This is a genomic window from Actinoplanes sp. NBC_00393 (assembly GCF_036053395.1).
GTDB lineage: Bacteria > Actinomycetota > Actinomycetes > Mycobacteriales > Micromonosporaceae > Actinoplanes.
The window spans coordinates 1,544,321-1,600,283 of the sequence record NZ_CP107942.1 but is presented as its reverse complement, the minus strand read 5'-3'; the positions used below and the strand labels follow the sequence as shown (position 1 = coordinate 1,600,283).

Sequence of the window (55,963 nt, the reverse complement as noted above, 5' to 3'; positions counted from 1 at the left end):
GCTGCCAGGGGTCAGCGAGAAGATGCTGGTCCAGCACCTGCGCGAGATGGAGGAGGACGGGCTCGTCCACCGCGAGATCTACCGGGAGGTGCCGCCCCGGGTGGAGTATTCGTTGACGCCGGACGGCGTCTCGCTCAACGAGGCCCTCGGCGCGCTCGGCGCCTGGGGCGAGCAGCGGGTCAAGCGCCTGGCTGCCGAGGGCACTCTCGTCGAGGTGGCGCCGCCTACGGCTTGAGGACCACCTTGATGCAGCCGTCCTCCTTGTGCTTGAAGATCTCGTAGGCGTGCGGCGCCTCCTCCAGCGGCAGCTGGTGGGTGACCAGGTCGTCCACGCCGAGCGGGTCGTCGTCGCCGGTGAGCAGCGGCATGATGTCGTCGACCCAGCGCTTCACGTGCGCCTGGCCCATCCGCAGGGTCACACCCTTGTCGAACAGGTCCATCATCGGGATCGGGTCGGCGTTCCCGCCGTACACCCCGATGATCGACACCGTGCCGGCCCGGCGGACCGCGGCGAAGGCCGTGTTGAGCGCGGCCAGCCGGTCGATCCCGGCGGTCTCGACCGCCTTGCGGGCAAGCTTGTCCGGCAGCATGCCGGCCGCCTTGACCGCGGCCGCCTGGATCGGCGAACCGTGCGCCTCCATGCCGACCGACTCGATGACGCTGTCCGCGCCCCGGCCGGAGGTCAGGTCCAGGACCGCGGCGGGCACGTCCACCTCGGAGTCGTTCAGCACCTCGATGCCGTTGCGGCGGGCCATCTCCAGGCGTTCCGGCACGCTGTCCGAGGCGATCACCCGGCCGGCGCCGAGGTGGCGCGCGATGCGGGCGCTCATCTGGCCGATCGGGCCGAGGCCGGTGACGAAGACGGTGCTGCCGGGCTCGATGTCGGCCCACTTGGCGGCCTGCCACGACGTGGTGAGCACGTCGGAGAGGAACAGGAAGCGCTCGTCGGGGTGGTGGTCGGGCACCTTGATCGGGCCGAACTGGGCCTGCGGCACCCGCAGGTACTGCGCCTGGCCGCCGGGCACCTGACCGTAGAGCTTGGTGTAGCCGAACAGGGAAGCACCCTTGCCCTGGTCGACGTTCTGGGTGGTTTCGCACTGGGCGAAGTAACCGCGGGTGCACATCCAGCAGTGCCCGCAGGAGATGTTGAACGGGATCACCACCCGATCGCCGGGCTTGATGTGGGTGACCTCGGCGCCGACCTCCTCGACGATGCCCATCGGCTCGTGACCGAGGATGTCGCCCTGGTCGATGTACATCCCGAGCACGTCGTAGAGGTGCAGGTCGGAGCCGCAGATCGCGGTCGAGGTGATCCGCACGATGGCGTCGGTCGGTTCCTGTATCCGGGGATCGGGCACGGTCTCGACGGAGACCTTCGCCGTGCCCTGCCATGTCAAAGCTCGCATGTGTGGTGCTTGCCCGCTTGCGGGCGAATCAACCTTGCCGAGCGATCAGACTGTCGATGCGATGCGCCGCGAAGATGCTGTCGACCAGCAACAGCGCCATGCCGACCAGGCCGGAACGCGGGCCGAGGGTGGTGGCCACGATGGTCAGGCGCCGGGTGGCCAGCGGCAGGGAACGGCGGTAGACCATCTCGCGGATGCCGGCGAACAGCTGCTCCTCGATCTGGGCGAGCTGCCCCCCGATCACCACGACGCTGGGGTTGAGCAGGCTGACCGCGTCGGCGATGGCGTGGCCGAGGATGCGCCCGGCACGCCGGGCCAGCCGGACCGCGTCGAGGTCACCGGTCCGGATCAGCGCCAGAGCCTCCTGGACTCCGGAGACCTCAAGGTCACGGACCAGGGCCCACCCACCCGCGTACGCCTCCACGCACCCGGTGTTGCCGCAGCGGCAGACCGGCTCGCTGTCGGTGTCGCCGACGGCGAGCTGAATGTGCCCGATGTCGCCGGCCGCGCCGTCGGCGCCCCGGAACACCTCGCCGTCGATGATCATCCCAGCACCCACACCGGTGCCCACCTTGACCACGAGTAACTGCCGCACCTCCGGGTAGACACTGCGATGCTCCCCGACGGCCATCGCGTTGACGTCCTTGTCGACCAGCACCGGGCAGTCGTAGCGGCCGGCGAACCAGGCGCGGATGTCGTACCTGTCCCAGCCGCTCATTATCGGCGGGCTCACCACCTGCCCGCTGTCGAAGTCGACCGGCCCGGGCACGTCGATGCCGATGCCGTGCACGTCGCCCGCGGACCGCCCGGCCTCGGCCAGCAGCGCCCGGAACGCCTCGTCGACCGCGGTGAGCACCGGCTCCGGCCCGCTGGCCACGTCGATGGGCTGCTCCCGCTCGTGCCGGACCTCGCCGCGCAGGTTGCACAGGGCGGTCCGCATCCCGGTCGCGCCCACGTCGGCGACCAGCAGCACACCACGGTCGCTGTTGAAGGCGAACCGGCTGGCCGGGCGTCCTCCGGTAGGGGCGCCCTCGCCGCTGGGCACGACGAGCGCCGCGGCGAGCAGCGCGTCGAGCCGCTGGTTGACGGTCGAGCGGGACAGGCCGGTCAGGGCTATGACGTCGGCGCGGGTCAGGGTCGGCTCGGTGCGGAAGAGCTGGAGCACGTCGCCGAGACCGGCGACGGCGAGTGGCGACGCGGTCGTGGACACGCCGCGATCCTATTACGTTCACTCACTAAACGAAAGGTGCGCACCTTTTGCTTGACAGCCGTCATAAGTCGAGCGTTCAATCGACGAAACCCCCTCCGGAAGGACCCCTCCCATGCCACGCACCGCGTTGCGCCGGGGCGTCGCCGCCGGCGCCACCGTCGCCGCCCTCGCCCTGATCACCGCCTGCAACTCCGCCGATGACGGCAGCTCCGGCGCCGCCGGCAACCCCAAGGTCGCGGCAGTCATCAAGGGCCTCGACAACCCGTTCTTCCAGACCATGGAGAGCGGCATCAACGACCAGGCCAAGGCCTCCGGGACCGAAGTCACCGTGCAGGCCGCCACCTCGATCACCGACACCACCGGGCAGGCCGACAAGCTGACCGGGCTGGCCGGGCAGGACTACGGGTGCTACATCGTCAACCCGATCTCCGGCACCAACCTGATCCAGGGCATGGCCCAGCTCGCCGCCCAGAAGAAGACGATCGTCAACATCGACAGCCCGGTCGACGCGGAAGCTGCCAAGGCCGCCAACGCGACGCCCGCGACGTACATCGGCACCAACAACGTCTCCGCCGGGGAGAAAGCCGGCGAGCAGATGCTGAAGCTGGTGCCCGAGGGCAACGTGGCCGCGATCGGCGGCATCGCCGGTGACGTCACCTCCGGCGCCCGCATCGAGGGCTTCACCAAGGCCACCACCGGCAAGCTGACCCTGGTCCAGACCGTCGCGGCGAACTGGGAGCGGCAGGAAGCCCTCACCCAGGCCACCAACATCCTGCGCGCCCAGCCGGATCTGAAGGGCTTCTTCGTCGCCAACGACGACATGGGTCTCGGCGTGTCCCGGGCGGTCGCGACTGCCGGGAAGACCGGGCAGGTCAAGGTGATCAGCGTCGACGGCATCAAGGACGCGCTGGAAGCGGTCAAGGCCGGGCAGCTGGACGCGACCGTGGCGCAGTACCCGTACGCGATCGGGCAGATGGGCATGGAGGCCTGCCAGGCCGCCGCCAAGGGCGCCACCCTGCCGCCCAACGTGGAGGCGCCGGTCGAGGTGGTCACCGCGGAGAACGCGGAGAAGGCGCTGGCCGCCACCCCGAAGCCGTTCGGTGAGTACGCCGACCCGTTCAAGTCGCTGGTGGGCTGAGCGATGACCGCCACCGCCGTCAAGCCTGCCGGACAATCCTGGACACATCGCCTCACCGACCTCGGCTTCTGGGCCGAGTGGGCCGCCGCCGTCGGCCTGGTGCTGCTGGTCGTCGTCTTCCAGATCCTCAATCCGACCTTCCTGAGCACCGGCAACATCGCCTCGATGCTGGTCGCCGCCGCGATCCTGGTGGTCCTGGCGCTCGGTCAGACCTTCGTCGTCGCCACCGGCGGCATCGACCTGTCGGTCGCCTCGGTGATGACCCTCGGCGCGGTCGTGTTCGGGCAGACGTACACCGCCGGCTGGGGCGTGCTCGGCTCTGGCCTGGCCGCCGTCGTCGCGGCCGGCGCCGCCGGCCTGATAAACGGCTCGATCATCGCCAAGGGCAAGATCACCGACTTCATCGTCACCCTCGGCATGCTGTCAGCCGCGTCCGGCGCCGCCCTGATCCTGGCCGACGGCAAGCCGGTCACCATCGTCAACACCTTCCTGCTCAAGCTGGCCACCGGCGGGATCGGCATCTTCGGCTGGCCGGTCATCATCGCCGCGGTGCTCGCGGTCGCCGCGCACGGGCTGCTGTTCTGGACCCGGTTCGGCACCCATGTGCTGGCCACCGGTGGTTCCGCCGAAGCGGCCACCGCGACCGGCATCAGCACCGCCCGCATCAAGATCGCCGTCTACACGATCGCCGGCCTGCTCGCCGGGGTCGGCGCCATCCTGCTGATCGCCCGGGTCGGCGCGGCCGAACCCGCCTCCAACACGTCGTTCCTGCTCAACTCGGTCGCCGCGGTCGTCCTCGGCGGCGTCAGCCTGCTCGGCGGGCGGGCCACCATCCTCGGCCCGGTGATCGGCGCGCTGCTGCTCACCGCCCTCACCAACGGGCTCACCCTGCTCGGCGTCTCGCAGTTCTACCAGCCCCTCGCCGTGGGCTTCGTCGTCGTCCTGGCCGCACTCTTGACGAGGTTCCAGAAATGATCAACGTTGACAACGTCTCGCTGTCGTTCGGCAGCGTCCGCGCCCTGGTCGACGTCTCGCTGGAGATCAAGGCCGGCGAGATCACTGCGCTGGTCGGCGACAACGGCGCCGGCAAGTCCACCCTGGTCCGCTGCATCAGCGGCATCCATCGCCCGCACGCCGGCACCATCTCGATGGACGGCGAGCCGCTGCACTTCAAGTCACCCGAGGACGCCCGCGAGGCCGGGATCGAGACCGTCCACCAGAACCTGGCGCTGGTCGAGGACCTGACCGTGTGGCAGAACCTGTTCCTCAACCGGGAGCTCGTGCACCGCATCGGGCCGTTCGCCGTCCTCGACAAGCGCGGCATGCAGAAACAGGCCCGCGAGATGGTCTCCACGCTCGCCGTCAACGTGCCGGCCGTGCGCAACCGGATCCGGCGGCTCTCCGGCGGGCAGCGGCAGGCCGTCGCCATCTGCCGGGCGGCCGGGTTCAGCTCCCGCCTGGTGATCATGGACGAGCCGACCGCGGCGCTCGGTGTGCAGGAGACCGCCCGGGTCGAGGAACTCATCCTGCGGCTGCGCGACGAAGGGCACGCCGTCCTGCTGATCAGTCACAACTTCGCGCAGGTCATGCGCCTATCCAACCAGGTGTGGGTGATGCGCGCCGGCCGCTGCGTCGGCGGCCGCCGCACCGATCAGACCACCGGCGAGGAGATCGTCGCCCTCATCACAGGAGCCCTGAATGCCTGACAACCCCATCGGTGTGCACGCCCTCGTCTGGACCGGCGACACCTCCCCCGCCTCGGTCCGGCACGCCGTCACCCAGACCGCAGCCGCCGGCTTCGACCTGCTCGAGCTCTCCCTGCACGACTCGCTCAACCTGGACGTCGCCGACGCCCGGGCCGCCCTGCAGGAGGCCGGCCTCCAGATCGCCTGCTCTCGCGGGCTGGCCTTCGACGCCGACGTCTCCAGCGACGACCCCGCGGTGGTCAAGAAGGGTGAGCAACTGCTCCACGACTCCTTGCAGATCACCCACGGCCTCGGCGGCACCCACTTCACCGGCGCGCTCTACAGCGCCCTGGGCAAGTACTCCGCGCCGCTCACCGAGGCCGGACGGCGCAACGTGGTCACCGTGCTGTCCCAGCTCGCCAAGGAGGCGCGCGGGCTCGGCATGACGCTCGGCCTGGAGATCTGCAACCGCTACGAGACCAACGTCATCAACACCGCCCACGACGCGTTGCGGCTGGCCGACGACATCGGCGAGGACAACGTGCTGATCCACCTCGACACCTACCACATGAACATCGAGGAGGACGACTTCGTGCGGCCCGTGCACGAGGTCGGCGACCGGCTCGGCTACGTGCACATCGGCGAGAACCACCGCGGCTACCTCGGCTCCGGGCACCTCGACTTCACGTCGTTCTTCCACGCCCTGCGCGACATCCGCTACACCGGGCCGATCACCTTCGAATCGTTCTCGTCGGCCGTCGTCATGGAAGGACTCTCCAACGACCTGGCGATCTGGCGGAACCTGTGGACCGACGGGGCGGATCTGGCCCGGCACGCTCACGCGTACATCTCCGGACAGCTCACCGCGTACCCCTCATGAACGACGCCCTGCTGGAGCGCGCTCGCAAGCTCGCCGCCGGCGGGCGCGCGGTGCTCGGTATCACCGGCCCGCCCGGCGCCGGGAAGACCACCCTGGCCGAGGCCCTGATCAAGGGCCTCGGCACGGACGTCGCGCACGTGCCGATGGACGGCTTCCATCTGGCGGACGCCGAGCTGGACCGGCTCGGCCTGCGTGACCGCAAGGGCGCCCCGGAAACCTTCGACCCTTGGGGGTACGCCGCGCTGCTGCGCCGGATCCGCGAAGGCGAGGACGAGATCGTGTACGCCCCCGGCTTCGAACGCACCCTCGAGCAGCCGATCGCCGGGGCGATCCCGGTGCCGAGATCCACCCGGCTGGTGATCAGCGAGGGCAACTACCTGCTGCTGGACGACCCACGGTGGAACGCCGTGCGGGAGGCGTTCGACGAGGTCTGGTACGTCGACCTGGACCCCGCCGAACGGATGCGCCGCCTGGTCCGGCGGCACATCGAGTTCGGCAAGGACGAGGCCGCCGCGATCGCCTGGGCCGGGGGTACCGACGAGCGCAACGCGGTCCGGGTGGCCGCCACCCGCGACCGGGCCGATCTGGTGCTCACCTCGTTCGCCTCGTCGGTTGCCTCGTCGGTTGCCTCGTCGTTTGCCGAGGATCCTCCGGGGTAGACGGCGGGCATGCTCGAGTCCTATTGGATGGATACCACCGCAGCCACCTCCTATCCGGCGCTGACCGGCGACATCGAGACCGATGTCGTCGTGGTCGGCGGCGGCATCGCCGGACTGTGCACGGCGTGGGAGCTCACCGAGGCCGGACAGCGGGTCGTGCTGGTAGAGGCCGACCGGATCGCGGCCGGCGTCACCGGCTACACCACGGCGAAACTGTCGGTGCTGCACACGCTGATCTACGCGCGGGTGCGGGACTCCTTCGGGCCGGAGGCGGCGCGGCTCTACGGCGAGTCGCAGCAGCAGGCGGTCGAGCGGGTGGCCGCGGTGGCGTCCCGGTTGGACATCGACTGCGAGCTGGAGCGGGTGCCGGCGTACACGTACTCCGAGTCACCGGACGGGCTGGACGCGATCCGCGACGAGGTGGCAGCGGCGACCGAGGCCGGCCTGGCCGCGTCGCTGGTCACCGAGACCGGGCTGCCGTTCCCGGTGGCCGGCGCGATCCGGGTGGAGAACCAGGCGCAGTTCCACCCCCGCAAGTACCTCCTTGCGCTCGCCGAGGACCTGGCGGCGCGCGGCGGGCAGATCTTCGAGCGGACCCGGGCGACCGGTCTCGACGAGGGCGACCCGTGCACGGTCACCACCGAGGCCGGGCACACGATCACGGCGCGGCAGGTGGTGATCGCGACCCACTATCCGGTGTTCGACCGGGGACTGCTGTTCGCCCGGATGGAACCGCGCCGCGAACTCGTGGTGGCCGGGCCGATCCCCGCGGAACTCGACCCGCAGGGCGTCTTCATCACCACCGAGCACAACACCAGATCAGTACGCACCGCGCCGTACCGGGACGGGCAGCGCCTGCTCATCGTCACCGGCGAACACTTCACGCCCGGCACCGACGGGGTGGTCGAGCACTGGGAGAAGTTGACGGCTTGGGCCCAGGACCGCTTTCCGGGTACGCCGATCGAGTACCGCTGGGCCACCCAGGACAACACCTCCGCCGACAAGGTGCCCTTCATCGGGCGCTTCCACCCCGGCACCTCCCGGGTGTACGTCGCCACCGGCTTCGGCGGCTGGGGCATGAGCACCGGCGTCCTCGCCGGGCAACTGCTCGCCGCGCTGATCACCGGCACCGAACCGCCCTGGACCCGCCTGTACGACCCGCGCCGGCTCAACCTGGCCCGCGAAGCCGGCTCCATGCTGAAACTGCAGGCGAAGGTGGCCGGGCACTTCGTCGGTGACCGGCTCCGCCCGTCGCACGTGGACTCGGTCGACGACATCGGGCCGGACGCCGGCGCGGTGGTCCGGATCGGCGGGCGGCACTGCGCGGTCTACCGCGACGACGCCGGCGGCCTGCACGCCGTCTCGGCGCGGTGCACGCACCTGGGCTGCATCGTGCACTTCAACGATGCCGAGACGGCGTGGGAGTGCCCGTGCCACGGTTCCCGGTTCGGGATCGACGGCTCGGTCATCCAGGGACCGGCGAACACTCCGCTGTCGCAGGTGGACGTCGCCAGGTCATGACTTCTTGCGATTCGCCTTCTTGTTGGCCTTCTGGATGGCGTCCACCAGCTCCGGCTTAGTCATCTTGGAGCGGCCGCTGATGTCCAGCTTCTTCGCCACGTCCTTCAGGTGCTGCTTGCTGGCGTTCGCGTCGACGCCCTCGGCGGTCTTGGCCTTGGTGTCACGGCCGCCGGCGGCCTTCTTGTCGCTCGGCCCCTTCTTCTTCTTCGGCTCCCAGTGGTCGCCGACCTTCTCGAACGAGTGCTTCACCGCGGCGAACGCGGTGCGGTGCGCCCGCTCCCCCTCGCCGTACTCCTCGACCGCGGCGTCGTGCGCCTTCACGTAGGTGTTCTGCGCCTTCTTCGGCGACCGCTTCAGAGTGCTCGGCATGTCCTTACGCGCGGGCATCGCAAACCTCCTGGTCATCGCTGTCGGTGATGGCGTGCCCGCGTGATCGCCGGATCAAACCGCCCGCACCCGGGTGATCAGCGCCGTGACGTCCCCGCTGACCTCGGCCCGCCCGGCGGCGACCAGCTCAGCCAGTCTCCCCGGGTCGTCCAGCAGCGTGTTCAAGGTCTCGGGGTCGGTGCGAATCGAGCCGTCGGCGCGCGCGGGCTCACCCGGCTCGACCGCCACGCGGCCGGCCGCACGCCCGACTTCACCCGGCCCGGGTTTGCCCGGCTTGCCCACCATGCCCGGCTCGACCCCCTCCTCGCCGGCCGGCTCCTCCTCGGCCGGCTCTTCCTCGGCCGGCCCTTCTTCGGCCGGCCCTTCTTCGGCCGGCGACCGGACCGTCCAGATCCGGTCGTCCAGCTCAACCCGGTAGGTGTGCTCGCCCGGGTCGATCGAGCCGCGCAGGTAGAGCAGGACCGAGGTGGCGCTGAGCGTTGAGCCGGCCGGGCGCGGCACCCGGAGCCCCCAACCGCCCAGGGCGAGCAGGATCGGCTCCAGCTCGCGGCCCCAGGCGGTCAGCTCGTACACATCGGAGGCGGCCGGCGGAGGCAGCCGGCGACGGCTGATCACGCCCCGGCCCTGCAGCTCGCGCAGCCGGTCGGTGACCAGGTTCGAGCTGGCGCCGGGCAGCGCACGCCGCAGATCCGAGAAGCGCTGCGGGCCGAGCAGCAGTTCCCGGACAAGCAGCAGGGCCCAGCGCTCCCCCACCACGTCAAGGGCGCGAGCAATCCCGCAGGCGTCGGCGTAACTCCGGCTGGTCGGCACAGTGCTAAATTACAAGTGTCCAGTTGTTAATTACAACTAAGGGAGTACCCATGGGACAGCCGGTCGTGCACTTCGAAATCATCGGCACCGATCCGGGCAAGCTCCGGGACTACTACGGCGACCTGTTCGGCTGGGAGTTCGCCACTGGCGGACCGGTCGCCCCGCAGGTCTCCGAGGCGGGCAATTACGGCTTCACCGAGGGCGAGACAATCCCCGGCGGCGTCGGTGGCGGGCCTGGCTTCCGCCCGCACACACTCTTCTACGTCAACGTGCCAGACGTCGAAGCGGCCCTCGACCAGGCCGAGACCCTCGGCGGCAAGCGTGTGCTGGGCCCGGTCCGCTCCCCCGGAACCGACCTGGTCGTCGGCCAGTTCACCGACCCCGAGGGCAACCTGATCGGCCTGGCAAGCATCAGCCCGGCCTGAGCCAAGCAGGCAGAGCTCCGGCCACAGGGTCGCCGTTCGCCCTGGCGAGCGTCCGCCTCCACCCGCGCCAAGCAGGAGGGGCTGAGGTCACCGGGCCGCCGTTCGGCCTGGCGCAGCATCAGCCTCCGGGCTTGAGCCGCACCGATGCCCCGCGGCTCGGCCTGCACGGCCGAGTGCTTGATCGGCCTGGCGAGCGCCAGGCCGATCAAGCCACTGGGGTCACTTACCGAGCCAGTCCAGCCCGGTCGGAGTGATCGCGACCTGCTCGGCCACCTTCTTCACCTCGTCCCGAGTGATGCCGGAGCCGACCAGTGTCATCAGCCGGCCCTTGTCGAGCTCAACCACGAGATACACCAGGTCCTTGCCGGCCTCGTCGGAACGCACCGGATTGCGGGCCGGGCGGCCGGCCACCGTCAACGTGTCACCGCCGTCGGGCGCGTCGGTGGTGGTGCCGACCTCGACGGTGAGGCTGCCGCTCTGCGAGGTCACGCTTTCCCTATCGTGCTTGTTGCTGGCGTTGATGCTCGGCATCGGGCCACGCTCGACGGCGTAGACGTAGCCGCGCCACACGCCCACCGACTGCCCGCTGACGTCGATGCCGGAGCTCGTCCAGCCCGGCGGCAGCCAGCTCAACCGCACCGGGACCGAAGAGACACCCGCATCCGGCCGCACCGAGCGGGCCATCCGCAGCAGGTCGCTCTTGCTGATATCGATCTTGCTAGCAGCGAGAATCAGCGCTGTACGGTCGTCGAGCGCCCAGTTCACCGACGACTTCCGATCGCCCTGGGCCCCGGTGTAATACCCCTGCACCCCGTTGACGTCGACCTTCTGGCCGCTGTTGTCGATCCCGGCCGCGGCGTCGCGCGCCTCGGTGCGGACGTAAAGGGTGAGTTCGCTGCCGCCCCACGGGTCGCCGGCGGCCACGTCCCGCTTCCACACCCGCATGAGGGTCGGGCCCATGGCGTCGCCCGGCTCGCCACCGTCGAAGTGCCGCAGGTGCTCGGCGAATCCCGACGGCACCCAGGTGGGCCGGTAACCGAGCGCGATCTCGGGTGGCACATCGGTGGCCGGGTTGGCACCCGGGTCGGCGGCGCCCTCGACCGGTTTGCGGGCCGGGTCGGCGGCACCGTCCGGCGCCGTCGAACCGCCGGTCACGTCCGGCGTGTGCGCACCGGCAGTCCCGTCTGGCGTCTTCGCACCGGCGGTGGCGGCCGGATCAATGGCGGTCCCGGCGGGGCCGTTGTCGCGCAACGCCAGCGCCGGCACCGTGACCGCGGCGGCGACGGCTGCCGCGGCCAGGCCGGCGCCGAGCATCCCGAACCGGCGGTTGCGGCGCACCCGGCCGGCCTGCTGCGGCAGCGCGGCGAGGATCCGCTCGGCGGGCACGGCGCGGTCCGCCTGACGCTCCTGCGTCGCCCGGATGAGATCTTCCAATTCCCTGGTCACGACGGCTCCCCGGTGGTCACCAGCGTGGCCGGCAGCGCGTTCTGCAGGGCTGCCAGGGCACGCATCAAATGGGTACGGACGGTGACCGTTCGACAGCCGAGAATGTCCGCGATCTCCTCTACCGGCAGATCCTCGTAGAAGCGCAGCGCGATCACCGCCCGTTGCCGGGGCGGCAGGGTGGCGATCAGGCGCAACATCGCGTCCCGGTCGTCACGCTGGGCCGTCGGATCCGGCGCGGCCGGCAGGAACCCCGCGAGGAACTCACCGGACAGCGGAACCGACTGGGCCGCCCGGCGCCGCCGCCACGACAGGAACTCGTTGACGAGCATGCGCTTCACATACAGCTCCGGCGCGTCCATCCGGCTTATCCGTGGCCATCGCGCCTGCGCCCGCACCAGCACGTTCTGAGTGATGTCCTCGGCCAGATGCGGATCCCACGTGACCACCGTCGCGTAGCGCACCAGGTTGGTGAGGCGGGCGGATACGAACTCTTCGAACGTCACGGTAGCCAAACGCCTCCGCCCGCACCGATTGATGACACCCGGACCCGGTGACTTTCAGATTCTCAGCCGCCCAGCACCTCACGAAGTTTCACCGCGAACTCGTCGGGCTTGCCCGCATAACCGAACTCGCCGCCGAGGAAACCACCATGGTGGCTGGGGAAGACGGTCGCCTCCTGGCCCAGCAGCGCTGCGGTCGCATGCGCGGTGCGCGCGGTGTAGGTGTTGCCGGTCTCCTCGCCGACCGCGATGACGACCCGGGTCGGCGCGGCGGCGAGCACCGCCGGGTCGGGCCGGTAGTCGCTGACGGCCCACGAATTCTTCGACAGCAACGGGTCGGCGCGGCTGCCGTCATCCTCGGCGGGCATGCCGAACGCCGCCGGATCGGGCACGGGCTGGGCGAAGTAGGCGTCGGTGAACTCGCCCTCCCACATGGTCATCGCCATGAACGCGGCCATGCCCGCACCCCAGCCGCGCTCCTGATAAGCCTGGTGGAACCCGGCCCGGGCCCGGTCGGCCCCCTCGGCGTCGGGCAGCACACCGTTCATCGGTGGCTCGTGCGCCACCAGCGTGACGACGTCGCGCGGGTGGGTCGCCACCAGCTCCAGGGCGGTCACCGCGCCACCGCTGCTGGCGAACACGTCGACCGGGCCGGCGCCCAGCGCCTCGATCAACTGGTGCAGATCGGCGGCCTGATGCTGCGGCGTGTGGTCGTCACGGCCGTCCTTGCGCACACTGCGGCCCAGCCCGCGTGGGTCATAGGTGATCACCGTGCGGTCGGTGAAGTGCGCGGCCAGGGCGTTGAAGCCCTCCGCCGACATCGGCTGGCCGATCAAGAGCAGCGGCGGGCGCCCGCCGGACGGCGGCAGCGGGCCGCGGACGTCATAGACCAGATCGACGCCGGGCAGGGCGAGGGTGTGCGTCTCAGTCATGCCCGTGACACTACGGCCAGGGTCTGACAATCCCGTTAGCATCGGCCGATGGCAGTGATCGCGCAGATCTCGCTCGGTGTGCAGGATCCCGACCGGGCCGGAGCTTTCTGGACCCACGCCCTCGGCTACGTCCGGCGTCCGCCCCGCTGGAACGGCGACGACTGGATCGTGATCGAGCCACCGCCGGGTGTGGCCGGCGCCGCCATCGCGATGGACACCAGCTCGAGCCCGGCCGAGGAGCTGCCCCGGGTGCACTTGGACCTGCAGATCGAGCACGGCGACCTGGACGCCGAGGTGGACCGGTTGGTGCGGCTGGGCGCCCAGCGCGTCGACTGGCCGTACTACCCGAAACCGGGCGAACGTCATCCGGACGAGGTGCCCTATGTGGTGCTCGCCGACCCTGAGGGCAACCGCTTCTGTGTCGGCGGACAGCCCGCCGCCGGTTGACCCGGGTGGTGATACTGGCCCGGGGCCAGGGCGGACCGGGCCGGAAGGAGCAGGACGATGACGCAGGCGCCACGGCCCGACGACCAGGCCACGCCCGCGTCACCAGGCCACACCAGCCCCAACACCGACCCACCGGCCGGCCCCGTGGTCGGCTCCGCGAAGGTGCCGCCCTCTCCCCCAGCCACCGGACCGGCCGGAAGCAAAGCCACCGGATCGGCCGAAAGCAAAGCCACCGGACCGGCCGAAAGCAAAGCCGCCGGACCAGCCAACAGCAAGGCCGCCGGCACGGTCTACGGGCGGACACCGACCGCCGGTCCGTCGCCTGAGCAGCCGATCAGCCCGCCGGCCACCGCGGGCCGGGCCGCTGTGCCCGCGACGACGCCTCCACCGAATGCAGTGCCGTCGCTCGGCGTACCCAAGAAGGAACGGCGCCTGCTCACCGCCACCCTCGTCGCGCTCGTCGCGCTGCTCGGCCTGACCGGCGCCGGGGCCGCGGCGCAGCTCAGCCGGGACGTGCCTGCCGCGACGCTGGCCATGGATCTCGCCTCGACCATGCAGATCCCCGGCGACACCCCGGAGCTGCCCTGGCCGGACGACGGCGCGGCGGAGCTGATGATCGAAGGGCTCGGCCGGCTGGGCGGCTCGGGCGCGGACTCCGCCGAGCCGATCGGCAGTGTCGCGAAGGTGATGACCGCCTACGTGATCCTGCAGGAGCATCCGCTCAGCGGCAATCAAGAAGGCCCATCACTCACCGTGACCGCCGCGGATGCCGCCGACTACCGGTCACGGATCGCCACCAACCAGTCCCTGGTCCCGGTCAAGGAAGGCACGAAACTCACCGAACGCGACGCCCTCGAGGCCCTGATGCTGCCGTCGGCGAACAACATCGCGCACCAGCTCGCCATCTGGGACGCCGGTAGCGAGAGCGAATTCGTCGAGAAGATGAACGCGGCCGCTGACGAGCTGGGCATGGCGAACACCGAGTACACCGATCCCAGCGGCTTCCTTCCGACCACCATCAGTACCGCTGCCGACCAGGTGATTCTCGGCCGCGCCGCGGTGCGGAACCCGGTCTTCGCGGAGATCGTCGAGCTCGAGGCGGCGACCATCCCGGTGGCCGGCCGGATCAACAATTACAACGATCTGCTCGGTGAGGGCGGTGTCTTCGGCATCAAGACCGGTTCGACCGACGAGGCCGGCGGGAACCTGCTGTTCGCGTCCCGGCTCAAGGTCGGCAGCCGCACGCTGGTCCTGGTCGGCGCGGTCTTCAACCAGCCCGGCGCGAACACGCCGGAACAGCTCGCCGCGGTCAACGTGGTGGTCCGCAAGCTGCTCACCGCGGTCCGCAAGGTCGTCAAGGAGCACGAGCTGATCGCGGCGGCGCCGGCCGGCCGGGTGGAGACCGCCTGGGGCGAGACGGCCACGGTCAGCCCGGCAGCCCCGCTCAAGGTGATCGGCTGGCCCGGCCTGAAGGTTCCGGTCAAGATCAAACACACCGATCCCGGCGATGCGATCACCGCGGGCGAGCCGGTGGGCACGGCCGAAGCTTCCGGCGTACGGGTACAGCTGCGCGCCGACGCCGCACTCCCCGAGCCGTCCCTGTGGTGGCGCCTGACCCGCCGACCATGAAAGCCGGCTGCCCCTTGTCACAGCCGGCACTGCACCGCGCCCGATGAAGCCTCCCCAGCGGGGCGGCGGCAGTGATGATCTTCTGACATCATCTGCCGCGTGGTTCGCCTCTACTCACTCTTCGTGCTCATCGACCTGGCGCTCATCGTGATCGCCCTGATCGATTGCCTGTCCGCTGAAGAGCACGCCATCCGGGCCCTGCCCCGCCCGTTCTGGGTCCTGCTGATCCTGCTCGTCTCGCCGATCGGCGCGATCGCGTGGTTCGTGGCCGGCCGCCCGGCCCGGCCGGTGAAGCTGAGCAACGGCACGGTCTGGCGTCCCGGCAGCGGCTTCCCGGAGAACGAGCGGCCATCGGCGCCCGACGACGACCCGCAGTTCCTAAGCAAGCTCGCCGAGTCGAACCGGCGCGAGGACGAGAAGCTCATGAAGGACTGGGAAGCCGACCTGCGCCGCCGCGAGGAGGAACTGCGCCGCCGGGAGTCCGCCGCCGACGACAAGACGACGTAGCGGCTGGATTCCTCAGCGGGCCGGATTGATGACGGTTCCGGTTGATTCGCCCTGCGGGGAGGCGACGATGCAGTGCAGCATGGTTCCGCCACCGAACTTGACCGGCCAGGCCTCGCGCTTCCAGGTGCTGGTCTTTCGCGGGGTGCGGCTGCGGTCGGCGAGGGCTTCGGCGGAGCAGGTCTTCGCGAAGTCGGCCTGGGCGATCAGCAGCTCGCCGGTCAGGATGATCTCGCCGGCCGGCAGCGGGACGGCCAGGAACGTCTCCCAGTAGTGGGGGTCCGTGCAGGGCAGCGGCCGCGGCGAGCCGGGTCTGCCGGCGTCGACGATGAGTCCGTGCCAGCACATCGGTTCGGCCGGGCAGTACGCAGCGCCGCAGGCAAGGAATCCGGCGGGATCGGCGGCGGTTTGCCCGGCTGCGCTGGTCTCGCCCGTGTCGCGACCATTGCCGGTTTGGCCGGCTCCGCTGGCTTGGACCGCTTTGCGACCGTCGCTCTGACCGACCCAGGTGATCACGCCGACGGTGACGAGCACGGCGGCCACGGCAGCCAGCGCGGCGAGCACAACGGGTCGGCGAAGAGGGGACGGCTTGGCGGCCGCAGAAGCGGAGCCGGCAGGGCCGGGGCCCGAAGGAAGGCCGGCAGGGCCGGAGGCAGAAGCCAGGCCGGCAGAACCAGACGCAAAACCCGCGGCGGCAGGGCCGGAGGCCGAAGCAGGGGCAGGAGCTGCAGAGCCCGTGGCGGCAGGGCGGGGGCCGAAGTCGGCTGCGCCGGGCGGTGCGATGATTGCGGCGCGAGCGGCCGCGGCCAGCGCCGAAGCGGAGGGCCACCGCCCGTCGGGCGTGATGGCCAGGGCCCGTTCCACGACCGCGAGCACGGGGCCCGGCAAAGCAACGCCGATGGTACGCGGAGCCGACTGCAGCCGTTGCAGGGCGACCGCGTACGGGTTCTCGCCCACGAACGGCCGCGCCCCCGCCAGACACTCGTACGCGACCAGCCCCAACGAGTAGATGTCGCTGCGCGGCCCGGCCGGTTCACCCCGCACCTGCTCCGGCGAGAGGTAGGTGGGCGTACCCAGAATGGCCCCGGACGCCGTCAGGCGGCTGGCGTCCTCATGCCGGGCGATGCCGAAATCGGTGATCACCACGCTGCCGTCCCGGCGGACCAGCAGGTTGGCCGGTTTGATGTCGCGATGCACCAGCCCCTGATCGTGGACCGCCTGGAGACCCTCGGCGGCCTGCGCGATCAGCCGCATCGTCCGGTCCGGCGACATCCGGCCGTCGCGGGCCAGCAGCTGCGCCAGGGACGCACCGTCGACGTACTCCATCACCAGATAGGCGACGCCCAGGCTGTGCCCGTAGTCGTGGATGGACGCCACAGCCGGATGGTTGATCCGGGCCATCGCGGTGGCCTCCGCCGCGAACCGCCTGCCGAAATCCGGGTCGTCGGCCACCCCCGGCAGCATCGCCTTGACCGCGACCGACCGCTTCAGCACCTCGTCGACGGCCAGCCACACCTCACCCATACCGCCGGCGCCGAGCCGCTGTCGCAGCCGGTAGCGGTCGCCGAGCCGGACTCCGGGCCGCAGAACATCAGCAGACGACACGGCCGTTGAGCTTAGGCCCTGGCGGGCTGATCCCTAACGGAGGCACGGGCCTTGGCCCGCAGACGACCGATGGCGTACGCGGTGATGAGCGCCCCGTCGAGCGCAACAAGCACGGCCGCCGTGGTCGACCCACGCACCAACTCGAGAACGGCCACAGCGCCGAACAGGGCGGCGATGATGAGCACCGGCCGGGCGAGGCGAAGCACGTCAGTGGTTCCCATATCGGGACGTTGCATGATCGATGACTCTTTCACCGCGCGAATACATGACGAAAGTGTGACGAGACTCTACGCCGGTAGCTCGACGCGGAAACGCGCGCCACCCCCGGGCCGCTCGCCGACCGTGGCGGTGCCACCGTGTGCCGCGGCGTGCTCGGCCACGATCGCCAGGCCGAGCCCGGTGCCGTCGCCGTCGCCCCGGTCGTGGGCGGCCGGCCCGCGGACGAACCGGTGGAAGATGGTGGCCCGATCCTTCTCGGACACCCCGGAGCCGGCGTCGTCGACTTCCAGGAACCCGGCGCCGACCCGGACCGCGACCGGTCCGCCGCCGTAGCGGATCGCGTTGTCCAGCAGGTTGCCGAGCGCCTGTTCCACCCTGCGGCGATCGACCGGCCAGGTCTCCGGGGTCTCGGGCAGCACTTCGACGAGGTCGGCGGGCAGCTCACGGGACCGGCACACCCGGCGGGCCAACTCGGCGAGGTCCACCGGCTCACGCAGCAGCGGCTGATCGCTCCGGGACAGTTCGAGAAGGTCGTTCACCAGGTGCTGGAACCGGGTGACCTCGGCGGTGAGCAGCGCGATCGCGGCGGCGCCGCGATCGTCGAGTTCGTCGCGGCGTTTGTGGATGACGCTGGCGGCCGCTTCCAGGGTCTGCAACGGTGACCGCAGTTCGTGGCTGACGTCGGCGGCGAACCGCCGGTCGCGTTCGATCCGGCGGGCGAGCTGGTCGGCCATGTCGTTGAAGGCGACCGAGAGGGCCGCCAGGTCGGGTTCGGTGTGCGGGTCGAGGCGGGTGGTGAGGTCGCCACCGGCGATGCCGCGGGCCGCGCCGGCGACCGCGGTCAGCGGGCGCAACGCGTGCCGGGTGACGTACCAGCCGAGGGCGGCGCCGCCGGCCGCAACCATGATCGCGACGGCGGTCAGGACCAGCGCGAGGGTCTGCAGTGTGCGCTGCAGCTCGCCGAGGGAGATGATCTCGTAGAAGACCGCCGAGCGGGTCAGCGGGATGCCCACGATCAGGGCCGGCCGGCCGTCGCGGCGGATGACCTGGGCGCCGGCCTCGCCGCCGGCCGTCATCGCCTGCAGCCGCTGCGGGACCGCGGTGTCGGCGGCCAGGTCGGCGCTGCGGGAGTGCCACCGGCCGTCGAGGTGGAGCAGCACGTACCGGTCGGAGCCGGTGTCCAGCGACCGGAGCACCCCGAGCACGTCCGGATCGACACCGGCGATCCCCGCGTTGACCACGGCGGCGTCATAGTAGGTGGCCCGGACCGCGGTCCGCTCCCGCTCGGCGAACAGCGTGTTGCGGGTCGACTCGTACGACACCAGGCTGATGCACGCCGACAGCAGCAACGCGCCGACGGCGAAGGCCGCGCTGACCCGGGCCCGCAGGCCGATCACCTTCACGGCTGCAGTTTGTAGCCCAGGCCGCGCACAGTCACCAGGTGCCGCGGGTTGCCGGATTCCGGTTCGATCTTGTGGCGTAGCCGTCCGACGTGCACGTCCACCACGCGCTCGTCGCCGAACTCGTGTCCCCAGACGCGTTGCAGCAGCTGCTGGCGGGACAGCACGAGGCCGGGATGGTCAGCGAGTTCGCAAAGGAGCCGGAACTCCGTACGCGTGACCGCCACCGCTTCCCCTCGCAGCCGCACCTCCCCGGCTTCCGGCCGGACCTCGAGGTCACCGAAGGTGAGCACCGAGGTGGTCGGCACCGCTTGCTGGGTGACCGTCCGGGCCCGCCGCCGCAACGCGCGCAGCCGGGCCGCCAGCTCCTTGACCGCGACCGGCTTCACCACGTAGTCGTCCGCGCCGGCCTCCAGCGCGGCCACGATGTCGTGGGTGTCGTCGCGCGCGCTGACCACGACGATCGGCACGTCATCCGTACGCCGCAGCTGGCGGATGCACTCGTAGCCGTCCATGCCGGGCAGCATCAGATCGATCAGCACCGTCTCGGCGGGCCGGCGCCGCTGCTCGGCCAGGCCCTCCTCCGCGGTCGCCGCCGTGTACGCCGTGTACCCCTCGTCCTCCAGGGCCATCGCCAGGGAGAGGCGGATCCGGTCGTCGTCCTCGATCAGCAGCACCGCGGTCATATCCGCATGATGCCCCGCGCCGGCGGCGACGGCCGAATCGGACCGGTACCGGCTGGTTTTGTCACGCAACTGTCATGGGTGCGGGCCGATTCCGCAGATCACGGCGGGCAGGCTGACCGGTACCGACCCGAGGAGGGAAGCACCGCCATGACGGCGCTCAGTCTGATCATCGCGGTGACGGTCGGCGTGGTCGCCGGCGTCACCGGCCGGATGCTGCTCCGCCGTGGCCGGACCGTGCCGTTGTGGCTCCCGATCGCCGCCGGCGTCGCCGCGGCCGTGCTGGCGACCGTGCTGTCCCGGATGGCCAATACCGACCGACCCGGCCCGACTCTGACCGAGATCCTGCTGCAGGTGCTCTTCGCCGTGGCCGGCGTGGCCGTCGTGGCGGTCACCGCCGACCAGGCCCCGACGGGGACGCGATGACTGCCGTCTGCGGTGACGGCAGCGGCGTCGTCACCGTCATCTGCGACGCCTGCGGCACGGTCGAGGAGGCCGCCGACGTGCTGCGCGACGAGGACATGGTCTGGCCGTCGATCAACGAGCTGGGCTGGACCGGTTCCCCGTTCGCCACCGGCACGCACCGGTGCCCGCGGTGCGTGGACGCCGCCCGGGTGGATCAGGGACCGAGCGCGCCGCCGGGTCCGGCGCGCGGCGACGGTTTCACCGTCCGGGAGGCCGGGCGGTCCCGGGTCGTGGCGCTGCGCGCCGGCCTGGTCCAGCAGTTGGTCGACGGGGTACGCCCGGCGCTGGTCGACGCGGCCACCGCAGGCCGGAACGTCGTGATCGACATGCGGCGCGCCGATGTGGTCGACTCGGCCGGCCTGGGCCTACTGGTCCGCGTGCATCGCGCGGCGAAACACCGCGGGGCCACGTTGTGCCTGGTAGCGCCCTCGCGATACGTCGTCACGGTGCTGCACACCATGCACCTGGACGGCCTGTTCCCGATCTATCCGAACGTCCGGTCGGCGCTGCGTCACCTGTCCGGGGCAATCCCGTCGCACCCGCCCGGCCAGATGTTGCGTTAGAGCAAGCGTTCGATAGTCTGGCGCCGTGTCCACGACCCGAACAGAGCCGCTGCGCATCCTCGTCGTGGACGATGACGACGCCGACGCCTTCATGATCGAAGAGGTCCTGGCCGGCGCCGCGCTGCCGGTGACCGTGGACCGTACGCGGGACGGCCGCGAAGCCCTCGACTTCCTGCGGCGCAGCGGCGGCCACTCCGGCGCGCCCCGGCCCGACCTGATCCTGCTCGACCTGAACATGCCGCGGATGGACGGCCGGCAGACCCTGGCCGAGGTGAAGAGCGATCCCGAGCTGCGGGCCATCCCGGTCATCGTGCTGACCACCTCGGGCGCCCCGCCGGACGTGCTGGCCAGCTACCGGCACCACGCGAATGCGTATGTGACGAAGCCGATCGACCTCGTCGAGTTCGAGGCCGTGGTGTCGCGGATCAGCCGCTTCTTCGGCGAGACCGTCCGCCTTCCTCCGCCGCCTGCCTGATTGATGCTTGCGCCCCTTGCGGAGCGCGCCTACTCTTCGTGGTGTACGGTACCGTTTCGTACACCGACCTGGGGAGGACGGCAGATGAGCATCGCGGTGGTCACCGGAGGAAACAGCGGGATCGGGTTCCATACCGCGCGGGAGCTGGCCGGGCGCGGCATCTACGTGGTGATCACCGCGCGTGATCCCGAGCGTGGCGCGGCAGCCGCGGCCGAGATCGTCGGCGCCACCTGGGCCCAGCTGGACCTGGCCGATCTCGACTCGGTGCACCGGTTCGCCGAGCGGTTCCGCGCCGAGCACGGCCGGCTCGACCTGCTGATCAACAACGCCGGCGTGATGGCGCTGCCCCGGCAGCTGACCGAGGATGGCTTCGAGCGGCAGTTCGGCACCAACCACCTGGGCCACTTCGCGCTGACCGGCCTGCTGCTGCCGCTCCTGCTCACGACCGACCACGCCCGGGTGGTCACGGTGACCAGTGGCCTGCACAAACGCGGGCGGATCGACTTCGACGACCTGATGGGCGAGCGGCGCTACGGGCGGTTCCGCGCCTACACCCAGTCGAAACTGGCCAACGTGCTGTTCGCGCTGGAGCTGCACCGGCGCTCCACCGCGGCCGGCGTGCCGCTGCTCAGCGTGCTCGCCCACCCCGGCGTGGCGCACACCAACCTCGCGCGTTCCCGCAACCCGCTGGCCAACCTGGTCGTGGCGGCCGCTCGCCTGTCGGCGCAGTCGGCGGCCGACGGCGCCCTTCCGCTGCTGCATGCCGCAACCGCCGAGGACGTGCGCGGCGGCGACGCCTTCGGCCCCGACGGTTTCGCCGAGCGGCGTGGCGCCCCGACCCGGGTCGCGGTGTCCGCCCGTGGCCGCGACGAGCCGGCCGCCCGGCGCCTCTGGACGATCTCGGAAGAACTGACCGGGGTACGCTTCCCAGCGTTCGAACAGGTCCGGAGCCGGGACGGAGGGTGGGATGACGCAGCCACGGCCGGCGGCAGCCCCCGCCCAGCATCGCCTCGACCCGGCGCGTGAGCGGGCCATCCTCGACGCCATCCGCGAGTTGCTCGCCGAGGTCGGCTACGACCGGCTCTCCATCGACGAGGTGGCCCGCCGGGCCAAGGCCAGCAAGGCGACGATCTACCGCCGGTGGAGCGGCAAACCCGAGATGGTGGCCGCCGCCCTGCACGGCATGGTGATCGAGCACCCGCCGCTGCCGGACACCGGCAACCTGCGCGACGACATGGTCGCGGCGCTCAACGTGTTCTGCCGGGTCTATGAGCGCAAGCACCCGATCGTGACGAGCCTCGTGGCGGCGGTGCGCACCGATCCGGCGCTGGGCCGGCTGCTGCACGAGCACGTGCTGGAGTCCGGGACGGCCGAGACCGCCGTCGTGTTCGAGCGGGCCATCGCCCGCGGGGAGTTGCCGGCTGACGTGGACGGCGCACCGGTCATCGAGGTGTCGAAAGCGTTGCTCTGGCACCGGTTGCTGCTCTCCGGTCAGCCCCTCGACGAGCGCTGGGTGACGCACGTCGTCGACGACGTTCTGCACCCCCTGCTGGGACGCTGAGGCGCTCGCTGCTCGCGCGCTGTGGCGCTCACTGCTTGGGCGCTGAGGCACTCACTGCTCGGGCGCTGAGGCACTCGCTGCTTGGGCGCTGAAGCGCTCGCTGATCCGGCACTGATTCGCGCGCCGCTCGGGCGCTGACCCGCTTTCGTCATGGAAGCGTCACACAGTCGCGGGAAGACCCTCACGAATCACGGTCACCCTGGAACGCCACCGGCCAGCGCGACCGACCACGGAGGGACACCATGGCGCCTCCCCCACCCTTCGACGACGGCTTCCGGTTCGGCCGCCGCGTCCGGCCCACCAGCAGCCCGGACCTGCAACTCACCGCACGGGTGATCACACGGCTCCTGGGCGATCCCCGGCTCGAGCACGAGCGGATCACCATCGAGGTGCAGAACCGGGTGGTCACCCTGCTCGGCACGGTCAGCTCGCTCTACGCCCGGGTCACCGCGGCCGACCTGGCCCGCTCCACGCCCGGCGTCACCGACATCTGCAACCGTCTGCAGCTCGCCCGCGCCGCCGATGTCACGGCTCTGACCGCGGACGCGTTCGACGACCTGGTCGCCCACTGGCGCGACGAGCGGCCGGCCCGTCCGGCCCGGGCGAGGCTCGTCGCGGCGGCGCTCACCCTGCTGGCCGGCCGCCGGCGCCGGCCGGCTCCGTCGCCCGGAAGAACTCGAAGCCCAGAGTCCCCAACGACTTGACCACGGCGACCAGGCAGGCGAAATCGACGGGCTTGGTCGCGTACCCCTGAACCGGCAAGCCCTCGGCCCGCAGGATGCGCTCGGCCTCGGGCGAATCGGTCAGCAGCAGCACCGGGACGGCCGCGGTCTCCGGCCGGGCGCGCAGGTGGCTGAGCACGAGCCGCCCGTCGCGGCCCGGCAGGTTCAGATCGAGCAGCACGACGTCAGGCACGGCCCGTTCGAGGTACGCCAAAGCACGCGGCACGTCGTGCACCACCCGGACCCGGTTGATCAGCCGATTCTCGTCGAACTCCTCCTGCATGAGCAGTGCCTCGGCCGGATCGTCGTGGACGACCAGCAACTCGATCTGTCTGGTCCCGGGACTCATCGACACCCCTTGCCCACCGGAAGAACGCTGTGTTGCGTGAAGACCCGATGGTAGAACCGATTGGCCCGGCCGCCGATCGTTCGCCACTCCCCGGAATCGGCGCTGACCTGCGGAAATGCTCACCAACCACGCGAAAAAGGCGCTGATTTGTCACGAGACTGTCATGCCGTCGCGGGTCTCGGCGGTGCGTGTCATGCAAAAGACATGATTTCGCACCGCGACCGTCAAACGCCGAGGCCAGGATCGTGTCGCGAGTTGAACCCTCCTTGCGTCCGTGCGGGGTTCGCCGGCTGCCAGGCGGCTCCGCACGGACGCGCCCACTCGCAGGCCGGCGCGGCTCACCGGGCCCGGCGAAGCCCACAAGCCCGACGCGGCTCACCGCGGCCCGGCGGGGTGCCGGACCGGCGAGTCACGCGATCAGGCGGCGGTATCCGGACGGGCTGACGCCCTGCACCCGCTTGAAGGCCGCGCTGAAACTGAACGCGTCCGCGTAGCCCACCCGGCGGGCCACCGCCGCGACCGTCGCGCCCGGCTCGGCCAGCAGGTCGGCTGCGAGGTTCATCCGCCAGGCCGTCAGGTATGCCAGCGGCGGCTCCCCGACCAGCTCGGCGAACCGCTTGGCGAGCGTCGTGCGGGACACCGAGGCCCGGTCGGCCAGCGTCGCGAGGGTCCACGGCTCGGCCGGGGCGTCGTGCATGGCTCGCAGCGCCGGGCCGGCGACGTCGTCGGAGAGCGCCCGGTACCAGCCCGGCGTCTGCGCCTGCGGCTGGTCGAACCAGTCCCGCAGCGTGCACACCAGGATCCACTCCATGAGCTTGTCCAGGACCACCTGCCGTCCCGAACGCGCGCCCGGCACCAACTGGCCGAGGTAGTCGCGCAGCGGCCCGCACTCGTCGTCGGGCAGCACCAGCACCGGCGGCAGGATCCGCAGCAACTGCCGCGCCACCTGGCCGGTCAGCCGGTAGACGCCGGCCAGCAGCACGGTGCTGTCCGGCCCGTCGCCGGCTGTGGGCGGGCCCGGGAAGCTGATCTCGCGCGGTGTGTGGCCGGCGCCGGGTGGGCTGTCGGTGACGGTGAACGGGCCGCGTACGACCGCGGACTCGCCGAACCGGACCGGACGCGCCTCCTCATCGGCCCGGAGGATCCAGCCCTCGCCGCTGAGCGGGACGCACAACGTGAGCGCGCCCTCGTCGGTGAACCGCACCGCCCACGGCGGTTCCAGGACCGAGCGGCCGAAGACCACCCCGTCGGCGCGTACGCCACGCAACACCTCATCGAGCGGGTCCATGCCGCAACGATAGGCACGCGGACGATCGAACATGGCCCCCGGACGGTCGGCCATGGCCGGTGACGCCGCCCGCCGGTTGACTCGACGCATGACGATTCTGGTTCTGGGCGCCACCGGCAAGACCGGGCGCCGGCTGGTTCCACGCCTGCGGGCTGCGGGGGCGGAGGTGCGGGCCGCGGCGCGTACCGGTGAGGTCCGTTTTGATTGGAGCGCGCCGGACACCTGGCCTGCCGCGCTGGGCGGCGCCCGCGCGTTGTACCTGGTCGCGCCGGACGATCCGGCCCCGACCGCCGCCTTCGTCGCGCAGGCGGCCGAGGCCGGGGTGCGGCGGGTGGTGGCGCTCTCCGGCCGCAACCTCGACAAGCTCGACGAAAACGTGTTCCCCGGGATGCTCACCGCCGAGCGGGTGGTCCGCGAGTCCGGTCTGGCCTGGACGATCATCCGGGCGAACAACTTCGATCAGAACTTCGACGAGGATCTGTGGCGGGCGCCACTGCTGGACGGCCGGCTCGCGCTGCCGATCGGTGACGTCCCGGAGCCGTTCATCGACGCGGACGACGTGGCCGACGTCGCGGCGGCGCTGCTCACCGGCGACGGCCATGAGGAACGGGTCTACGAGCTGTCCGGGCCACGGGGGCTGACCTTCGCCGAGGCCACCGAGATCATCGCCCGCGCGGCCGGGCGGCAGATCCGGTACGTCGAGCTGTCGCCTGCCGAGTACCGGGAGGAGCTGCTGGCGGGCGGTTACCCCGCGTCTGCGGTCGACGCGCTGGACGGGATGTTCGCCGCGCACCGCGACGGTATAACCGCGGAGACCACCGACGGCGTGCGCCAGGTTCTGGGGCGCGATCCGGTGGACTTCACCGCGTACGCCGAACGGGCTGCCCGGGCCGGCGCCTGGTCCGGCTGATCCACTGCCGGTCGCCCGCGCTGGACCACCATGTCGCCTGATGTCCGACGAACCGTTCCGTACGCCATCGGTCTTGCCGTGGGCGGCCTGCTTCACCGGACCGGCCCGCTGGTTGCGCGCGGCCGGCGCGACCCTGGCGACCGCGGCCGGCACCGCGGTGGCAGTCACCGTGCTCACCGGCACCGGCACCGGCACCGGCTTCGGCCGGATCGCGGCGCTCGGCACCCCGACCCGCGGGCACACCTGGATGTCGGTGACCACGGACATCGGGCCGGCGCTCGAGCACCCCCTGGACGCCGACGGGATCCGCAAGGCGGTGTGGCTGGCCGGTCTGCTGGCCGCGGCCGCGGCGGATCGGATCCGCCGGATCATCGCCGTCAGGCGGGCGACACCCGCGCCAGGCGGCCCCACCGACACGATCGGGGCAACGATCATCCCGGTCGGTGGGTGGGCCAATAGCATGGGCTGACCCATGGGGTGGCCGGAGGTGCGGGTGCGGTTCGAGGTTCTGGGTCCGGTGCGGGTGTGCACCGATGACGGTGAAGTGGCCCTGCCGCCGAAACCGCGGGCCCTGCTGGCGGTGCTGCTCGCCGCCGGTGGGCGGCCGGTCACCGTGGAGCGGCTGCTCGGCGAGCTGTGGCCGGACGGGGCGCCCGCCACGGCCGGGGCGACGCTGCAGATGCATGTGTCGGCGCTGCGCAAAGTGGTCGGTGAGCGGATGCAGACCGCTCCCGGCGGCTACCGCCTCGACCTTGACGGGGCCTCCTTCGACGCCGCGGAATTCGAGGAGAGCGGCGCCCTCGACCTGTGGCGCGGGGACGCCTACGAAGGGGTTAACGTAGCCTCCGCGGCCGCGGCGCGGCTGCACGAGCTGCGGTCGGCGGCCCGGCTGAAGTGGGCGCGGCAGGCATTGGACGCCGGGCGGCACGTCGCGGCGGGCGCCGAGCTGGCCGGATGGGTGGCGAAGCAGCCGACCGACGAGGGGCTGGTCCGGCTGCTCATGCTGGCGCTCTACCGGTCGGGGCGGGCCGGGGAGGCGCTCGGCGCGTACGACAAGGCGGTTGTGGCCCTGGCCGAGCTGGATGCCCGGCCCGGCGCCGAACTGGATGCCATGGCCGCGGCGATCCGCCGGCAGGATCCCACCCTGGATCGGCCGGCGCCCGGCGTGCCGGCGCAGCGCAGCCGGTTCATCGGGCGCCGCCGCGAACTCGACCGGGTCATCGACCTGCTCGGCACCGCCCGGCTGCTCACGATCGCTGGGCCGGGCGGCGCCGGGAAGACCCGGCTCAGCCTGGAACTGGCCCGCGAGGTGGGCACGGAACACGACGGCGTGCACGTGGTCGAGCTGGCCGAACACCGGGAAGGGCCGCTCAGCGTACGCCTGGCGGCCGCCACCGGCATCCGCGAGGAACCCGGCACCCCGGTCCTCGACACCGTCGCCCGGCAGTTCACCGGCCGGGTCCTGGTCGTGCTGGACAACTGCGAACACGTCCGCGCCGAGGCGGCCGAACTCGCCGACGCGCTGCTGGCCGCCTGCCCGGGTCTGCGGCTGGTGGCGACCAGCCGGGAACCGCTCGGCCTGCCCGGCGAAGTGATCTTCACGTTGGGTGGGCTCACCACCCCGGCGCCGGGCGCGGACGATCCGCACACCGACGCGGTACGCCTGCTCGCCGACCGGGTCGCCGCAGCCCGCGGCGGTGCGGGACTGGGCCCGGCCGAACTCGCCGTCGCCGCCGAACTGTGCCGGCGCCTCGACGGCCTGCCCCTCGCGATCGAACTGGCCGCCGCCCGGCTGCGCGCCCTCCCCCTCGCCGAGATCATGTCGCGGCTGGACCGACGGCTCGACCTGCTGACCGGCACGTCGCCGGTGCGGCGTCACCAGACCATGCGGGCGGCGATCGACTGGGGTTACGAGCTGCTCGACCGGCCGCAGCAGGATCTGCTGCGGCGGCTGGGCGTGTTCGCCGGCGGCTTCGATCTGGCGGCGGCCACCGAGGTGTACGGCGAGGACGCGCTCGACCCGCTGACCCAGCTGGCCGACCGGTCCATGGTCGAATGGCACGACGGCCGCTATCGGCTGATCGAGACCATCCGCGCGTACGCCAGGGAACGCCTCGGTGTGGAGGAGCGCGCGGCCGCGTACGCCGGCCTGGTCTGTCTCTGGGAGCGCCGCCTCGCGGAGCCGCCGCCGGCGGACGGCCCGGCGCACACCGCCTGGCTGGCCGGACTCGCGGCTGATCACGACACGGTGGTGGCCGCGATCGACTGGGCGCTGCGCGAGGGTGACGCCGGGCAGGGGCTGACGATCGCCACGGCGATGTGGTGGTACTGGTGGGTCGCCGGGCGGATGGCCGAAGGCCGGTCCTGGCTGGGGCGGGCGCTCGCCGCGACACCGCCGGAAGCCTCTGCGCTGCGTGGCCGCGCATTGCGTGCGGCCGCGGCGCTCGCGCGAAACTCGGGTGATCTCGTCGAGGCGCGGCGGTTGGGTGAGCAGTGTCTGGCTACGTTCCGTGAGATCGATGATCGGAACGGGGTGATCGCGGCGCTGAACAATCTGCTGATCACCGCGCAGGGCCAGGAGGACTATCCGGCTTCGCTGGAGTTCGGTTACGAGGCGTTACGGATCGCGGGTGAGGCCGGCGATGCGCGGATGGCTGCGGCGGCAGCCAACAACACCGCCGGTACGCTGCGCTGCCTTGGGCGGCTGGACGAGGCGGAGGAGCTGTTCGCGCAGGGGCTGGCCGGGTTTCGGGCGTTGCAGGACCGGCGTGGCGAGGCGGCGGCGCTGACCAACCTCTCGACCGTCGACCGGCGGCGGGGCCGGTCCGCGCCGGCCCGTGCGGCGATGCGGGAGGCGCTGGAGATCTACACGTCGCTGGGCATCGCCGAAGGGCAGTTGGACGCTGTCGAAGGGCTCGCCCAACTGGACATTCTCGACGGGGACGCGGCCGGTGGCCTGCGCTTGCTGGTGCTCGCCGAACGGGAACGCACGGCGCTCGGCGCGCCGAGCTTCACACCGGACGAGATCGCCGACCGCGAGCAGGCGGAGACCATGGCAAGAACCATTCTGGGTACGCGCGAAACGGCGCAAATCTATCGCGAGGCGACGTCGCTGACCTTGCCGGAGGCGGTGGCGGCTTTGCTCGCCGGGTGATCGCGGCGTTCTTTGGGTTTTCTTTGGCGGGTCGGCCCATGCTTCTCAGCGTGACCTGAAATCCCAGGTCAGACGTTGAATCTCCAGCCAGGGAGCCTGCCATGAAGCACCGCCTCGTCGCCCTCACCGCTGTCGTCGCCGTCGCCTTCACCGGTGGTTGCGGCCTGATCGAATCAGCGGCCGGCGCTTATCCGCCGGCCAAATCCACCGCATCCCCGACGGCTGACGCCCGCAATGCGGCCGAGGGCTCCGGCGCGAACGGGGGCGGCGCTGCCGGCGCTCGGGAGGGCGATGCAGCAGGCGCCGAGGAGGGCGATGCTGCCGGCGCTCGGGAGGGCGATGCTGCCGGCGCCGAGGAGGGCGATGCTGCCGGCGCTCGGGAGGGCAGCGAGCCGGACAGTGAGCTCGGCAGCGGGCCGGGCAGCGGCTATGGATCGGTCAAGGACGCCGGTGACATCCCCGACCCGTGCACGCTGCTCTCCGAGCCGGAGGTCACCCACCTCACCGGCCGCAAGATCACCCAGATCGACGAGGACGGCCTGGAGCCGGGTGAGGGCGCCCGCTTCTGTCAGTGGCAGCAGTCCGGCGGCCAGCTCGCGGTCTTCCTGAGCCGGACCACCGCCGAGGACTTCGCCGTCACGATCGCCGAGGCTGAGTGGGTCGACGGCGTCGGCGAGGGCGCCTTCTGGCACTCCGGCCACCTGTACGTCCTCTACGGCACCGTCCAGATCGACGTCTACTCGCGCGGCGCCGACTCGGACACGCAGAACCTCGCCGACGCCAAGCAGGTCGCGAAGGTCCTGATCCCGCGGGTGTGAGCGCGGCCAGGTCGGGGGTGCGGCTGACACCGCACGGCAGACCAGACTGTGTACGGCAATCCGGGCTGGGTAGACGGCCGGCCGGGCAGTGCGGCAGGCCCGGCCGGGCGGTGCGCGGCTGGGCGGTGCGCGGCTGAGCGGTGCGCGGCTGGGCGGTGCGCGGCTGGGCGGTGCGCGGCTGAGCGGTGCGCGGCTGAGCGGTGCGCGGCTGGGCGGTGCGCGGCTGGGCGGGCCCGGTTCAGCGTAGGGATTCGATGGCGCCCAGGGGCTCGGCGTCGGCGCCCAGGGCGGACGGGGCCACTGTCAGCGCGGCGGTTGCGCTCGGTGAGCAGTGTCGTTGGAAGGCCTCGCGGATGCCGTCGACGACGTGCGGGCCGCCCTCGATGAAGCGGCCGCCGACCACGACCATGGCCGGGTTGAGTACGTCGACCAGCGGGGCCACCGTCCGGCCGATCAGGCGGCCGGCGTCCAGCAGGGCCCGCTGGGCCAGCCGGTTGCCGCCGGCGGCCAGGGTGAGCAGGCGGTCTTCGTCCGGTGGGCCGTTGTCCGGCCGGTGGTCGAGCAGAGCGCGGAAGGAAGCCGGGGTCAGGAAGGCGCTCAGACAGCCCCGGCTTCCGCAGACACAGAGTGGGCCGATCTCCCGTACGTTGAGGTGGCCGACCTCGCCGGCGTACCCGATGGCGCCGCGATGCATGCGCCCGCCGGCCACGATGCCGGCGCCGGTGTACTGGTCGGCGCGCAGATAGAGAAGGTCCCGGACCTCGCGGTCAAAGCCCCGGCGGGCCTCGGCCAGGGCGGCGAGCTGGGCGTTGTTGTCGATCCGGACCGGGCGGCCGAGCACCGCGGCGATCTTCTCGGCCGCCGAGAAGCCGGAGAACATCGGCAGTACGCCACGGGCCCCGAAATGACCGGTGACCGGATGCACCGGCGCCGGCACACTCACCGCAACAGCCGCGTCGGCCCCCGGCCGGCCATAGCTGTCCTCCAGCGAACGGGCCAGCTCGGCCGCCACCCGGAACAGCTCGGACGTGTCGTGGGTGAGCGGCACCGGGCGGAAGTCGGCGTGCTGGACCCGGCCCGCGTGGTCGGCGACCAGGGCGCGTACCCCGCCGGCGTGCATCGCCAGGCCGATCAGCAGCCGGTCCGGGGTGACCAGCCGGAAGTGCGGCGACGGCCGGCCGGACCGGGCTTCGGTGGGCGGGCACAGCTCGACGGCGCCGTCCCGGCGCAGGTCGTCCAGCAGTTCGCCGACGGCCGCCCGCGGCAGCCGGGTCAGTTTCACGAGATCGCTGCGCGCGGTGGCACCCCGTTCCCGGAGCATCTCAGTGATCATCCGGCGGCGCGCGGCCCGTTCCGGGAGTGGCGGCGAGGGCTCAGCGGGCCGGGCCGGCGGCATGGTGGGGACGGCCCGGCCTGCGGAGGCGGCGGTCAAGGCGCGGCCGCCGCGGGCCGCCGGGGTTGCTCGCGCGGCGGCTACCACCGCGCCGAGGAGGGCGGCTCGGCCGGACAGGGCGCTGACCTGGACCGATGTGTGCTCGGCTACCTCGGGCTGGGCATAACGCTGCAGGGACTCTCGCACGCCGGTGTGCAGCGGGCCGTCCGGGGTGATCAGCGGGCCGTCGAGGACGAAGAGGGATGGGTTCAGGGTGTTGGCCAGGTGGGCCACCACTCGGCCGATCATGCGGCCGGCGTCGGCCAGGACCCGGGAGGCGGTGGCGTCGCCGTGGGCCAGGTCGACTATGCGGGTGGCGGTGAGCGGTTCGCCGTACGTCTGCTCCAAAGACGTGATCAGCTCGCGCGGCGCTGCGATGGTCTCCAGGCAGCCCCGGTTGCCGCAGCGGCACAGCGCGCCCGCCTCGTCCATCTGGACGTGCCCGATCTCGCCGGCCATCCCGCCGGCGCCCTGGTGGACCGTGCCGCCGAGCAGTACCCCGCAGCCGATGCCGGAGCCGAACCGCAGGTAGCAGACGTCCTGGTGGCCGGCCGCGACGCCGTGCCGTACCTCGCTGAGCAGGCACAGGTCGGCGTCGTTGCGGACGGTGACGCGATGGCCGAGGCGGGTCTGCAGTTCTGCGGCGAGGGCGGTGCCGGTCCAGGCCGTGAGCGCGCTGCCTGCCTGGATGACGCCGCCGCTGATCGGGGCCGGGATGCCGATCACCACCGACCACAGTCGTCCGCTGGTCTCGGACCGGCAGCGGCTGATCAGCGACGCGAGCGCTTCGATGGTGGCGGCCGGGTCGGCGGTGTCGACCCGATGGTGGTGTTCGGCGTGGATCGTGCCGGACAGGTCGGCGAGCGCTACGCGTACCCCGTCGGTTTCGACGACCGCGCCGGCCACGCCGCCGGCCTGCGGGCCCAAGGTGAGCGATCGGGCGGGCCGCCCGGAGCGCGTGCCGTCGGGCGCGGCGGCCTCCTCGGCCAGCAGGCCTGCCTCGAGGAGTTCGGTGACCAGGCCGTTGACCGTCATCCGGGCCATCCCGGTCCGGCGTTCCAGGTCGGCCCGGCTGATCCGGCCGGCGTCGCGCACGGCTGCGAAGATCAGGTCCCGGCGAGCCGACCGGCCGCGGCGAGCCGGAAGGTCGCCCCGGCCAGAAGAAGGCCGGCCGCCCGCCGATGACGTCACCACCGAAGCCTAGCTTTTGCCGAACTTAGACGTAATGAGCGCGCCAAGAGAGCGCGACCATCGGCAATAGCGGACAAAATACCAGCACAAGGCCGCGAATCACGCCCTGGTTCGGTGAACGACGAGTCGATACCTTCTGCAAACAAGGCGTTAACAAACCGGAAGCCGGCCCGGTCAGGTACGCCCTCCCCCTTTTCTTGGCCCTGAGGTGTGCGATGACCACTGCCCAAACCCAGCCGGCGGCGAAGCCTGCGCAGCCGGACGCTCCCACCCGCCTGATCGTCGCGATGGCTCTCGCGCAGCTCGGCGCGTACCTGACGATCCTCACGCCCGTCGTGGTCACCATGTCGATCCGGGTCGCCGAGATCGCGCCGGATGACAAGGCCGCCGCGCTGGGCACCGTGCTGTCCGTCGGCGCCGTCCTTGCGCTGATCGGCAACCCGCTGTTCGGCGCCATGTCGGACCGGACCACGTCCCGGCTCGGCCGCCGCCGTCCGTGGTTGCTCGGCGGCATGCTGCTCGGTTTCGCCGGCCTGCTGATCGTGGCACTCGGTGGCAGCGTGCCGGTGCTGACCGCCGGCTGGGCGCTCGCCCAGCTCGGCGTGAACGCCACCCTCTCCACCCTGACCGCGCTGCTGCCCGACCAGATCCCGGCGCAGCAGCGCGGCAAGGTCAGCGGCATCCTGGGCCTGATGACCTCGGTGGCCATCCTGCTCGGCAGCACCCTGGCCGCGGTGCTGGCCGGCAACGCGCTGCTGATGTTCGCCGTCCCGGCCGCGATCGGTGTCGCGACGGTCGCCCTGCTGGTCGTGATCCTCAAGGACCGGCCGGCCGAGAAGGGGCACTTCGCTCCGTACCGGTTCCGGGAGTTCCTCGCCACCTTCTACGTGAACCCGCGCAAGCACCCGGACTTCGCCTGGAACATCGTCAGCCGCTTCCTGATCTGGATGGGTCTGGCCTGCGTCACCACCTACCAGGCCTACCTGCTGATCGACCGGTTCGGTTACACCACCGACGACGTCGCGAACGGCATCCTCGTCGCCACCCTGATCAGCACCGTCGGGCTGGTCGCCGGCTCGACGGCCGGCGGGATCCTCTCCGACCGCACCGGACGCCGCAAGCCGTTCGTGCTCGGCGCCGGCTTCGTCATCGCCGCCGCCCTGCTGATCATCTCGGTGGCCGACAGTTTCGCGGTCTTCCTCGGCGCGGCCCTGATCTTCGGCCTCGGCCAGGGCGTCTACCTCGCCGTCGACCTGGCGCTCGCCACCGACGTGCTGCCGAACCCGGACGACGCCGCCAAGGACATGGGCGTCATGAACATCGCCAACGCGCTCCCCCAGTCCCTCGTCCCGATCCTGGCCGCGCCGATCCTCGCGATCGGTGGCGGGGATTCCAACTACGGCCTGCTGTTCCTGATCGGCGCGATCGTCGCCGTCGCCGGATCGCTGCTGGTCCGCATGGTCCGCGGCGCCCGCTGAGCCCCCTGCGAGGAGAACCGATGAAGCCGATCGAAGAACGCGTCACCGAGCTGCTCGGCCGCCTCACCCTCGCGGAGAAGGCCGGCCTGATGTTCCACACCATGATCGCGGTCAACCCGGACGGCACCCTGCACGACGGCGACGGGATGTTCCCGTCCACGTCGTTCCTGGTCCGGGAGAAGCTGATCAACCACGTCAACATCCTGACGATGGGCCCGGTCAGCCCGGCGAAGATCGCCGAGTGGCACAACCGGATCCAGGAGATGGCGGCAGCGACCGGCCAGGGCATCCCGGTCACGGTCTCCACCGATCCCCGGCACGGTGTGATCGACAATCCGGCGGCCTCCGCCGCGGCAGGCGGCTTCTCGGCCTGGCCGGAACCGATCGGCCTGGGCGCCACCAAGAACCCCGATCTGGTACGCGAATTCGCCGGCATAGTCCGCCAGGAGTACCTGGCCACCGGCATCCGGGTCGCCCTGCACCCGATGGCCGACCTGGCCACCGAACCCCGCTGGGCCCGGACCAGCGGCACCCTCGGCTCGGACGCCGACACCGTCGCCGCGCTGATCAGGGAGTATGTCCTCGGCCTGCAGGGCGCCGAGCTCGGGACGGACAGCGTCGCCGCGATGGTGAAGCACTTCCCCGGCGCCGGGCCGCAGATGGGTGGCGAGGACGCGCACTTCGCGTACGGCCGGGAGCAGGTCTACCCGGGCGGCATGTGGGACTACCACCTGAAGCCGTTCGAGGCGGCGTTCGAGGCCGGGGCCGCGCAGATCATGCCGTACTACGGGATGCCGGTCGGCACCGAGCACGAGGAGGTCGGGTTCGCCTTCAGCAAGGGGATCATCGAGGGCCTGCTGCGCGGCCGGTACGGCTTCGACGGGGTGGTCTGCACCGACTGGGGACTGGTCACCGACGCCGAGATCATGGGCACCCCGATGCCGGCCCGGGCGTGGGGTGTCGAGCACCTGGACCGGCACACCCGGGTGGAGCGGATCCTGAACGCCGGCGCCGACCAGCTCGGCGGCGAGTACTGCCCGGAGCTGATCGTCGACCTGGTCGAGCAGGGCCGGATCGACGAGGCCCGGATCGACGTCTCGGTACGCCGGATCCTGCGCGACAAGTTCCGCCTCGGCCTGTTCGACGACCGCCGCTACGTCGACCCGGCCGAGGCCGCCAAGATCGCCGGGCAGCCCGCCTTCCGCGCCGCCGGCCTGGAGGCGCAGCGCCGCTCGATCGTCGTCCTCGACGCCGGCGACCTGCCGCTGGCTGAGGGCATCACCGTCTACCTCGACGGTGTCGACGCCTCGGTCGCCGCCGGATACGCCAAGGTCACCGACGACCCGGCCGCGGCTGACGTGGCGATCGTCCGGCGGGCCGCGCCCTTCGACCAGCGCGGCGGCGGGTTCGAGGCGTTCTTCCACGCCGGCCGCCTGGACTGGACCGACGAGGAGCTCGCCCCGGTGCTCGAGCTGGCCGGCCGGCTGCCCACCGTGGTGGACGTCTGGCTGGACCGGCCGGCCGTGCTCACCCCGCTCGCCGGAGCCGCGGCCGCCATGGTCGGCAGCTTCGGCTCCAGCGACGAGGCTCTGCTGGACGTGCTGTTCGGGCGGTCACCGGCGAGCGGCACCCTGCCGTTCGAGCTGCCGTCGTCGATGGCGGCGGTCGAGGCGTCCCGGGAGGACGTGCCGAACGACACCGAGGCGCCGCTCTACCCGTACGGCCACGGCCTGTCGCTCTGAACCGACCGTGTCACGGCACGGGCTGAGCGGTGGCGGTCGGGCCGTGCACCACCGGACGGCCGTCCTCCCAGGTCACCCTGTCCACCCACAGCTGGCGGCCGGGCGCCACGCTGCCGACCGCGTCCGGCGGCCAGGCGTGGTAGAGCATCCAGGTGCTGCCGTCGGATCGGGTCACCACGTAGCTGTGGCCCGGTCCGGCGGCCTCCGGCGACGACTTGAGGATCGGGTTCTCCGGCGCGTCCCGGCACGGGCCGAGCGGGCTGTCACAGGTGGCGTAACCGACCACGTACGCCTCCGAGTCGAAGGCGTTGGCCGAGTAGAACAGGTACAGCCGGCCGTCGTGGGCGACCATCTGCGGCGCCTCGATGACGTGCGCCTGCCACGGCTTGTCGTTGGTCAGCAGCCGGACCCGGTCACCCGTGAGGGAGAGACCGTCGGTGGACAGGCGCTGCCCGTACAGATGGGTGGGTTCTCCGATGTGGTTGCCGTCGTTCTTCCAGTAGAGGTAGAGCGCGCCGTCGCTGTGCCGGTAGGGGCTGGCGTCGATGGCGCCACCCTCGTCGTCCTGGCAGATCAGCGCCTCGGCGGAGCTGTCGGTGAACGGGCCGCGCGGGTCGTCGGCGACGGCCGCGCCGATGCACTGCCGGTCGGCGCCGGACTTGCGAGCGGTGTAGTACAGGACGTATTTCCCGGCGTCGGTGCGGATCACCTCGGGCGCCCAGGTCCGGCCGCGGTCCGCCCAGCGGCCCAGCTGGGGCAGCACGTCGCCGCCGTCGCTCCACTTGACCAGGTCGGTGGAGGTCAGCAACGGCACGTTCGCGGTGTCGTTGTTGGTGCCGTAGGCGAACCAGGTCTCCCCGTCCGAGATGACGCCCGGATCGGGGAAGTTGTCGGTGAAAACGGGATTCGTGAAGGTCATGACCTGTGCTTCTCCAGTGGTGGTGCAACCGGCGAGGACCAACATGAGCGCGAGGAACAGACGGCGCATCCGTCAGCCTTTCAGACCGGACCGGGACACGCCCTCGATGATGTAGCGCTGGGTGATCAGGAACAGGATCAGCACCGGAACACTGGCCAGCGCCGCCCCACCCATGATCACCGGATAGTCGATGTCGTAGGCGCCCTGCAGGATGCTCAGACCCGGCGGCAGCGTGAACTGCGACGGGCTGAACAGCACGTAGATCGGCCAGATGAAGTCGTTCCAGTTGCCCAGGAAGCTGATCAGGGCCAGGGTGGCCAGGGCCGGCTTGGACAGCGGCAGCACGATCTTCGTGAAGATCTGCCAGGTGTTGGCGCCTTCGAGCTGGGCGGCCTCCTCGAGCTCGCGGGGCAGCCCGAGGAAGAACTGGCGCAGGAAGAAGACGCCGAACGCGCTGGCCGCGCCGGGCACGATCAGCGCCCACAGCGTGTCCAGCCAGCCCAGCCGGTCGATGATCAGGAAGTTCGGGATGATCAGGGTGAAGATCGGTACGAACAGTGTCGCGATCACCATGCCGAAGAGGATCCGTTTGCCCCGGAACTCCAGCCGGGCGAAGGCGTAGGCGGCCATCGACGCGACCACCAGGATGAGCAGGGCCTGCCCGGTGGCGGCGAGCAGGCTGTTGAGGAGCCAGCGCAGCACCGGCGTCTGGGTGTCGGAGGCGAACAGCACTTCGTACGCCCGGGTGGTCGGCTCCTGCGGCAGAACGGTGGGCGGCACCTGGGTGGCCTCGCCGATCGTCTTGAACGAGGTCAACAGCATCCACACCAGCGGGGCGATGAACAGCAGGCTCAAACCGATGAGGATGGTGTACCAGGCGATTCCGCGTACCCGTGTCATGAGGCGTCCCGGTCCCTCAGAAGGCGGAAGGTGATCACGCTGACCAGCAGCAGGGCGAGGGTCAGCAGGTAGCTCATCGCCGCGGCGGTGCCCATGTTGTATTCACGCAGGCCCTTCTGGGCGATGTACATGATCGCCGTACGGGTCTCGTTGCCCGGCGCGCCCTGGGTGATCAGTAGCGCCTGGCCGAACATGTTGCTCGACGCCAGGACCGTGTTGATCACGATGAAGGTCAGCACCGGCCGCAGACCGGGCAGCGTGACGTGCCGGAACTCGGCCCATTTGCCGCCGCCGTCGATGCGGGCAGCTTCGTACAGCTCGCGCGGGATGTCCTGCAGGCCGGCCAGGTAGATCACCGCGTTGAAGCCGATCGTCCACCACACCGTGACCGCGACCAGCGAGATCCAGGCCCACGGCAGGCCGGTGGTCCACGGTGACGCGTCCGGCAGGCCGACCGCGCCGAGCAGGGCGTTGACCGCACCCAGGTTGGGGTCGAGCAGGAAGCGCCAGAGCACGCCGATCACCGCGACGCCGAGCACGTACGGCGCGAAGTACACCGCCCGGAAGAAGGTCCGCCCGGGGAACGCCCGGTTCAGCATGAGCGCCAGCGCGAGCGGGATCGTCACGAGCAGGGGCACGCTGGCGACCGTGAAGATGCCGGTGGCCTGCATGCTCTGCCAGAACTCCTCGAACACGGCCGAGCTGCTGTCGAAGAGCGCCTGGTAGTTGTCCAGGCCGACGAACGGCTTGCCGGGCAGCAGGTAATCCCAGTCGTGCAGGCTGACCCAGAGCCCGTAGACCGCCGGCGCCAGCACGAACGTGGCGAACAGCAGAAAGTACGGGATCAGGAACAGGTACGGGGTGACCCGCCCCACCCGCCGGATCGGAGCCGTGGAATCGGTGCGTTCCGAGGCGGCGGGCGGGGCCAGGAGGTCCTGGGCCATCTCAGGCGCCGTACTTCTTGCGGTTGCCCTCCAGGATCTGACTGGCCTTGGCAGCCGCGTCCGACAGCGCCTTGCCGGGCTCCTTGCGCAGCAGGATCGCCTCGTTGACCGCGGTGTCGACGGTGGCCATGGCGTCCGCGATACCCGGGGTGGCGGGCAGGAACTGCAGGTAGTCGATCTGCGTGCCGATCGCGGCCTGCTCGGTGAGCGCGGTGAACTCGGCGCTGTCGCGGATGTCCTTGCGGGCCGGCACCTGCCCGGCCTTCGCCCACTCGATGGAGTGCTGGCTGATCCAGTTGATGAAGACCTTGCCGGCGGTGAGCTTGTTGTCGTCCTGAGCCTTCTGCTTGAACTGGACGAACTGGTGCGACCCGGCCCAGGCCGCCTTCTGGGAGCCGACCTGCGGGAGCGGCGCGACACCCCACTGCAGCGCCTTGTCCTCGCGCAGCGTGTTGATCGTCCAGATGCCGTTCCAGTTGAACGCGTTCTTGCCGTTGCGCAGGGCCACCACGTCGGCGTCCTGGGCGACGTTCTTCGGGCTGTATCCGTTCTTCACCAGGTCGGTGAGCCAGGTGAGCGCCTGCACGCCCTGCTGCTCGGCGAAGAGCGGCGCGGTGCCCTGGTCGTCGAAGAGCTTCCCGCCGTTCTGCCACAGCAGGGTGGTGAACTGCATCTGGCCGGTGAACGGGAACGGCGTGGCCCAGTGGCCCTGCACGCCCTTGCCCTTCAGCGTGTCCAGCGCCGACATGTACTCATCGGCGGTGGCCGGCGGTTTCGCCGGGTCGAGGCCGGCCTTCTCCAGCACGGTCTTGTTGTAGAACAGGCCGAGCGGGTGCACGTCGAGCGGAATGGCGTAGCGGGTGTCGCGGTACACCCCGGCGTTCCACACCGGCGGGGAGAAGTCGTCCTCGGTGAGGTCGAGCGTCTTCGCCAGGTCGGCCAGCGGCAGGATCACCCCGCGCGCGGCGTTGGTCGCGACGTGGTCGACGTGCATGATGCCCAGGTCAGGGCCATTGCCGGTGGCCACCGCGGCCGGCACCTTCTGGTAGTAGTCGGCCCACTGATAGACGTTCATCGTCACCTTGATGTTGGGGTGCTCGCTGTTGAACTGGTCGACCAGCTTCTTCATGAACGGCCCGTCGCCGCCGGTGAACCCGTTCCAGAAGGCGAGCGTCACGTTCGGCCCGCTGTAGCTGGCCGCGGCCGGCCCGGCGTTCTGCCCGGCGCCGGTCACCTTGTCGCTGGGGCCGCTGTCACCGCAGGCGGCGAGCAGGGCGGCGCTTCCGGCGCCGAGTCCGAGGGTCAGCAGATTGCGGCGGCTCAGGTGGTTATCCATGGGAGTCACTCCTTTGTGGGGGTCAGGACGAAGCGCGAACGGTGAAGCGGAGGGCGTGCCAGGAGATCGGCGGCAGGACCAGGGCGGCGCGGCCGTTGTCGCAGGCCGGCGGGGTCAGGCGCTGCGGCACCACGCGGTCGGGCTGGGCGGCGCTGTTGCGTGCGGCCGGGTCGGCGTCGGTCAAGGTCACATGGTCGGCGGCGGCCAGGCCGCCGAAAGCCCGCAGATCAAGATCGAGGGGTACGGGTGACTCGCCGCGATTGACCACGAAGAGCACCAGCTCCGCACGGTCCGGGTCGTGCACCGCGACGGCATCGAGCGCGGCCACCTCGCCATATCGCCCGGTCTCCATCTCGGGCCCGGTGAGCGCGACCCGCAGCACGGTGCCGTGCGCCAGCGCCGAGGTCAGCGCGAACGGGTGGAAGATCGTCTGCCGCCAGGACGGGCCGCCCGGCTCGGTGCGGATCGGGGCGATCACGTTGGCCAGCTGGGCCTGGCAGCCGACGGTCAGCCGGTCGGCGTGCCGCAGCATGCTGATCAGCAGGTTGCCGACCACCACCGCGTCGGTGACGGTGTAGTCGTCCTCGATCAGGTGCGGCGGCTCCTCGGCGATCGGGCGGTCCTCGGGCTCGGTGAAATCGTTCTGGTACCACACGTTCCACTCGTCGAGCGAGAGCTTGATCCGCTTGGTCCGGCGCAGCTTGGCCCGGACGTGGTCGGCGGTCGCGATGATGTCGTCGATGAAGCGGTCCAGGTCGACTGCCGAGGCCCGGAAACTGGCCGGGTCCACCCGCAGCGGGTCGTAGTAGTTGTGCAGCGAGACGTAGTCGACCTGGTCATACGCCTGCTCCAGGACGGTGGCCTCCCAGGCGGCGAAGGTCGGCATGCCGGAGTTGGAGCTGCCGCAGGCGACCAGCTCGATCGTCGGATCCACCTTGCGCATGGCCTGGCCGGCGCGGGCGGCGAGCCGCCCGTACTCATACGCCGTCAGGCTGCCGGTCTGCCACGGACCGTCCATCTCGTTGCCGAGGCACCACAGCCGCACGTCGTGCGGCGCGGCGACGCCGTGCTTGCGGCGCAGGTCAGCGGCGGCGGTGCCGCCGGGCAGATTGCAATACTCCACCAGCTCGGCGGCCTCGGCGATGCCCCGGGTCCCCAGGTTGACCGCCATCATCGGCTCGACGCCGGCCTTGCCCGCCCAATCCATGAACTCGTTGAGCCCGAACGCGTTGGTCTCGATGGCCCGCCAGGCCAGATCGAGGCGGCGGGGGCGCTCACCGGTCGGGCCGACCCCGTCCTCCCAGCGGTAGCCGGAGACGAAGTTGCCGCCGGGATAGCGGACCACGCTGACGCCCAGCTCCCGGGTCAGCTCCAGCACGTCGGTGCGCAGCCCGGAGTTGTCGGCAGCCGGGTGTCCGGGCTCGAAGATCCCGGTGTAGACGCAGCGGCCCATGTGCTCCACGAAGGATCCGAAGATCCGTCGGTCGACGGGGGCCACCGCGAACGCGGGGTCGACGGCAAGACGAGCAGCAGTAGCCACGAAGGGTGCCTCCATCAAGGCGCTGATGTGATCGACACCACCAGTTCTACAACGTTGTAACCAACGTTGTAAATGCCCTCGGCACCATGACGTAACAAATCTTGGGGCGAGCCTCAGCGGCGGCGGGCGGCCAGCCGGCCGAGCGTGCTTTCCCGCGGCACCACCCGGTGCTCGACGCGGATCTCCCGCGGCGCCGTATCGGTCCCGTCCGCGTCCAGCCGCTCAGCCAGCAGATCGACCGCAAGCTGGGCGATTCCGCCGGTGTCCGGCGCGACGGTGGTGAGCGTCGGCGTGGAGAACCGGCCCTCCTCGATGTCGTCGAAGCCGGCCACCGCGACGTCGCCCGGCACGGCGTAGCCGCGGTCGAGCAGCGTACGGATGGCGCCCAGGGCGAGCAGGTCGTTGAAGCAGAAGACCGCGTCCGGCGGCTCGCCGGAGTCCAGCAGCCGGTCCATGGCCGCCGCGCCGTCGGCCCGGTGAAACTCGGCGACCGGCGCGATCAGCGCCGGGTCGAACGGCCGGCCCGCCTGCTCCAGCGCCGCACGGTAGCCGGCCAGGCGCTGCTGGGCGGTGACCGCGGTCGGGCCCTCCTGCGCGCCGATCGCGGCGATCCGCCGGCGGCCCAGCTCGCAGAGGTGCCGGGTGGCATCGGCGGCGGCTGCCGTGTTGTCCACTGCGATGTGGTCGGCCGGACCGTGCCAGACCCGCTCGCCCAGCAGCACCATCGGGGTGTCCGGCACGTCCACCGCGATCTCCACGCCGGCCATCGCGAGCGGGCTGAAGATCAGCCCGTCGATCAGGTGCCGGCGCAGGCGCCCGGCCAGGTCGCGCTCCCGGTCGGCGCGCCCGCCGGTCTGGTCGATCAGCACGGTCCAGTGCCGCTTCTCGGCGGCCTGCACGATCAGGCTGGCCAGCTCGGCGAAGTACGCCGAGCGCAGGTCGGGCAGGGCCAGGGCGATCACGCCCGAGCGCCCACCTCGCAGCTGACGAGCGGCGACGTTGGGCCGGTAGCCGAGCTCGGTGATGGCGTCCTGCACCCGGGAGCGGGTCTCCGGGGAGACGTGCGCGTAGCCGTTTACAACGTTGGAAACCGTTTTGATCGAGACGCCGGCATGCTTCGCGACATCCTTCAGGCCCACGCTGCGCACGCTCACAGCGGCACCATACCCTCCAGGGCTCCCCCGATCGGGCCCTACATCGCTGTAAACGACGCCGGATCGAGGACTCGAACCGGACCCGGGTGGCGGCGGTAGTCAACAGTGGAAGTACCGCAACCGAGGAGGGAGCGCGTGAGCACCGCCGACCTGATCCTGCTCGCCGACCGGATCCACACCCTCGCCGGCACGCCGCCGGCGCCCACCGCGATCGCTGTGGCCGACGGTGTGATCACCGCGCTCGGCGACCGCGCCGACGCCCGCGCGTGGCGGGGGCCGGGCACCGAGCTGCTCGACCTGGGTTCCGCCACGATCACCCCGGGCCTGGTGGACGGCCATTTCCACCCGGTGATGGGGATCGGGCTCACGCGCGGCGTGGACCTGTCGTCCGTGCGTACCCTCGCGGGGTTGAAATCGGCGCTGCGAGCCGCCGCCGTCGCGCCCGGCGGATGGCTGGAGGGCTGGGGCCTGGACCCGAACGCGTTCGAGGGCGCACCGATCAGCCACGGTCCGCTGGTGGCGGCGCTCGGGCCGGACGTGCCGGTGTTCCTGCTGCTGTTCGACGCGCATTCGGCGCTGGTCAGCCCGCGTGCGCTGGAGCTGGCCGGGGTGCGCGGCCCGCGGGAGTTCGTGTCCGGGGCGAGCGTCGCCTGTGATGCTTCCGGCCGGCCGACGGGGCACCTGCTGGAGTGGGAAGCCCTCGATCTGGTACGCACGCTGCTGCCGGACGACGCGCCCGGCGCGCGGCGAGTCCGCCTCGCCCAGCTGCTGAACCGGATGGCGGCCGGCGGGCTGACCGCGGCGAACGCGATGGACTTCGAGGACGACTCGCTGACGCTGTTCCGGTCGCTGGAGGAGGACGGGGAACTGCCGGTCCGGTGGCGGTTCGCGCCGTTCGTGATGCCCGGCGCCGGCCGTGACGGGCTGGACGCGGTGATCGCCCAGCAGCGGCTGTCCGGGCGGCGCTGGCAGGTCGAAGGCGCGAAGTTCATGATCGACGGGACGGTGGACGGCGGGACGGCGTGGCTCGACGAACCGGACTCGCACGGCGAGTCGGCCGCCTGCCTCTGGCCGGACCCCGCGGAGTACGCGTCGGCGGTCCGCACGCTGGCCGGGCACGGAGTCCCGATCGTCACGCACGCGATCGGCGACGCCGGGATCCGGTACGTGCTGGACACGTACGCCGGCCTGCCGCGCACCTCGCGCGTCCCGCACCGGATCGAACACCTGGAGACGATGCCGTCCGAGCTGATCGGACGGTTCGCCGAACTCGACGTGACGGCCGGCATGCAGCCGACCCACTGCACCCACTACACCCGCGCCGACCACACCGACAACTGGTCCAGCCGGCTCGGCAAGAAGCGCGCCGACCGGGCGTTCCGGGCCCGTGACCTGCGCGACGACGGCGCCCGGCTGGCGCTCGGCTCGGACTGGCCGATCGCGCCGTTCGACCCGCGCTCGATCATCGCCGCGGCCCGGCTGCGCCGCCCGGCCGGGGAGCCCGGCGTCGAACCGGTGCTGCCCGAGCAGGCGCTGACCGCCCGGATGGCCCTGGAGGGCTACACCACCCACGCGGCCGGGGCGGCCGGTCTCACCGGGCGGGCCGGGCAGCTCGTGCCCGGGCAGCGCGCCGACCTGACCGTGTTCGCGCTCGACCCGCTCAGCGTCGGACCGGACGAGTTCGCCGAGTCGCCGGTCGAACTCACTGTCGTCGACGGGAGGATCGCGTACCGCGGATCCCGCTAGGGTGAGGGCATGGCGTCCCCCTCGGCTGCCGCGTTCCGGCAGGCCCGCGAATTCCTGCTGGAGCATCACGACGACTACGAGACGGCGTACCGGGACTTCCGCTGGCCGCAGCTGGACTCCTTCAACTGGGCCCTGGACTGGTTCGACGCCAACGCGGACTCGCGGCTCGCGCTGTGGATCGTCGAGGAGGACGGGTCGGAGCAGAAATACACCTTCGCGGACCTGTCGCGGCGCTCCAACCAGGTGGCCAACTGGCTGCGCTCACAGGGGGTGCGGCGCGGCGACCGGATCATCCTGATGCTCGGCAACCAGGTCGAGCTCTGGGAGTCGCTGCTCGCGGCGATGAAGCTGGGCGCGGTGGTCATCCCGGCCACTCCCCTGCTCGGCCCGGCCGACCTGCGCGACCGCCTCGACCGGGGGCGGGCCGCGCATGTGATCACCAACTCGGCTCATGTCGACAAGTTCGCCTCGCTGACCGGGGATTACACTCGGGTTGCGGTGGGTGCGCCGGTTCCGGGCTGGCTTTCGTACGGATCCGGCTCCCCGGTCTTCGAACCTGACGGCGAGACGCGGGCGTCGGACCCGTTCCTGCTCTACTTCACCTCCGGGACGACCGCGCTGCCGAAACTGGTCGAGCACACCCACGCCTCGTACCCGGTGGGGCACCTGTCGACCATGTACTGGATCGGGTTGCGCCCCGGCGACGTACACCTCAACATCTCGTCGCCCGGCTGGGCGAAGCATGCCTGGAGCAACGTCTTCGCCCCCTGGAACGCGCTGGCCTGCGTGTTCATCTACAACTACACGCGCTTCGACGCCAACGCGCTGCTCGATCAGATGCAACGCTGCGGGGTGACCAGCTTCTGCGCGCCGCCGACGGTGTGGCGGATGCTGGTGCAGTCCGACCTGACCCGGCTGCGGACCCCGCCGCCGACCGTGGTCGGCGCCGGGGAGCCGCTCAACCCCGAGGTGATCGAACAGGTCCAGCGGGCCTGGGGCGTGACGATCCGCGACGGGTTCGGGCAGACCGAGACGACCGTGCAGATCGCCAACACGCCGGGGCAGCGGGTCAAGCCGGGCTCGATGGGCCGGCCTACGCCGGGTTACCAGGTGGTGCTGGTCGACCCCGCGACCGGCAAGCCGGCTGACGAGGGTGAGATCTGCCTTGACCTGGCGGAACGTCCGCTCGGGTTGATGACCGGATACCAGGACGACCCCGCGCGGAACTCGTCTGCGCATGCGGACGGTTACTACCACACCGGCGACATCGGCTCCCGGGACGCGGAGGGCTACATCACGTACGTCGGGCGGATGGACGACGTCTTCAAGGCCTCCGACTACCGGATCTCGCCGTTCGAGCTGGAGAGTGTGCTCATCGAGCACGAGGCGGTGGCCGAGGCCGCGGTGGTTCCGGCCCCGGATCCGGTCCGGCTGGCAGTTCCGAAGGCGTACGTGGTGCTGGCCGCGGGCTGGGAGCCGACTCAGGAGACGGCGCAGGCGATCCTGCGGCATTGCCGGGAGCATTTGGCGCCCTACAAGCGGATCCGGCGCATCGAGTTCACCGAGCTGCCCAAGACCATCTCCGGCAAGATCCGCCGCGTGGAACTGCGTGAACGCGAGTCGGCCGGCACCCCCACCGCCGAGTTCCGCGAAGACTGACCCACCGGCCGCGGCACTTCCCGCCGCTTCTCCAGCCATCGCCCACCGGCCCCGACGCCCACCCGTCGCCCACCGGCCCCGGCGCCCACCCGTCGCCCACCCGGCCCCGACGCCCACCCGTCGCCCACCCGGCCCCGACGCCCAGCCGTCGCCCACCCGGCCCCGACGCCCAGCCGTCGCCCACCCGGCCCCGACGCCCACCTGGCCCGACGCCCGCCCGACCGCGCCGAACTGGCGTCCACGAACGTGATCAGCCGCCCCCGCGGGTGGCCTGATGCCAGCCGGTCGCGCTGGTGGGCTGGCGGGTGGCATTGCGTTCAGGCGAGCCGCCGCTCAGGCCGGTACTGCCGGGCCGAATACGTGGCTGGGCGACGGCCGAGCCGAACGAGCCGCTATCCACGCACGCTAAGGCAAACCGAATACATGGCTCAGCGACGGCCGAACCGAACGAGCCGCCAGCCACGCACGCTAAGGCAAACCGAATACATGGCTCAGCGACGGCCGAACCGAACGAGCCGCCAGCCACGCACGCTAAGGCAAACCGAATACATGACTCAGCGACGGCCGAACCGAACGAGCCGCCAGCCACGCACGCTAAGGCAAACCGAATACATGACTCAGCGACGGCCGAGCCAAACGAGCCGCCAGCCACGCACGCTACGGCCGGCCGAATACATGACTCAGCGACGGCCGAGCCAAACGAGCCGCCATCCACGCACGCTACGGCCGGCCGAATACATGACTCAGCGACGGCCGAGCCAAACGAGCCGCCAGCCACGCACGCTACGGCGGGCCGAATACGTGGCTGGGCGATGGCTCCGGATCAGGGCGGCGGGAACGTGTGTGTGTCAGCCGGCGGGAGCGCGGCCCTGCCGGGCTGGGTTGTGGGGTGACCCCGTGCATGAGCCCGGCGGACGCGCTGGGGGCCGTGACCACAAGCCTGGATCGCGCGGCGCGGCGGGACGGGCACGAAATCTGGGGACGAGGTTGACCCGTACCGGGAAGGGGCCGGGCGGCAACCATCTGCCGCCCGGCGGTGAGGTCAGCGCAGGGAGTTGATGTCGATGACGAAGCGGTAGCGAACGTCCGAGGAGAGCACTCGCTCGTAGGCGTCGTTCACCTCGTCCGCCTTGATCAGCTCGATCTCGGGGGCGATGCCATGCGAGGCGCAGAAGTCGAGCATCTGCTGGGTCTCGGGGATGCCGCCGATGCTGGAGCCGGCGAACGAGCGCCGCTGGCCGAACAGGGCGAAGACCTGGACCGGCAGCGGCTCCGGCGGGGCGCCGACGCTGACCAGGGTGCCGTCCAGGCGCAGCAGGCTCAGGTAGGCGTTGATGTCGATCGGCGCGCTGACCGTGTTGATGATCAGGTCGAAGGTGTTCTTCAGCGCCTCGAAGGTCGCCGGGTCGCTGGTGGCGTGGTAGTCCTTGGCGCCGAAGGCGAGGCCGTCGTCCTTCTTGCTGAGCGTCTGCGACAGGACGGTGACCTCGGCGCCCATCGCTACCGCGATCTTGACGGCCATGTGGCCGAGGCCGCCCATGCCGACGACCGCGACCTTCTTGCCGGGTCCGGCGTTCCAGTGCGCGAGCGGCGAGTACGTGGTGATGCCCGCGCACAGCAGCGGGGCGGCGGCCTCGTGCGGGATCGACGTGGGTACGCGCAGCACGAAGTCCTCGTCGACGACGATGTGGGTGGAGTAGCCGCCCTGGGTGACGGTGCCGTCCCGGTCGGTGCTCGCGTAGGTGCCGACGTTGCCGTTCAGGCAGTACTGCTCCTGGCCGGCCCGGCAGTTGTCGCACTCGCGGCACGAGTTGACCATGCAGCCGACGCCGACCCGGTCGCCGACGGCGTGCTTGGTGGCCTCGGAGCCGACCTCGGCGATGTGCCCGACGATCTCGTGGCCGACCGTGAGCGGGTACGGCACCGGGCCCCAGTCGCCGCGGACGGTGTGGATGTCCGAGTGGCAGATTCCGGCGTAGCTGATCTCGATCAGCACGTCGCGCGGGCCCAGGTCACGCCGGTCGATGGTGGTGCGGACCAGCGGGTCGGTGGCTGAGGGCGCGGCGATGGCGTTGACGGTGAGAATGATGTCCTCCGGATCTTGGTTCTTCCCGACTTACCCTACCCGCGCCGTAGGATGCGTCTGAAACGTTTCGGAAAGTGGCCCCGCGGTGACTATGTGGTAATGGGTTCCCACCGCCCCAACCCGTGGTGGGTCGGTGTGGTCGCCGGGATGGCCTCCTACATCGACGCCGCCGCCATCGTCGCCAACGGCATCGCGCTGGTCATCTACCAGGAGACCATCGGGGTCACGCCCGGGCAGATCGGCGTGCTGTCGGCCGCCCTCACCTTCTGCATCGCGATCGGCGCGCTCTCCGGCGGACGGCTCGGGGACCGGTTCGGCCGCCGCCGGGTCTTTCTGGCCACGATGGCGCTGATCGTGGCCGGCAGCGCCCTGCTGACCTTCAGCACCGTCTTCCCGCTGCTGTTCGCCGGGATCGTCCTGGTCGGGCTGGGCGTCGGCGCGGACCTGCCGGTCTCGCTCGCCACCATCGCCGAGTCAGCGTCCGGGCAGAATCGCGGCGCGATTCTCGGGCTCTCGAACATCCTGTGGTCGGTCGGCATCCTCTCCGCGATCGTCATCTCGTCGGTCGCCGGCGGTTGGGGCCGGCTCGGTGGCCAGTTGCTCTACGCGCAGGTCGGCGTGGTCGCCCTGGTGCTGCTGGTGCTGCGGCTGGGCATCCCGGAGTCGGACTCGTGGCTGCGGGCCGGCGACGAGCGGCGGGGCGGCGTGCACACGGTCCGCGCCGACAAGGTCTCGATCCGCGATCTGATCCAGCCGCCGTACGGGCGACCGCTGCTGGCCCTGCTGCTGTTCTACGCGCTGACGAACCTGGCAGCGAACACCGCTGGGCAGTTCAACACGTACATCGCGGCCAACATCGCCGGTGTCGAGGTCGAGGTGTTCAACCGGGTCGCGCTGCTCGCCTTCCCGGTCGGGCTGCTCGCCGGGGTGTGGTTCATGCGGGTGGTCGACACGCCGCGGCGGATGCCGTATTTCGCGGCCGGCGCGGTCCTGCTGGTCATCGGCTATCTCGTGCCGGCCGTCCTCGGTTTCACCCTCACCACCATGGGTGCCGGGGTGGTGCTGACCGGTATCGGCGGGGCTTTCGCCTTCGAGGGCATCATGAAGGTGTGGACGCAGGAGTCGTTCCCCACCATGCTGCGCTCCAGCGCGCAGGGCACGATCGTCGCCTTCGCCCGGATCACCGCGGCCCTGCTCGCGCTGGTCACGCCGGCGCTGCTGGACGCCGGCGCTCGCGCGTTCTACCTGGTTCTCGCCCTTCTGGTGGCGGTCGGCCTGCTGATCGGGTGGCGTGAGTTCCACGGCCACACCCACGACGAGTTCACGCGCGAGGCTGAGCGGGCCGGTACGTGAACCGGCGTACCAGCGTCTCGAACGGCCCGCGCTGCCCGGCCCGGCGCATCCGGTCGGCGATCACGACCGTCGCCGCCCAGGTCGCCGCGGCCAGCAGCGCGGTCGTGACGACGGTCAGTGTGCCGGAGAGGTCGAGCAGGTACGGGGTGAACACCACCGCCCACGTCACCGACTGCATCAGGTAGCAGGTCATCGACCGCTGCCCGGTGGCCGCGATCGCCGCGGTGAGCGGTCCGCGCGGGCGCGCCAGCAGTGTGATCAGCGCCGCGAACCCGAGACCGCCGAACGTGCCGGTCGTCGAGTGCAGCGCCGCCCACCAGGTCAGGGTCTGCTGGTCCGGCGCCGGGATCACGCCGGAGAGCAGCAGGGCGATCGGCTGGGCGCCGAGCACTGCGGAGCCGAGGCCGGTCACCGCGACGGCGACGAGTAGCCGCCGGTGCCGTTCGGGGAACTCCAGGATGCGGCGGCGGCCGGCCCACAGCCCGAGCGCGAACGGGCAGAGGAAGCCGATCAGTCCGAGCCCGGCGATGTACAGCGCCGCCGGGACCCGGTGCGTGACCTGGGCGGCGAAGTCGGGTGGCAGCATCGACGGGTCCGGTCCGGCGGTGCTGATCACGGACAGGTCGCCGCTCGGCAGCGCGTTCAGCGCCAGGAACGCCACGGCCACCACCAGCAGCCAGCGGTCCTTCCAGAAGATCAGCCAGACGCCGGCGAACAGCAGCACGCCGTAGGCCGCCAGGATGTCACCGGCGAAGAAGAGCACGGCGTCGATCAGGCCGACGATCACCAGCACCGCGCTGCGGCGCCAGAGCAGACGGCGTACGCCCCAAGCGCCCCGATCCTGCTGCCGGCGCACGATCTGGGCCACCCCGTACCCGAAGAGCAGCCCGAACATGGGGAAGGCCCGCCCGTCCACGAACGTCGACAGCAGCCAGATCACCGCCGCGTCGAGCCCGGACCCGTCCTGCGGGTAGCCGCCGCGCACCGACGCCCCGGGCAGGAAGTAATGGGTGTTGGCGAGCGCGATGAACAGCAGCATGAACCCGCGGGCCAGGTCCGGCCCGAGGGCTCGTTCGGCGGGCGCGGTCGCTCCCGGCAGTCGTGTCGGCGCTTCGATGCTCATGACACCGACGCTAGGTGCGCGGACCGGCGCTCAGCAGCAGCCGGGAGTCGATGCCGGCGCGACTTTGGTTACCGCGGCACAGACCTAAGCACCCCAGTCGAGCTGGTGCTCCGGCACGCCGACGGAACGGCCGTACTCCTGGGCGGCGGCCCGGCCCGCCTCGTCGCCGACGGGATAGCGGAAGACCTTGCCGGCGAAGACGACGACGTGTTCGTCATCGGCGCGGAAGTCGGCGTACCAGCCGCCTTCCGCGAGCAGCCCCGACGAGAACGCCTCGGTCAGCGCTCCGGCGGCTTCCGGCGGCGCCTCGAACTCCAGGATCGTCCAGACGTCCGGCTGGGCGCCGGTGGTCGATGCGGACACGTCCTCGCGCCGCAGGCTGCGGATGAACAGCCCGGGCACCTCGATCGTCGCGCCCACGCGGAGGCTCTCGGCCAGCAACGTTCCCGTGATCATCGTTTCTCCCGCCTGTTGAGTACGCAGTCGCCGCAGGTGCCGCCGCCGGGGATCCGGTAGTAGAGGCAGCAGTTGTTCCGGACCAGGGTCCACCGTGGTGGTGACACCGTGGCAGTGCCGCGCAGCGGGGCCAGGTTCAGGGACGCCTGGACGACGGCCGCGGCCCGCGCCTGCCCGATCATGGTCACGGCGCCGCCCAGCGCGGACGCCACGTTGCCCCACAGCACCTGCGGCGACAGCCGGAACCGCCCGCGGAACACTTCGAGGACCGGTTCGACGACGGTCCGGGTCGCGGTGCGGGTGAGCGTCTCCGCGATGTCGGCCGGGGAGCGGCCGGCGCAGTCCTCGGCGGGCAGGTCGCGCCAGGCGATCGGCAGCGGGCCGCCGTCGACCGGGCGCCACCACAGCCGTTCCGGGTCCGGCAGCGGCAGGACGTTGCCGGCCACGACCGCGCCGAGCAGCGGAGACAGTAACCGGGATGCGAGACCGAGGAAGACGATCGAGGCGACCACCCGTTCCTCGATGTCGTCGCGGGTCAGCCCGGACATCCGCAGCAGCGCCTGCCGGCCGGTCTCGACGCGGTCCGCGACCACGTCGGCGTCGAGCAGGTCGGTCAGGGGACGCCAGCCGGGCGTCTCGTCGTACGGATCCCAGGCGAAGTAGGGCCCGAAACGTGCGGCCGCGTGCAGCGCGGCACCTGCCAGAGTCACAGCAGGCCGCGCCGGTGAGCTGCGGAGACGGCGGCGGCCCGGTCCGGCACCTCGAGCTTCTCGTAGATGTGCAGCAGGTGCGTCTTGACGGTGGCCTCGCTGATGAACAGCGCCGCCGCGGTCTCCCGGTTGGTGCGGCCCTCGGCGACCAGGGCGAGGACCTCGCGTTCCCGCTGGCTGAGGCGGGCCTGGGTGAGCGGTTGCTGCGGCCGCACCCGGGACAGCAGCAGGGTGGCGACCGACGGGGACAGCACGGTCTCGCCCCGGGCCGCGGCCCGGACCGCCCGGAACAGCTCCTCGCGCGGCGCGTCCTTGAGCAGGTAACCGATCGCGCCAGCCTCGACCGCGGGCAGCACGTCGGAGTCGGTGTCGTGGGTGGTCAGGACCAGCACCCGGACGGCCGGAACGCGTTCCAGCAGCAGCCGGATCAGGGTGCCACCGCTCGGCTCCGGCATCCGCAGGTCGGTCAGCACCACGTCCGGGCGGACCGCCTCGACCACGGTCAGCGCCTCGGCGCCGGTCGCCGCCTCGCCGACCACCTCGAAGTCGGGCTGGGTGCCGAGCATGCCGCGCAGCCCGTCCCGGACCACCGGGTGGTCGTCCACCACGACGAGCCGCAGCGTGCTCACCGCTCCCCCTCGATGACCGGGACGGTGACGCTGACCGCGGTGCCCGCGCCGGGCGCCGACTCGATGTCGACCGAGCCGGCCAGGGCGTCGACGCGCTGGCGCAACGCGGTGAGACCGAAGCCGCCGGCCGTCGTGGGGTCGAAGCCCGTCCCGTCGTCGCGTACGTCCAGCACGATGACATCCTCCATGTACGACAGGGTGACGTCCACGCGGGAGGCGCGGGCGTGCCGGCCGACATTCGACAGGGCTTCCTGGGCGGCCCGCAGCAGGGTGACCTCGAGTTCGGAGTGCACCGGCAGCGGGGTTCCGGTGACGGTGAAGTTGGCGGGCACGTCGTACTGCGCGCTCCACGACGCCACCGCCTGCCGGGTGGCCTCGCCGAGCCGGGCGTTCTGCAACGGGCCGGGCCGCAGCGCCTCGATCGACCGGCGCACCTCCACGAGGCTGTTGCGGGCCAGCGTACGAGCGGTGTCCACCCGGCCGCGTGCCGGGGACGGCAGGTCGCCGAGCGCTTCGAGCTGGGTGACGATGCCGGTCAGGCCCTGGGCGACGGTGTCGTGGATCTCCCGGGCCATCCGGGCCCGTTCCTCGGCGACGCCGGCCTCGCGGGCGAGCCTCGCGTTCTCCGCGAGCAGTTCCCGCCGACGGATGGCTTCCCGTTCCGTCAGCCGGACCATGGTGCCGATCAGGGCGGCGAACGGGGTGGCGACGCCGAAGGCGATCAGCGGGTCGGAGCTGTCGACGATCAGCGCCGGGAGGTTCGCCGCCACCACGCCGGCGTAGGCCAGCCATCCCGGCAGAGCCACGAACGCGAGCACGTAGCCGGCCGGCACGAACACCTGGAACGCGTCGCTGCGCTGCAGCAGCACGACGGTGAAGGCCAGGACACCCACGAAGTAGGTGGTCATCAGGGCGGTCCGGCGCTCCCACCAGTCCGGGTGGGCCAGGATGAACCACCAGTGCCAGACCGCGAGGGCGCCGGCGACCACAAGGGTGATCAGGTGCTGCTGAGGGCCGACATCATCGGAGAAGACCGACAAACCACAGGCGACGAGCAATAATCCGTACGGGAGAAGCGCCCACGCCTGATTCCACCGGTGCTCCCGTTGCCGGCCCAGCTGTTCCTCCACCGAGGTCACCCCGCCATCTTGCCCGTTCGGTAGGTGAGCCGCCGCAACAGCACTTCGGCCGGTCCACGCTGCCCGGCCCGGCGCATCGCGTCGGCGAGCAGCACCGACACCAGCCAGGTGCCGAGCGCGATCGCCGCGACCGTGGCGGTGCCGATCGTCGCGCCGAGCCCGAGGGTCCACGGCGTCAGCAGCGCCACGAACACCACCGACTGGAACAGGTAGCAGCTCAGCGACCGCTGCCCGGTGGCGACCAGGGCGCGGGTGACCGGCCCGGGACGGTTGCCGATCCGGATCGCCGCCAGCCCGATCAGGGCGGCGTAGCCGAGGCCGCCGGCGACGCCGGTCACCGCGTGCAGGGCGGAGAGCGCCCACAGTTCGGCCACGGCGGTCGGCTCCCAGAAGTGGCCGACGGCGAGACCGACCGGCAGGCCGCCGGCGACGGCCGCGGTCAGGCCGAGGATCGCGGTGCGGACCAGCAGCGGGCGGTGTGCGGCCGGGTCGGTGAGGATGCCCCGGCGGGCGGCCCAGGTGCCGATCAGGACGGCACTGCCGACACCGGCGACGCCGATCGGGGTCATCAGCCATTCCAGCGGGCGCAGCATCATCCCCTGGAGCGGGTCGGCGGTCTCGAACGACCAGAAGAAGGAGCGTTCCGAGGTGGGCGGGGCCATGTAGGCGGCGCCCTGCAGCAGGGCCACGACGGCGAGCCAGAGCGTGGCCAGGGTGAGCAGCCTGCGGTCCGGGACCCGGACGAGCCCGACCAGGAGGAGGCCGACCAGGCCGTACAGGCCGAGGATGTCGCCGGGGAACAGCAGCAGGGCGTGCGCGAAGCCGAAGGCGATCAGCCACCGGCTGCGCCGGCGGACCAGTTGCCGGGCGTCGGGGCGGCGCTGGAACATCTGGACCACGCCGTACGCGAACAGGGCGGCGAACATCGGGTAGGCGCGGCCGTCGACCAGGGTCACGGTGAGGACGCTGACGATCCGGTCGGCCAGGCCGGACTCGACGATGTGCTGGCGTACGCCGTACTCGCGGCCGTAGAGGTAGACCACCGAGTTGGCCAGGGCGATGAGGGCGAGCATGAGCCCGCGGGCGAGGTCCGGGGCGAGGACGCGTTCCCGGGTGCGGATGGGTCCGGAACGGACGGCTGTGGTTGTCATGCCCTCAGCCTCGCGAGATGCGGGCGGCGGCGAATCGACCGACCTACCGGCCGGAACGGTCCACCGCCGCCGCGCACCGATCCACCGATCGGTCGATGTGCGCTCAGGCCGCGGCGCGCAGCCTGCGGACCTCCGAGCGGGCGTGCTCGACGCCCTCGGTGTCGTGCCCGCCGGCCTCGGCAACCTCCTGTGCCAGGTCGTTCGCCGCGGCGAGGATGTGTTTCGCACGTTTCCGCTCGCGGTGGCCGTGCTGCGCCTTGCGGAACCGGCGGCGCGTCTTCCACCCGCCCGCGGCGGCGGTCACCTCCTCCTCGGTGAGCAGCCCGGACTCGGCCTCCGGCGCGAGGATGTCACGCAGCCAGGCCTGTTCCTGCGGCACCGCCAGGCGGAACGTCAGCCACAGCAACAGCAGGTCGGCGATCGGCAGCACGAGGAACCACAGCAGCGAGATGCCGATGGTGCCGGCCAGGCTGTAGCCGATCGCGCCCATGTTGTCCCAGCAGCCGTGGGCGGCCATCGCGCCGAGCATCAGCAGGGCGCCGCGCAGCCGATGGCGGCCCGCACCGCGCCCGAGCAGCCACATCAGACCGGCGCAGAAGACGGCGCTGAACAGCACGTGCCCGAACAGGCCGCTCGGGGCCCGCACCAGCACCACGTTCAGAGCGGATCCGACCTGGTCGGCGCCGAAGTTCGCGATGGTGCCGTTGTAGGCGTAGAGCACGTCCTCGATGATCTGGAAGCCGAGGCCCGCGTACGCGCCGATGATCAGACCGTCGAACGGGCTGCGGACCAGGCGGGGCGCCAGCCCGATCAGCAGGATCAGCGCCAGCGCTTTGCCGATCTCCTCGTTGATCGGGGCGGTGAGCCCGGCGCCCCAGTCGTTCGCCCAGCCGTGGCCGAAGATCTTGCCGTACAGCGACAGGAAGGCGCCGTTGGCCGGCAGAGCGATCCAGAACGCGGCGCCGGCCGCACCCCACACGACTGCGGTGACCAGCAGTTTGCCGGGCAGCCGGGTGTACCGGTTGTGGTAGGACAGCAAGATCAGCCACGGAACGGTGTAGACCGCGAACGCGACGATGCCGGTGCCGAGACCCACACCGTACGCGTGCACGCCGGAGCCGAAATAGCGCAGCATCTCGTAGATGCCACCGGCGACGCCGAGGGCGAACACCCAGAAACAGAGGTTGCGTACCTGCACGAGCCGGAAGGGCACGCCCCAGCCGGAGGCCTCCAGTGCGCCGGCCCGCGCAGTCAGGGCGGCGGAGGAGCCGGGGGCCTGGTCGAGTGTGGTCACTGCGGCACCTCCAGGGTGACGCTGCGCAGCATGGCATCGATCTGGCTGGTCCGGGCGGCGAGCTGCTCGGACGTGCCGGCGACCTCGACGGCCATGCCCCGCCCGTCCGGGAAGGTGAAGGCCGCGAGGAGACCGTCACCGGCAGCGCTGGTGTACCCCTCGACCGCCCCGGTGATACCGCCGACCGTCG

The 55,963-nt window shown here is 71.3% G+C and carries 56 protein-coding genes (2 of these 56 cut by a window edge); 27 read left to right on the top strand and 29 right to left on the bottom strand.

The genetic code is table 11. The features are described from left to right. Positions 1–235, top strand: partial view of a winged helix-turn-helix transcriptional regulator gene (locus OHA21_RS07275; protein ID WP_328471460.1) — the 3' portion only. 131 nt of this gene lie to the left of the window's left edge; the window shows 235 of its 366 coding nt (coding positions 132–366); its start codon lies off the left edge, out of view; it ends in the stop codon at positions 233–235. Here the strand turns inward: OHA21_RS07275 and OHA21_RS07270 are convergent. Both OHA21_RS07270 and OHA21_RS07265 read right to left on the bottom strand, forming a co-directional pair. Then, the gene (locus tag OHA21_RS07270; protein WP_328471458.1) at positions 225–1,406 is read right to left on the bottom strand and encodes a zinc-dependent alcohol dehydrogenase; all 1,182 of its coding nucleotides are present in this window, start codon (positions 1,404–1,406) and stop codon (positions 225–227) included. The genes OHA21_RS07275 and OHA21_RS07270 overlap by 11 nt on opposite strands. A 28-nt stretch (positions 1,407–1,434) precedes the next feature. Further along, a complete protein-coding gene (locus OHA21_RS07265; protein WP_328471456.1) occupies positions 1,435–2,616 on the bottom strand; it encodes an ROK family protein in 1,182 nt (393 codons plus the stop codon). Between the two features lie 112 nt (positions 2,617–2,728). Here OHA21_RS07265 and OHA21_RS07260 point away from each other — a divergent pair, with 112 nt between their 5' ends. The 6 genes from OHA21_RS07260 to OHA21_RS07235 are packed head-to-tail and all read left to right on the top strand — an operon-like array spanning position 2,729 to position 8,499. Next, the gene (locus OHA21_RS07260; protein WP_328471454.1) at positions 2,729–3,754 is read left to right on the top strand and encodes a substrate-binding domain-containing protein; all 1,026 of its coding nucleotides are present in this window, start codon (positions 2,729–2,731) and stop codon (positions 3,752–3,754) included. Positions 3,755–3,757: 3 nt separating this feature from the next. Further along, a complete protein-coding gene (locus OHA21_RS07255; protein ID WP_328471452.1) occupies positions 3,758–4,729 on the top strand; it encodes an ABC transporter permease in 972 nt (323 codons plus the stop codon). Next, positions 4,726–5,460: an ATP-binding cassette domain-containing protein gene (locus tag OHA21_RS07250; protein ID WP_328471450.1), complete on the top strand. Its 735-nt coding sequence runs from the start codon at positions 4,726–4,728 to the stop codon at positions 5,458–5,460. The genes OHA21_RS07255 and OHA21_RS07250 overlap by 4 nt, the downstream gene beginning before the upstream one ends. After that, complete coding sequence (locus tag OHA21_RS07245) at positions 5,453–6,319, top strand: sugar phosphate isomerase/epimerase family protein (RefSeq protein ID WP_328471449.1); 867 nt, start codon at positions 5,453–5,455, stop codon at positions 6,317–6,319. The genes OHA21_RS07250 and OHA21_RS07245 overlap by 8 nt, the downstream gene beginning before the upstream one ends. Further along, complete coding sequence (locus tag OHA21_RS07240; RefSeq protein ID WP_328471447.1) at positions 6,316–6,978, top strand: nucleoside/nucleotide kinase family protein; 663 nt, start codon at positions 6,316–6,318, stop codon at positions 6,976–6,978. Before OHA21_RS07245 ends, OHA21_RS07240 begins: the two co-directional genes overlap by 4 nt. A gap of 27 nt (positions 6,979–7,005) precedes the next feature. Continuing rightward, positions 7,006–8,499 carry an FAD-dependent oxidoreductase gene (locus tag OHA21_RS07235; RefSeq protein ID WP_328471445.1) on the top strand — a complete coding sequence of 498 codons (1,494 nt, stop codon included), beginning with the start codon at positions 7,006–7,008 and terminating at the stop codon, positions 8,497–8,499. Here OHA21_RS07235 and OHA21_RS07230 read toward each other — a convergent pair. Both OHA21_RS07230 and OHA21_RS07225 read right to left on the bottom strand, forming a co-directional pair. Beyond that, positions 8,494–8,886 (bottom strand): ChaB family protein, encoded by a 393-nt coding sequence (locus OHA21_RS07230; RefSeq protein ID WP_328471443.1) that lies wholly within the window; start codon positions 8,884–8,886, stop codon positions 8,494–8,496. The genes OHA21_RS07235 and OHA21_RS07230 overlap by 6 nt on opposite strands. Before the next feature lie 54 nt (positions 8,887–8,940). Next, on the bottom strand, positions 8,941–9,696 hold the full coding sequence (locus tag OHA21_RS07225) for a winged helix-turn-helix transcriptional regulator (protein ID WP_328471441.1): 756 nt from the start codon (positions 9,694–9,696) through the stop codon (positions 8,941–8,943). A gap of 50 nt (positions 9,697–9,746) precedes the next feature. On the opposite strand from OHA21_RS07225, the gene OHA21_RS07220 reads away from it, so the two are divergent. Beyond that, positions 9,747–10,121, top strand: a complete 375-nt coding sequence (locus OHA21_RS07220) for a VOC family protein (protein WP_328471439.1) — start codon at positions 9,747–9,749, stop codon at positions 10,119–10,121. A 219-nt stretch (positions 10,122–10,340) separates the two neighbouring features. Here the strand turns inward: OHA21_RS07220 and OHA21_RS07215 are convergent, their stop codons facing one another. The 3 genes from OHA21_RS07215 to OHA21_RS07205 all read right to left on the bottom strand — a co-directional run bounded on the left by OHA21_RS07215 (position 10,341) and on the right by OHA21_RS07205 (position 12,999). Further along, complete coding sequence (locus OHA21_RS07215; protein WP_328471437.1) at positions 10,341–11,567, bottom strand: hypothetical protein; 1,227 nt, start codon at positions 11,565–11,567, stop codon at positions 10,341–10,343. Then, on the bottom strand, positions 11,564–12,070 hold the full coding sequence (locus OHA21_RS07210; protein ID WP_328471435.1) for a SigE family RNA polymerase sigma factor: 507 nt from the start codon (positions 12,068–12,070) through the stop codon (positions 11,564–11,566). Before OHA21_RS07210 ends, OHA21_RS07215 begins: the two co-directional genes overlap by 4 nt. A gap of 62 nt (positions 12,071–12,132) precedes the next feature. Then, entirely contained in the window at positions 12,133–12,999 is an 867-nt protein-coding gene (locus OHA21_RS07205) for an alpha/beta fold hydrolase (RefSeq protein WP_328471433.1), read from the bottom strand. A 48-nt stretch (positions 13,000–13,047) separates the two neighbouring features. On the opposite strand from OHA21_RS07205, the gene OHA21_RS07200 reads away from it, so the two are divergent. From OHA21_RS07200 to OHA21_RS07190, 3 genes are all read left to right on the top strand, one after another. Then, entirely contained in the window at positions 13,048–13,446 is a 399-nt protein-coding gene (locus OHA21_RS07200) for a VOC family protein (protein WP_328471431.1), read from the top strand. Positions 13,447–13,503: 57 nt separating this feature from the next. Beyond that, positions 13,504–15,075: a D-alanyl-D-alanine carboxypeptidase family protein gene (locus OHA21_RS07195; protein WP_328471429.1), complete on the top strand. Its 1,572-nt coding sequence runs from the start codon at positions 13,504–13,506 to the stop codon at positions 15,073–15,075. 99 nt (positions 15,076–15,174) lie between these two features. Beyond that, on the top strand, positions 15,175–15,582 hold the full coding sequence (locus tag OHA21_RS07190; protein WP_328471427.1) for a PLD nuclease N-terminal domain-containing protein: 408 nt from the start codon (positions 15,175–15,177) through the stop codon (positions 15,580–15,582). A 12-nt stretch (positions 15,583–15,594) separates the two neighbouring features. Here the strand turns inward: OHA21_RS07190 and OHA21_RS07185 are convergent, their stop codons facing one another. The 4 genes from OHA21_RS07185 to OHA21_RS07170 all read right to left on the bottom strand — a co-directional run bounded on the left by OHA21_RS07185 (position 15,595) and on the right by OHA21_RS07170 (position 19,489). After that, positions 15,595–17,184: a serine/threonine-protein kinase gene (locus OHA21_RS07185; RefSeq protein ID WP_328471425.1), complete on the bottom strand. Its 1,590-nt coding sequence runs from the start codon at positions 17,182–17,184 to the stop codon at positions 15,595–15,597. Between the two features lie 11 nt (positions 17,185–17,195). Continuing rightward, entirely contained in the window at positions 17,196–17,405 is a 210-nt protein-coding gene (locus tag OHA21_RS07180; RefSeq protein ID WP_328471423.1) for a hypothetical protein, read from the bottom strand. Between the two features lie 66 nt (positions 17,406–17,471). Next, positions 17,472–18,806: a sensor histidine kinase gene (locus OHA21_RS07175; RefSeq protein ID WP_328471421.1), complete on the bottom strand. Its 1,335-nt coding sequence runs from the start codon at positions 18,804–18,806 to the stop codon at positions 17,472–17,474. Beyond that, complete coding sequence (locus OHA21_RS07170) at positions 18,803–19,489, bottom strand: response regulator transcription factor (protein ID WP_328471419.1); 687 nt, start codon at positions 19,487–19,489, stop codon at positions 18,803–18,805. The genes OHA21_RS07175 and OHA21_RS07170 overlap by 4 nt, the downstream gene beginning before the upstream one ends. A 147-nt stretch (positions 19,490–19,636) precedes the next feature. On the opposite strand from OHA21_RS07170, the gene OHA21_RS07165 reads away from it, so the two are divergent. The 6 genes from OHA21_RS07165 (at position 19,637) to OHA21_RS07140 (ending at position 23,254) form a co-directional block, all read left to right on the top strand. Next, the gene (locus tag OHA21_RS07165; RefSeq protein ID WP_328471417.1) at positions 19,637–19,912 is read left to right on the top strand and encodes a hypothetical protein; all 276 of its coding nucleotides are present in this window, start codon (positions 19,637–19,639) and stop codon (positions 19,910–19,912) included. After that, positions 19,909–20,514, top strand: a complete 606-nt coding sequence (locus tag OHA21_RS07160; protein WP_328471415.1) for an STAS domain-containing protein — start codon at positions 19,909–19,911, stop codon at positions 20,512–20,514. Before OHA21_RS07165 ends, OHA21_RS07160 begins: the two co-directional genes overlap by 4 nt. A gap of 25 nt (positions 20,515–20,539) precedes the next feature. After that, positions 20,540–20,989 carry a response regulator gene (locus OHA21_RS07155; RefSeq protein WP_328471413.1) on the top strand — a complete coding sequence of 150 codons (450 nt, stop codon included), beginning with the start codon at positions 20,540–20,542 and terminating at the stop codon, positions 20,987–20,989. Between the two features lie 84 nt (positions 20,990–21,073). Continuing rightward, entirely contained in the window at positions 21,074–22,015 is a 942-nt protein-coding gene (locus OHA21_RS07150) for an oxidoreductase (RefSeq protein ID WP_328471411.1), read from the top strand. Continuing rightward, positions 21,957–22,550: a TetR/AcrR family transcriptional regulator gene (locus OHA21_RS07145; RefSeq protein ID WP_328471409.1), complete on the top strand. Its 594-nt coding sequence runs from the start codon at positions 21,957–21,959 to the stop codon at positions 22,548–22,550. The genes OHA21_RS07150 and OHA21_RS07145 overlap by 59 nt, the downstream gene beginning before the upstream one ends. 242 nt (positions 22,551–22,792) lie before the next feature. After that, the gene (locus OHA21_RS07140; protein WP_328471407.1) at positions 22,793–23,254 is read left to right on the top strand and encodes a BON domain-containing protein; all 462 of its coding nucleotides are present in this window, start codon (positions 22,793–22,795) and stop codon (positions 23,252–23,254) included. On the opposite strand, the gene OHA21_RS07135 is transcribed toward OHA21_RS07140, so the two are convergent. After that, positions 23,175–23,621: a response regulator gene (locus tag OHA21_RS07135; RefSeq protein ID WP_328471405.1), complete on the bottom strand. Its 447-nt coding sequence runs from the start codon at positions 23,619–23,621 to the stop codon at positions 23,175–23,177. The genes OHA21_RS07140 and OHA21_RS07135 overlap by 80 nt on opposite strands. A gap of 409 nt (positions 23,622–24,030) precedes the next feature. Continuing rightward, the gene (locus OHA21_RS07130) at positions 24,031–24,909 is read right to left on the bottom strand and encodes an AraC family transcriptional regulator (protein ID WP_328471403.1); all 879 of its coding nucleotides are present in this window, start codon (positions 24,907–24,909) and stop codon (positions 24,031–24,033) included. Between the two features lie 88 nt (positions 24,910–24,997). On the opposite strand from OHA21_RS07130, the gene OHA21_RS07125 reads away from it, so the two are divergent. From OHA21_RS07125 to OHA21_RS52670, 5 genes are all read left to right on the top strand, one after another. Next, positions 24,998–25,819: an NAD(P)H-binding protein gene (locus OHA21_RS07125; RefSeq protein WP_328471401.1), complete on the top strand. Its 822-nt coding sequence runs from the start codon at positions 24,998–25,000 to the stop codon at positions 25,817–25,819. Between the two features lie 40 nt (positions 25,820–25,859). Continuing rightward, on the top strand, positions 25,860–26,288 hold the full coding sequence (locus OHA21_RS07120) for a hypothetical protein (RefSeq protein ID WP_328471399.1): 429 nt from the start codon (positions 25,860–25,862) through the stop codon (positions 26,286–26,288). 3 nt (positions 26,289–26,291) lie between these two features. Further along, the gene (locus OHA21_RS07115; RefSeq protein ID WP_328471397.1) at positions 26,292–28,973 is read left to right on the top strand and encodes a BTAD domain-containing putative transcriptional regulator; all 2,682 of its coding nucleotides are present in this window, start codon (positions 26,292–26,294) and stop codon (positions 28,971–28,973) included. A 101-nt stretch (positions 28,974–29,074) separates the two neighbouring features. Further along, complete coding sequence (locus tag OHA21_RS07110; RefSeq protein WP_328471395.1) at positions 29,075–29,791, top strand: hypothetical protein; 717 nt, start codon at positions 29,075–29,077, stop codon at positions 29,789–29,791. Between the two features lie 88 nt (positions 29,792–29,879). After that, on the top strand, positions 29,880–30,038 hold the full coding sequence (locus OHA21_RS52670; protein ID WP_442875076.1) for a pentapeptide repeat-containing protein: 159 nt from the start codon (positions 29,880–29,882) through the stop codon (positions 30,036–30,038). Here OHA21_RS52670 and OHA21_RS07105 read toward each other — a convergent pair. After that, on the bottom strand, positions 30,030–32,414 hold the full coding sequence (locus OHA21_RS07105; RefSeq protein ID WP_328471393.1) for an ROK family protein: 2,385 nt from the start codon (positions 32,412–32,414) through the stop codon (positions 30,030–30,032). The two genes, OHA21_RS52670 and OHA21_RS07105, sit on opposite strands and share 9 nt — an antisense overlap. Before the next feature lie 215 nt (positions 32,415–32,629). On the opposite strand from OHA21_RS07105, the gene OHA21_RS07100 reads away from it, so the two are divergent. Then, a complete protein-coding gene (locus tag OHA21_RS07100; protein ID WP_328471391.1) occupies positions 32,630–33,892 on the top strand; it encodes an MFS transporter in 1,263 nt (420 codons plus the stop codon). 20 nt (positions 33,893–33,912) lie between these two features. Beyond that, positions 33,913–35,634 (top strand): glycoside hydrolase family 3 protein, encoded by a 1,722-nt coding sequence (locus tag OHA21_RS07095; RefSeq protein ID WP_328471389.1) that lies wholly within the window; start codon positions 33,913–33,915, stop codon positions 35,632–35,634. Positions 35,635–35,644: 10 nt separating this feature from the next. Here the strand turns inward: OHA21_RS07095 and OHA21_RS07090 are convergent, their stop codons facing one another. The 6 genes from OHA21_RS07090 to OHA21_RS07065 form a co-directional block, all read right to left on the bottom strand. Then, positions 35,645–36,553: a glycoside hydrolase family 43 protein gene (locus OHA21_RS07090; RefSeq protein WP_328471387.1), complete on the bottom strand. Its 909-nt coding sequence runs from the start codon at positions 36,551–36,553 to the stop codon at positions 35,645–35,647. Positions 36,554–36,625: 72 nt separating this feature from the next. Next, positions 36,626–37,453: a carbohydrate ABC transporter permease gene (locus OHA21_RS07085; protein WP_328471385.1), complete on the bottom strand. Its 828-nt coding sequence runs from the start codon at positions 37,451–37,453 to the stop codon at positions 36,626–36,628. Further along, on the bottom strand, positions 37,450–38,397 hold the full coding sequence (locus OHA21_RS07080) for a carbohydrate ABC transporter permease (RefSeq protein WP_328471384.1): 948 nt from the start codon (positions 38,395–38,397) through the stop codon (positions 37,450–37,452). Before OHA21_RS07080 ends, OHA21_RS07085 begins: the two co-directional genes overlap by 4 nt. 1 nt (position 38,398) lies before the next feature. Further along, positions 38,399–39,733, bottom strand: a complete 1,335-nt coding sequence (locus OHA21_RS07075; protein WP_328471382.1) for an ABC transporter substrate-binding protein — start codon at positions 39,731–39,733, stop codon at positions 38,399–38,401. Between the two features lie 22 nt (positions 39,734–39,755). Continuing rightward, positions 39,756–41,273 carry an arabinosylfuranosidase ArfA gene (gene arfA, locus OHA21_RS07070; RefSeq protein WP_328471380.1) on the bottom strand — a complete coding sequence of 506 codons (1,518 nt, stop codon included), beginning with the start codon at positions 41,271–41,273 and terminating at the stop codon, positions 39,756–39,758. A gap of 113 nt (positions 41,274–41,386) precedes the next feature. After that, a complete protein-coding gene (locus tag OHA21_RS07065) occupies positions 41,387–42,427 on the bottom strand; it encodes a LacI family DNA-binding transcriptional regulator (protein ID WP_328471379.1) in 1,041 nt (346 codons plus the stop codon). 135 nt (positions 42,428–42,562) lie between these two features. On the opposite strand from OHA21_RS07065, the gene OHA21_RS07060 reads away from it, so the two are divergent. Both OHA21_RS07060 and OHA21_RS07055 read left to right on the top strand, forming a co-directional pair. Next, positions 42,563–44,173 (top strand): amidohydrolase, encoded by a 1,611-nt coding sequence (locus tag OHA21_RS07060; protein WP_328471377.1) that lies wholly within the window; start codon positions 42,563–42,565, stop codon positions 44,171–44,173. Between the two features lie 9 nt (positions 44,174–44,182). Continuing rightward, the gene (locus OHA21_RS07055; RefSeq protein WP_328471375.1) at positions 44,183–45,832 is read left to right on the top strand and encodes an AMP-binding protein; all 1,650 of its coding nucleotides are present in this window, start codon (positions 44,183–44,185) and stop codon (positions 45,830–45,832) included. 1,042 nt (positions 45,833–46,874) lie between these two features. Here the strand turns inward: OHA21_RS07055 and OHA21_RS07050 are convergent. Then, positions 46,875–47,918 carry an NAD(P)-dependent alcohol dehydrogenase gene (locus tag OHA21_RS07050; protein ID WP_328478329.1) on the bottom strand — a complete coding sequence of 348 codons (1,044 nt, stop codon included), beginning with the start codon at positions 47,916–47,918 and terminating at the stop codon, positions 46,875–46,877. 99 nt (positions 47,919–48,017) lie between these two features. On the opposite strand from OHA21_RS07050, the gene OHA21_RS07045 reads away from it, so the two are divergent. Then, positions 48,018–49,271, top strand: coding sequence for an MFS transporter (locus tag OHA21_RS07045; protein WP_328471373.1), 1,254 nt, complete (start codon positions 48,018–48,020; stop codon positions 49,269–49,271). Here the strand turns inward: OHA21_RS07045 and OHA21_RS07040 are convergent. The 8 genes from OHA21_RS07040 to OHA21_RS07005 all read right to left on the bottom strand — a co-directional run. Further along, entirely contained in the window at positions 49,240–50,394 is a 1,155-nt protein-coding gene (locus OHA21_RS07040) for a DUF418 domain-containing protein (RefSeq protein ID WP_328471371.1), read from the bottom strand. The two genes, OHA21_RS07045 and OHA21_RS07040, sit on opposite strands and share 32 nt — an antisense overlap. Positions 50,395–50,478: 84 nt before the next feature. Further along, positions 50,479–50,850, bottom strand: coding sequence for a hypothetical protein (locus OHA21_RS07035; protein ID WP_328471369.1), 372 nt, complete (start codon positions 50,848–50,850; stop codon positions 50,479–50,481). Beyond that, on the bottom strand, positions 50,847–51,560 hold the full coding sequence (locus OHA21_RS07030) for a (2Fe-2S)-binding protein (protein WP_328471367.1): 714 nt from the start codon (positions 51,558–51,560) through the stop codon (positions 50,847–50,849). Before OHA21_RS07030 ends, OHA21_RS07035 begins: the two co-directional genes overlap by 4 nt. Continuing rightward, positions 51,557–52,189 (bottom strand): response regulator transcription factor, encoded by a 633-nt coding sequence (locus OHA21_RS07025; RefSeq protein WP_328471365.1) that lies wholly within the window; start codon positions 52,187–52,189, stop codon positions 51,557–51,559. The genes OHA21_RS07030 and OHA21_RS07025 overlap by 4 nt, the downstream gene beginning before the upstream one ends. After that, positions 52,186–53,247 (bottom strand): sensor histidine kinase, encoded by a 1,062-nt coding sequence (locus OHA21_RS07020; protein WP_328471363.1) that lies wholly within the window; start codon positions 53,245–53,247, stop codon positions 52,186–52,188. The genes OHA21_RS07025 and OHA21_RS07020 overlap by 4 nt, the downstream gene beginning before the upstream one ends. Positions 53,248–53,324: 77 nt before the next feature. Next, positions 53,325–54,479: a DUF418 domain-containing protein gene (locus tag OHA21_RS07015; protein WP_328471361.1), complete on the bottom strand. Its 1,155-nt coding sequence runs from the start codon at positions 54,477–54,479 to the stop codon at positions 53,325–53,327. Between the two features lie 103 nt (positions 54,480–54,582). Next, positions 54,583–55,773, bottom strand: coding sequence for a PrsW family intramembrane metalloprotease (locus OHA21_RS07010; protein WP_328471359.1), 1,191 nt, complete (start codon positions 55,771–55,773; stop codon positions 54,583–54,585). Beyond that, on the bottom strand, positions 55,770–55,963 hold the end of the coding sequence (locus OHA21_RS07005; protein WP_328471357.1) for a hypothetical protein. It continues 454 nt past the right edge of the window; only the last 194 of its 648 coding nucleotides appear in the window; its start codon lies off the right edge, out of view; it ends in the stop codon at positions 55,770–55,772. Before OHA21_RS07005 ends, OHA21_RS07010 begins: the two co-directional genes overlap by 4 nt.

Bases quoted from the DNA above. Each gene is read 5' to 3' on its own strand.
- OHA21_RS07140 (WP_328471407.1), top strand. From the start codon at position 22,793: ATGGCGCCTCCCCCACCCTTCGACGACGGCTTCCGGTTCGGCCGCCGC.
- OHA21_RS07095 (WP_328471389.1), top strand. From the start codon at position 33,913: ATGAAGCCGATCGAAGAACGCGTCACCGAGCTGCTCGGCCGCCTCACC.
- OHA21_RS07170 (WP_328471419.1), bottom strand. From the start codon at position 19,489: ATGACCGCGGTGCTGCTGATCGAGGACGACGACCGGATCCGCCTCTCC.
- OHA21_RS07075 (WP_328471382.1), bottom strand. From the start codon at position 39,733: ATGGATAACCACCTGAGCCGCCGCAATCTGCTGACCCTCGGACTCGGC.
- OHA21_RS07195 (WP_328471429.1), top strand. From the start codon at position 13,504: ATGACGCAGGCGCCACGGCCCGACGACCAGGCCACGCCCGCGTCACCA.
- OHA21_RS07130 (WP_328471403.1), bottom strand. From the start codon at position 24,909: ATGGACCCGCTCGATGAGGTGTTGCGTGGCGTACGCGCCGACGGGGTG.
- OHA21_RS07205 (WP_328471433.1), bottom strand. From the start codon at position 12,999: ATGACTGAGACGCACACCCTCGCCCTGCCCGGCGTCGATCTGGTCTAT.
- OHA21_RS07055 (WP_328471375.1), top strand. From the start codon at position 44,183: ATGGCGTCCCCCTCGGCTGCCGCGTTCCGGCAGGCCCGCGAATTCCTG.
- OHA21_RS07040 (WP_328471371.1), bottom strand. From the start codon at position 50,394: ATGAGCATCGAAGCGCCGACACGACTGCCGGGAGCGACCGCGCCCGCC.
- OHA21_RS07035 (WP_328471369.1), bottom strand. From the start codon at position 50,850: ATGATCACGGGAACGTTGCTGGCCGAGAGCCTCCGCGTGGGCGCGACG.
- OHA21_RS07085 (WP_328471385.1), bottom strand. From the start codon at position 37,453: ATGACACGGGTACGCGGAATCGCCTGGTACACCATCCTCATCGGTTTG.
- OHA21_RS07235 (WP_328471445.1), top strand. From the start codon at position 7,006: ATGGATACCACCGCAGCCACCTCCTATCCGGCGCTGACCGGCGACATC.
- OHA21_RS07200 (WP_328471431.1), top strand. From the start codon at position 13,048: ATGGCAGTGATCGCGCAGATCTCGCTCGGTGTGCAGGATCCCGACCGG.
- OHA21_RS07240 (WP_328471447.1), top strand. From the start codon at position 6,316: ATGAACGACGCCCTGCTGGAGCGCGCTCGCAAGCTCGCCGCCGGCGGG.
- OHA21_RS07125 (WP_328471401.1), top strand. From the start codon at position 24,998: ATGACGATTCTGGTTCTGGGCGCCACCGGCAAGACCGGGCGCCGGCTG.
- OHA21_RS07250 (WP_328471450.1), top strand. From the start codon at position 4,726: ATGATCAACGTTGACAACGTCTCGCTGTCGTTCGGCAGCGTCCGCGCC.
- OHA21_RS07115 (WP_328471397.1), top strand. From the start codon at position 26,292: ATGGGGTGGCCGGAGGTGCGGGTGCGGTTCGAGGTTCTGGGTCCGGTG.
- OHA21_RS07110 (WP_328471395.1), top strand. From the start codon at position 29,075: ATGAAGCACCGCCTCGTCGCCCTCACCGCTGTCGTCGCCGTCGCCTTC.
- OHA21_RS07160 (WP_328471415.1), top strand. From the start codon at position 19,909: ATGACTGCCGTCTGCGGTGACGGCAGCGGCGTCGTCACCGTCATCTGC.
- OHA21_RS07260 (WP_328471454.1), top strand. From the start codon at position 2,729: ATGCCACGCACCGCGTTGCGCCGGGGCGTCGCCGCCGGCGCCACCGTC.
- OHA21_RS07230 (WP_328471443.1), bottom strand. From the start codon at position 8,886: ATGCCCGCGCGTAAGGACATGCCGAGCACTCTGAAGCGGTCGCCGAAG.
- OHA21_RS07165 (WP_328471417.1), top strand. From the start codon at position 19,637: ATGACGGCGCTCAGTCTGATCATCGCGGTGACGGTCGGCGTGGTCGCC.
- OHA21_RS07270 (WP_328471458.1), bottom strand. From the start codon at position 1,406: ATGCGAGCTTTGACATGGCAGGGCACGGCGAAGGTCTCCGTCGAGACC.
- OHA21_RS07180 (WP_328471423.1), bottom strand. From the start codon at position 17,405: ATGGGAACCACTGACGTGCTTCGCCTCGCCCGGCCGGTGCTCATCATC.
- OHA21_RS07080 (WP_328471384.1), bottom strand. From the start codon at position 38,397: ATGGCCCAGGACCTCCTGGCCCCGCCCGCCGCCTCGGAACGCACCGAT.
- OHA21_RS07255 (WP_328471452.1), top strand. From the start codon at position 3,758: ATGACCGCCACCGCCGTCAAGCCTGCCGGACAATCCTGGACACATCGC.
- OHA21_RS07100 (WP_328471391.1), top strand. From the start codon at position 32,630: ATGACCACTGCCCAAACCCAGCCGGCGGCGAAGCCTGCGCAGCCGGAC.
- OHA21_RS07150 (WP_328471411.1), top strand. From the start codon at position 21,074: ATGAGCATCGCGGTGGTCACCGGAGGAAACAGCGGGATCGGGTTCCAT.
- OHA21_RS07015 (WP_328471361.1), bottom strand. From the start codon at position 54,479: ATGACAACCACAGCCGTCCGTTCCGGACCCATCCGCACCCGGGAACGC.
- OHA21_RS07145 (WP_328471409.1), top strand. From the start codon at position 21,957: ATGACGCAGCCACGGCCGGCGGCAGCCCCCGCCCAGCATCGCCTCGAC.
- OHA21_RS07120 (WP_328471399.1), top strand. From the start codon at position 25,860: ATGTCCGACGAACCGTTCCGTACGCCATCGGTCTTGCCGTGGGCGGCC.
- OHA21_RS07220 (WP_328471439.1), top strand. From the start codon at position 9,747: ATGGGACAGCCGGTCGTGCACTTCGAAATCATCGGCACCGATCCGGGC.
- OHA21_RS07135 (WP_328471405.1), bottom strand. From the start codon at position 23,621: ATGAGTCCCGGGACCAGACAGATCGAGTTGCTGGTCGTCCACGACGAT.
- OHA21_RS07090 (WP_328471387.1), bottom strand. From the start codon at position 36,553: ATGACCTTCACGAATCCCGTTTTCACCGACAACTTCCCCGATCCGGGC.
- OHA21_RS07045 (WP_328471373.1), top strand. From the start codon at position 48,018: ATGGGTTCCCACCGCCCCAACCCGTGGTGGGTCGGTGTGGTCGCCGGG.
- OHA21_RS07245 (WP_328471449.1), top strand. From the start codon at position 5,453: ATGCCTGACAACCCCATCGGTGTGCACGCCCTCGTCTGGACCGGCGAC.